Origin of the sequence: Clostridioides sp. ZZV14-6153 (assembly GCF_020657855.1) — a bacterium.
GTDB lineage: Bacteria > Bacillota > Clostridia > Peptostreptococcales > Peptostreptococcaceae > Clostridioides.
The window spans coordinates 1-57,671 of the sequence record NZ_JAGWCZ010000019.1 but is presented as its reverse complement, the minus strand read 5'-3'; the positions used below and the strand labels follow the sequence as shown (position 1 = coordinate 57,671).

Below are 57,671 nucleotides of genomic sequence, written 5' to 3'. Positions count from 1 at the left end.
ACTCTTCTTCTTGTGCCCATTCTGGCTTTTTGATAAATGATTTTGTCCCTTCAACCACAGCTTTATACCATTCTTCTTCTCCTTCAAACCATAGTTCTACTACACGATCAAAGGCAGTTGCTCCATAGTTAATCATAATTTTACTACTTACAAAACGATTAACATAACAGCAGTTTGTAAAGTATGGAACTACTTCATCATAGAACCATTTTTCTCCTTCTTCTTTAGAAATGCCATCTGGATACTTAATCATAAATTGCCAGCGATAGTTTGGTCCATCTTGTACAGTACGCCCTTTTCCTCTAAAATCTTCTTCCCAGTTTATTGGAACAAAAGCAAATATAAATGGTGGACATCCGTTATCCCCACCTACTGCACGTCCTGCATCTCCACTTTCTGCATTCTCATGAACTTTTTTATTCTCCACATCTGGTATACACCCTTGCCAACGGAGAACATCCATAGGCATGTATTCTGTCATAATTCTATTTGCCATTTCAGGCATATGTTCATCTACAATCCAATAGTGCTCTGTTAATTGCATCTTACGTACACCAAAACGTTCGCCTTCATCTGGTGTAGGATACGCTTGATAAAAAGCATATTTAGTACAATATGGTCCAAAATTACTAATACTATCTGGAATATGGTAGCGATATAACCAGTCCATTAATTTAGGTCTATACTCTTCCTTAGCAAGTCCTACATATATTAAACTTCTCATTATTTTAAATTCAAATCCCATAAACATTCTCCTATAATCAAATTATATTCACATGCTTTCAATTTCCCGTTTTTTTATCTTTCTTCAAAATACACATAGTAAATAAATCTACACCTGCTCCTACATACCACACTCCTACTACCATAGCCACAGCAATTTGAATATAAAGACCTTGTAAGTTAATAATACTTTCACCTGTCATAATAGTTAGACCTATGGCCCAACCACAAAGCCATGCTGGTAGGAATATTATTTTTTCAAATAAAGATGCAATTATAACTGCAAAAAATCCTAATATACTAAGAGTTAAAAATAATTCTAGGTTTGGATTGAAATTCATACACTCCATAATTAAAATGGCCAAAACTGCCCATAAATCTCCACACCAAAAACCGAACATTATTTTTAATCCATCTTTTCGTTTATTACCATTTGTTACATATAGTCCTGCACAAATAAGTGCTACAGCTCCAGTTTTTATTCCTATATAAGGTGCTAACACTGCCCATAAAGGAGGTAGTAAAGCAATCCCTATAGCTAGTGTTAATATTTCTTTTTTCTTTCTATCCATTTCCTATATTATAATTAATAGCTTCTATAGCTTGCCTCATTCCCACCAACCTCATTGCTATTGGATTTGCAATCATAGATACTATAAATTTTAATTATTCTCCTAATGAAAGTTCAACATGCTTTTCTTTTGTTGATGGTTCTATAAAATTGTAAGCTGTTTTTCTTTCTTTAAATTCTGGTGTTTTACGAACTTCTGCATAATGGCCTTCCATTTTCTTAATATCATCACCATGTATAAACTTGCCTGCTAAAGTATCATGAGCATGACCTAATTGTTCTTCTTGGAAACTAAATACAGTTTTTCCACTTGCAGTATCTAATTCTCCAACTATACCACATAGAGCACATATTGATTTTTTAGTACCTGGCTCAAGATAGAATAATCTATTATTACAATGTGGACAGACTCCTTCTTCTCCTTGGTATAAAGCTTTGTCAAAATCTTTTGCTGCTTCAACTATGTTTAAACCTATTTGATGAACTTGAGCAAGTTTTGAGTCATCCATTACTAATTCCTTTGCCCATGGGAACCAAGCATTATCTATAACTTTCCACATTGGTATTAAGGCTAGCATAGCATGCTCACATTGAACTCTTGTACCCCAGTCTGATCCTCCTATTCCCATGAATGATATTACTTTATCATTAAGCATTCTTGGGTCTGGAATTTTTCCTCCTGTAGCTTCTGCAACTTTTGTTCCTATAATATTATTTCCTCTATCTGCTCTTGGTCCAAAACGATCCATTATAGTATGGAATAATCCTGATGCTCCTTCTTCAAAGATAGGGTCTGAAACTACTATCCCATCTGCACCTTTCATTTTGTCAAGTAACCATTCAAAATCATCCTTTAATACACACATACTACCTTTTCCAGATAATAAATTCTTAACACATGCACAACATCCAGTACAATGTTTAATGTTAAGAGATGACATTTGAATAAATTCTACTCCAGCTCCTGCTTCTTGAGCACCTTTAAGTGCCACTTTACACATTGTGTCATTATTTCCATTTTTTGTTCCAAAAGAAATACCTAGTATTTTCATTTTCAACTCTCCCTCTTTAGCATTTATTAATATTCTTTCATTTTTAATATATAGAATCCATCATCTAAGGCATCTATGATGATGTAACCTCTATCATCAACAATAAGATCTTCTGTTACTGCCAAGCGTGGTCCAGGGAATCCTGGGAAATAAGATTCTTCTGGTGTTTTATTTGGATTTGGTGGTATAAAATATGCTAACTCTTTGATGTAATATGGATCTGATACATCATAAACCCTTAATCCTGCATGGAAATAACAACAATATACTCTATCTCCTCTTTGCTCTAGCCATGGTTTATTATCCATTGGCTCATGAAGGTTATGTGGTCCAAATGGCCCTGGTTTTCCTAGCCCTGCAACATTAAAGTTAGGATATGGGAAATCCTTCGGTACTTCAGGATATGGGAATTGAGCAATTAATGTTGGTCTTGTTGGATTACTAACATCAACCATATGTATATTATTCATGGCTTGAACATCTGTAATATTCTCTGGCTTAAAAAATTGGAAACGTTCTCCCTCATTTTGCACAACAACTAAATCTCTTTCTGGTAATGGTAGTGCTGTATGAGTTCTTGCTCCTGCAAGTCTACTAGAAAATGCAGGCATAAATGGTAATTCACCTAAACATCTTGGTCTTGTTAAATCCTCAACATCTAGTACAACTAAACCTGCTCCACCATAACCACAATATGCTTTTCCATCTCTTACAAATGGAGGTCCATGAAGCCATCCTTTATCCATAAATTCTGGACAATGAGCTGCCCCTGGATCAAAAGTTCTATTTGGATATCCATCTGCATATTGGTCTGGTCTCCACCACTTACCTATTTCCACTGGATTAGTTGGATCTATTATATCTATGACTCTATAAATCAAACCTTCAAAACCAACACAATCACTTGATAAATGGACATATCTTCCACCATTATACATAAATCTATGGACACCCATTACATGCTTTAATCCACAATCCCAGTATCCTAAAAACTTAGGATTTAAAGGGTCTTCTTTTAAACTATATATTCTAATTCCTGCTTCGCACTTAATACTTGCTAATTTAGCTTGGTCAACAAGTGCTCCTGGCCCACTTCCACAGCTCATAGCTACTATCATTAAACCATCTGCTATTTGAATTTTTGGAGTTGTTGTTGTAGGGTACTCTTTTGGATCTAACATTTGAAAATGTTTTATAAAGTGTGGATTATAAGGATCTGTAACATCACTAATCATTACTCCATTTTTTTTGCTTCCTCCAAAACAACATCCATATAAATAGTATTTTTCATCTCTTTTGTACAGAGCCATTTGAAACATTCCACAAGTTCCATCTAAGTCATTAAAGGAACAAACTTCAAGGTTTTTAACATATCCGTTATTTCCTTTTCCTTTTGCGTAAAATTTATCCTCCATTTTTTCTCCTTTCTCATTTAAAATATTATTAATTGGTATACTTTCATTTTATGGGACAAACTTACTTAAATCCAATATCGTTTTCATGGGAATATATAAGTTATTCTTATTAATAAGTTTATAAAATCTAGTATAAAGATATGTTTAAAACATATATTTTTATACAAATATTTTCCAATATTCTTTAAAGGTAAATTTTCTTATACTATAATAAGTTTTAATTATATATAAACAATGTTTACAAACAATCAAGTTTAAATAGGGGTGATTATTTGAATACTAAACAATTAGAATATTTTATATCTGTAGCAGAAAATCTAAGTTTTACCAAAACAGCAGAAAAGTTTTATATTTCCCAAACTGCTATTACACAACAAATAAAAGCTTTAGAAGAAAAAATAAATGTAACTCTATTTACAAGAAGTAAACGACATGTTGAACTAACCCCAGCTGGAAAAGTTTTTTTATCTGAGGCACGTACTATAATAAAAAATATCAATGATGCTATTGAAAAAACACAACAATTTGCACATGGTTCTTTTGGAACTTTGAGTATTGGAATCTTAATAGGATATGAAAAAAACAAATTTCAACAATATTTAAAAGAATTTTCTAATACATACCCTAATATATCTATGGAAATTTGTACTAACGAGATAACTGAACTTTTAAACTTAGTGAAAAATAATTTTATGGATCTTGCCTTTGTTATTAATCCAGAAAATCAACCATTAAAAGATTTTGAATATAAAACTGTAGAAAGATATTCTTTGGTAGCTCTTTTACCCCCTGGTCATCCACTTTGCAATGAGGATTATATTGATTTAATTGAGCTACAACATGAGAAGTTTATTTTTGTAAAGGAAACAGGCGATGAATATGGGCAGAAGTCCATGATACAAAATAGATATCGTGAAGCGGGATTTGTACCTAATGTTGTGCAACGTTCAAATGATCTTAATACTATTGAATCATTAGTTGCCTCTAATATGGGTATATCCATTTTACCTTCATTTTGTGTTGTAGATACTATGATAAAGCAGGATATTGCAATTGTACCCATAAATGAAGTACAAAATAGAATAGAAGTTGTAGTTGTATGGAATAAAAACAATACAAATCCAGCATTAGAAAAATTTATTTCTATAATATAAAATTAATTAATATTAACTATAAAAATAGCATTAACCATCTTTCTATGGTTAATGCTATTTTCTATCTACTTATTATTTAATTTTTCATTCATTATTAATACTATCTCAATATATCTAATTTTTCATTGTTCATAAGTCTAAATATGTGATTCGTACTTACTAAAGAATTATCCCCATAAGTTGTATGGGCTAGCACTGAACTAGCAACCCCGAACTCAACTATATCTTCATTGCTCATCTTTTCCAAATATGAATATATAATTCCTGCTACATATCCATCTCCAGCACCAACTCTGTCATATATTTCTAACTTATATTCCTTACTTTCAAAATAGCCATCATTATTTGATATATATCCCTTTATAAATCTATTGTTCATATCATCAAATCTTCTCATAGTTCCAGCCACAATTTCTATATCATACTCTTTTTTAATCAATTCTGAACTCGATTTTATATCTAGAGCGTCTATATTAAGTATTTTATTTATATCTCTATAGCTAGCAAATAATCCATGGCAATATGGTAGTATTTTTTTATAATCATCTACTAAATTATCATAAGTCTTGTCTGGATTTAGCGATTGTCTAAAATTAAAATCAAAGAATACTTTTATCCCCTTTTCATAAGACTTTTTAGCTAGTTCTAAAGCAATCTCTTTAACTGAATCTGTAAGTTGCATAGCAATCCCACATATGTGGACTACATCTATTCCTTCTAGACAATTATCAATATCATATTCTTGTAGCCTACTCTCGCAAAATGAACTATTTAGCCTATTTAAATAAGTCACTTCTGAAGGCCTTTCTCCATATCCAGTCTCAAGAAAATATACTCCTATATGATTTCCTCCATATGTAATAAAATCATCTTTTACTCCAAGCTTTCTTATGTTTGCACTTGATGCTTTACCTACATTGTTATTAGGCAACTTTGTTAACATATAGGTATTGTATCCAAAATTTTGAAGTCCAGATAATATATTTAACCCTGTACCTGTAATTACATAATTTAATTGGTCTGTTTGTGTTAAAAACTTATAATCAGGTACTGAAAGTCTCATCATTATTTCACCAAAAGCTAATATATTCATAAATCTACCCCAATAATTCTTTTATTATTTTGTAAAGTGTTTTTATATCTTCTACTTTTGTACAACCTGTTTCTTTATCAATTATTGATGTATAAACATGAGGTATAACTTTTTCTACACCATTATCAAGTGCAATTTGAACTATCTCTTTGAAGTTATCTAAGTCTATACCTCCTGTTGGCTCTAGATAAAAGTCATGCTTTGCACAAGCTTTTGCAACTTCTATATATTCATCTTTTGTTTTAAGCCCTCCCATTGGGAAAAACTTAACTGAACTTCCTCCCATATCCTTCATCATAGCTATAGCTGTCTCTATAGGAACTATACCATCTTCCTCCTTTGAGCTTAATGGACCTGTAGATATCTTTACAAATCCTGGCTTACCAGTTGGAGAAACTAATCCATTTATTATGCTATTGTCTTGACCAAGTAATGCTCTAGATGTAGCTATACCTGTAAATACTTGGTTTATATGTTGTGGTTGAAGTTCTTTAGAAATTTGAGATACCATATTTGATTGATTTGGGTCTCCAGCTCCAAGTCCTACAGATACTGCATTATCTATTTCCTTTGAATACTTTTTCATATCTTTAATAGCTGCTTCTACAGTACTATAATTCTTCGATAGTACTCCTACTAATACATGCCCATCGCAAGCATCATATACTTCTTTAGCATTTTTTATGTTTCCTGCAAGAACATTTAAACAAACTCTATCTTTATAATATTTTGGTGTACAATTCATATTAATCCCCTCTTCTAGTAAAATTTAATTTAATAAGTCATTATCGTTTTATTTACCTTATTTTCTATTTTTCTATTATCTCTTTTATTATATTATAAATAATATCTAAATCATCTTTACTTACACTTCTTATATCAACCTCTATCTTGCCTTCATTAGCCTTATAATCTCTAGTGTATATGGATATCTCTCCACCTCTAAGCTCATTTATAATTTGTTGTATTGATTTATTTATTATATCTTCATTAAAATTAATTTCTCCACGCAGTATTTCTCTGCCCGCTGAATCTCTAGTTATATTAGCACTTATCCCATTTAGAGTATTTATCTTGTCTATAAATGGATTTAGCTTATCCTCCATTTCTTTTAAAGTTACTTTATCATTATTTATATATCTCTCAATTGCACATGTTAAACCTACTATATTTTCTTTTCCTATTTTCATAGCTCTTCCAATACCCTTTGATTGAAGCTTTACATTATCTATATATTTTTTCTTACCTATTACTAACCCTGAACTAGGTCCCTCTATAGCCTTTGCGCCACTGTATATCACTAAATCTGCTCCTAGTTCATAGTATACTTTTAAATCTTCCTCTGCCGCTGCATCTACTATTAAAGGTAAATTGTATTCTTTGGCAACTTGTACTGCATCTAATACGCTTAGCATACTCTTTTGAACACAATGATGAGATTTAATATACATAATTGCCGCTGTATTGTAATTTATCTCTCTTCTTATATGTTCCTTGTTGCACATATTAGCATAGCCAGCCTCAACAACTTCTCCTCCTCCAAGTCTTATCATTGTTTCTACTGGGACTCCATAGTCAACATTATGCCCTTTTGGAATTATTATTTCCCTTTTAACTTGCTTTTTAGGATTATTTATATTGTAAACTAGACTCATATCATCCCTTGCTATCATTGCACCTACACTCTGTGCAATTCCAGCAGATGCACTAGAAACTATTACTGAACTTTCACACTCTAATAAATTTGCTATATATTCACCTGTTTTATTTACAAGTTCTTCTACTATAAAGAAATTTTTACACCCTTCACCGATTGCTTCAATAACTTCCTTATCTAATGTTGACACCCCTAGTATAGTCATCTTACCTGAGGCATTTATAACACGTCTTACAGAGTACTTTTCAAATACACTACTCATACAATATTCTCTCCTTCCTATTCATTCTCCTTTGTAGACTCACCTATATTCAAATACTCTCCATTAATTACTACCGCTCTTGGCTTTATGGACGTATTTGTGATTACTGACTTATTCAAAGAATCTTGAAGTTCTTTTTCTTCATTCACCACGTCAAATATAGTTAAATCAGCATCATATCCTTCTTTTATTAAACCTTTATTTTTCAAGTTTATTGCATTTGCTGCATTTTTAGTAACCTTATTTATTATATCTTCAAGTGAGTAACCCATATATATAAACTTTTCCATTGTTGTAGATAAGCTATATACTGGACCATTTATTCTATTTTTAATATATATATCTGTACTTATGGTATCTGGAAAAAGTCCCACATCCTTAGCTTTCATTGCAACATCCATACTAAAACTTTCTGTTCCATGACCTACATCAAGGATTATACCTCTTTCTCTAGCTTCTATAATTTCCTCTTTAATCTTATTACCTTTTAATATTCCATTTGGTTTTCCATTATATATATGAGTTAATATATCTCCTTTTTCCATATAACCTAATATATCCTCTATAGTTGGAGGAGAACTTCCAAAGTGAACCATCATAGGTAGATTAAGTTCTTTTTTAATTCTTTTAGCTAACTTCAAAGGTTCAATTCCATTTGAAATTACAACACTTTTACTCATTCTAGCTTTGATTCCAACAACAAAATCTTTATATTTTTTAACTGCATTTTTAAGTTCATCCTCATCAATGTTCATCATATTTGAAAGTTCATCTTGAGATGTTATTCCCTGCTTAGCAATATTTATTAAAGCATACACGTTTGTTTTGTACTTTTTAGTATCCTCATAAAATTTCTCTATATCTAAAGCACCTGTTGTCCCTGTATCTACTACAGTAGTAACTCCACTTTTTATTCCAACCTCATCAGGATAATCTTTATAAATCTCTAACCTTTCGTAGCAGTGTGTATGTATATCTATCCACCCTGCGCTAATAAATGTCTTTCCGTCTAGGTTTATAATTTGGTTTGCCTGATACTTAGAATCATCTATCTGATTTTTTACTTCTATTATTTTATCATCTAATATAGCTATATCAATTATACTTTTATCTACTGTTTTTCCACCTTTGATTAATATGTCTATCTTCACTTTACTCTCCCTCTAAAACAAGCTTAAATTTACTCCAAGGTTCAATAAAGTCCAAAAGTATTATTTCATCTTCTGTTATTCTGGCAACCTTATTTTTTCTTTCATCTTCACAATCTTGAAGTATCAACTGTAATTCCCCTTTATACTTTCCAAAGTCATCATTACCAATCACTACATCTCCTCTTTTAAAGATGCCCGTATTATCATGTTTAGGGAAATTTTCTTTAGCATATTTTTTTCTTACCTCTGTAGATCTTGCTACCTGATTAGTTATGTCCCCTCTTCTAAAGTGTTGCTCATTTACTATTATTGTTTTTTCTACTTCAGAAGTTTTTTCCTCAGCTACTACACTAAATACAACTTGATATTTATTTACTTCAGACATTCTTTTTAATTCATCTTCACTTGCATATGCATTTCCTACAATAACATCATCAATCAAACCAGTTGCGAATAAGTGCTTAGTTGCTGTAGCTATATCTAAATTTCTATGCATTTCAAGTGTGCACAGTCCATCATTTATATTCCAAGGTCCTATTGTTGCGTATTTTGAATTAACAAAAGCGGCAGTTCTTATTCCATACTTTTTAAATCTATTTGAACATCTTACAAAGAAATCATATGGCAAGCCTGTACCCCTTTGAGGATAAAAATTGTGACAACCATATATATTATTTACATTTGGCTTGTAAGTAATTATATTATCTAAGTACGCTACATCATTACTCATATTTAGCTCTACTTTTAAATCATATGGATTGAAAGAAATCATAGCTTCTTTACTTCCATCATATCCATAGTCAAGTCTTATTCCACTAGCACTTAACTCATTAAAAAATGTTAAATCATCATAAGATATTTCTAATATATCAAATATATTTGGAGCTATATCAAGGATTACTTCAAATCCTAAGTCTCTTGAATAAGTTATAATCTCTTTAAAATGTTTTTTAACCTCTTCCTTTGGTCTTGTAATTGAAAGCATACACATAAATATTCTTTTAAATCCATACTTTGAAGCCATTTTTATATATGTCTTATCATCTTCCATATTACTATGCTCTGGATATACTGATATTCCTAATCTTCTTTCCATCTTTCTCCTCCTAAAATTACACTTTTTTTGATATATAAAATAAAAGTGAAGATAATTCCTCCTACCTTCACCTTTAATAATTTGTAAGTTTTTTCTATATTATATACAGTACAAAACTTCTATTATATGTATTTTTATAAACTTTCACTCATTTCTTTTTGCTCTCTTTGTAATTGTTGCTTTTCAAAAACCTTGAAGAATGGATAATAAACAACAAATGATATCGCAAAGTTGATTAATACTAAGATACCTGCCATTATACTCCAGTTAGTACTCATTACTGCTGCTATTGGTGCTGGCATTGCAAATGGTAATCTTGCTACCATCATAGGTATAATACCTGTAATAGTAAGAACATACGATAGAACTGTCATTATTATAGGCCCAATTATAAATGGTATTCCTAGTATTGGATTCATAACTATTGGTGCTCCAAATATTATAGGTTCATTTATGTTAAATAATCCTGGTAAAAATCCTAATCTGCCTAAACTTTTTAGGTATTTTGACTTAGAAAACATAAACATTACAACTAATGCAAGAGTAGCTCCTGCTCCTCCTATCCATACATACCATTGTAAAAATTGTTCTGTAAATATATTTGGCATTGCATGAGCTGATACTCCTTCTGTGAATGCAGTTATATTTTCTGCTATAGACATATCCCATATAGGTCTTATTACTGGACCCATTATAGCTGGACCATGTATTCCAAGTACCCAGAATACTGTTATTAAGAATACTGTTAGTATTCCACCACCTAAACTATTTCCTGATAAGAATCCTTTTAAAGGTGATAACATAGCACTTAGTGCTGAACTTATATCAAATCCTAATATATGTCTTATTACCCAGAATAACATTAGTACTACTGCTGTTGGTAATAATGCAGTAAATGAGTTTGAAACCTCTAGTGGCACCCCTGCTGGCATCTTAATTGTAATATTCTTTTCCTTCATGAAACGATATATCTCAACTGTAATTAATGATGTTACGATTGCTCCAAATAATGATGGTGAATTAAGTTTCGCCATATCCATCCATCTACCAGCTTCTATAACTCCCCCTACTGGTTCAACTACTTGAGTTGGAACTATTGTAGAAACTAAAAATGCCATAACTGCAAGCATCCCAACACCTGTTGTGTCTAGATTATAACTTTTAGCAAGTGACGACGCTATTCCAAAAGTAGCGTATAGAGATAAAAATCCTACAGTATATCTAAACGGTATATCTAACGTTTCTCTGAATGGAGCTATAAAATCCATATAAGCATCAATAGGTATGTTTAATAATATTGTAAAAAATGATCCCACTATCGTTAGTGGTAATGTTGCTATTATACCTGCTCTTACAGCTCTCATATGTCTTTGATTGCTTATCTTCGCTGCTACAGGCATAATCTTACGCTCTAAAAAACTTGCGAATTTTTCCATAGTTCCCCCCTATATTAGTGATATTCCCCTTTATTTACAACACAATAACGATTTCATGATGAAAACTAATTTTTATGCAATTGATAATATCACTTATTTGATTAATAAGATTATAACATTATAATCTTTAATTGTAAACATCATAATGTTATAATCTTATTTATTTTTATAAAATAAAATCCTGAGCATATTATCATTTTAATAAACTCAGGATTTTTATTATATTATATTTCATATTTAATTACATAATTTTGTACTTCTGTATTGTATCTTGCAAATGATAACTCAACGATACTATCATTCTCATCATAGGTCTTTCTCTTTCTTCCAAGTAATGTGTCTTTTTCTAGATTTAGAGCCTTTGATACTTCCAGTTCTGATTCTTCTATAAAAAATTCATCTTCAAACCTAGTTATATTTATATCTCTCCTATATAAATACATATATAAAGAACTTTCATTATTAAAACTTTCAACAGTTAGATTTTCGTCAAAAGGTATATAATGAGTAAAATATATATATGGTTTACTATCCAAGTAATACATTCTAGTAATCTTGCTACATTTTTCTCCAAATATACTAAATACTTGTGAGTTTGTATCATTTATAATTTTTTCAATTGAAATAGTCTCTTTAGATAACTTATGACCTTTAGATAAAAGTATGCTTGAAAAAGAATCTGCCTTAGATAGCTTATTAAAAAGACTATTGCTTATTACTTTTGTCCCTTTTCCACTCTTTTTCTCTACATATCCTTCTGATTCTAATATCTCAATAGCTTTTCTAACAGTAATTTTACTAACCCCAAACTCTTGCTCTAACTCTCTTTCTGTTGGAATATTTTCATCGATTTTATATTCATTATTTAATATTTTTTGCTTTAATATCTCTACGACTTGTATATATAATGGTTGATTTTTTAACATGATTCACCTCTTAAATTATATGTTATAATATTATAACATATAATCTTATACTATTAATAGTAAATATACATTAACTTTAAACTCAATATAAAAAGAGTCCTCAAAATAAACTTAGTGTACTACACTTCAATTATTGAACCAACATTCTAACGATTGGTGTGCAGTACATAATTTATATTTTTAGAACTCTTTCATTTTATTCTCTTTAATTTTTATTTATCTTGTAACCTCAAATGTAAGTCAACTATTTCCTCAGCTAACTGTTGAAAATTCATACCATTCATTAAGTGATCTTGTGCATGTACAAGTATAACACTCATTTCAGTCTTATTCCCACTAGCTTCATTTTGTATTAATTCTGTTTGGTATCTATGCGCCTTATTTATAACTTCCTTAGACTCTTTTAATAATTCTTTTGCTTTTTCTATGTTTCCATTTTTAGCTTCTTGTATTGCCTCAAAAGCTAATCCTTTACCTTCACCTGCATAGCCTATTATACCAAAAGAAATCTCTATAATCTTTTCGTCCATCCCTTGATTCTCCCAATTTATATATTAAAAATACGTTATATTTTCTATTACTTAGCGTTGTTAAGTTCTATTGCTCTATCTAAAACAGCTTTTCCATTAACTGTACCATAGTGCATCATATTTATAACCTCTACTGGTATATTATGTGGCTTAGCTATTTCCTGAGCCTTAGACAATACATATCTAACTTGTGGCCCTAATAATAAAACATCACATTTTTCTATTTCATTTTGTATATTTGATTCTGGTATTGCCCAAATTTGTGACTCTATACCGCTTTCTTTAGCTGCATCTTCCATCTTAGTAACTAATAAACTTGTAGACATTCCCGCTGAACAAGCCAACATTATTTTTATCATATATTTACCTCCAAATTTTTATTAACAATCAACTTAAACATTATAATGTTATAATATTTTATTTAATTCTACCTCAAATGTAATATACTTTCAATACTTTTTTATTATTTTAATATTATTAATTGCTAAACTGAAAAAACCGTATCACTTATTTGTGATACGGCTCACCATCAACAATCAACTCACAAAATTTATATAGAAGTATAAATCATACCATCTAAAAAAACACCTCTTTAAATTGAATTTTATGTATCTTATATTTATTTGGTTCAGTTGTATCAAATCTATTTAGTAATTTGTATTATTATAGTTTTTGTTTACAATAAAAGAATCTGATTATTTTTGCTAATTCTTTTGGTGAATCGGTATTTACCTCATGTCCAGCATTTTTCACAAATTGAATTTCTGATTTTATTATACCTTTAGCTATATTACTTGTAGCTTTTTTATTTGCTTTATCTTTTTCTCCACATATAACCAACACAGGGCATGAAATATTTTTTAGATTTTCACTAAAATTTAAATTCATCATTGAATTTATTAATTCAATAAAATCTTTCTTTCTAAGTCCCATACCCTTAAAAGATTTCTGAGGTATAAATCTAAAAATAATATTTTGAAGTTTGAGTAATACTTTTGGCATTTCATATTGTGTCGCTATCAATATCAAGGATTTAACTTTTGAAGGATTATCTATCGCATAATTTAATGCAAGAACTCCCCCCAATGAAAGTCCACATAGGTTTAAAGGTTCCGAAAAATCATCACAATACTGTGAAAAGGATTGATATAGATTCGAATACGTTACATCTCTCTCTCTTAGAAATAAAGATAATTCTGGACATATAAGCCTCTCTTGTCCTCTCATATAAGAAATTACTTTATCCCAACTTGATGAATTTTGTCCAAGACCATGAATTAATACATACTGCATTATATACTTCCTTTCTACCAATTTATAATTCGTTGTTATATTTTATTAATAATTTAATATTTTGCTATTGGATATTAGTTATTCAAACTCCCCCCTTTTATAAAAAAATAAATTATAGGTTGTAACTATACAACTTTCTATGTAAATGCTTTAGAGCTACCTATTTTTATCAAATTAAATACAAATTTTATTATAAGTAACTGTATATCATTTCACATATAAAAAATAAAACCGTATTACTTACTTATGATACGGTTCTCCATTATTTATTCTATAAGCCCTATAAATCTGCTCTAACAATATCAATCTCATCATCTGATGAGGAAAAGTCATCCTAGAAAAAGACAATCTATAATCAGCCCTAGCTAAGACCTCATCAGAAAGTCCTAAAGAACCTCCTATTATAAAACAGATACTACTATTTCCTCTAACTGCTAAATCACTCATGGTCTTAGCAAGTTCTTCAGAAGACAAATTCTTTCCATCAATAGCCAAAGCTATAACATAACTATTATGCTTTATCTTCCCTAAAATTCTCTTTCCTTCTTTATCTTTTATAATTTCCATTTCCTTGGCACTTAAATTTTCTGGAGCTTTTTCATCATCTAGCTCTATAATTTCCAACTTACAATACTTAGAAAGTCTCTTTCTAAATTCATCAATACCTAACTTTAAATATTTTTCTTTAATTTTACCTACTACAACTATACTTATATTCATATACTTCTCCTAAACTTAATCTTATTACAAATTTATATACTAATATAACTTACAAATCATTAGAAAAGTTATTTAGCAAGTGCTCGATTTGCATAATCTATAAACTCCTCAAAAGGTATAGCTTTACTATAATAATATCCTTGATATATTTCACATCCTAGGCCATACAACTTATCTCTCTGATTTAAATTTTCAACATACTCCACGATTATATCAAAATCTAGGTTTTTTGAAAGATTTACAATAGACATTATGATTTCACTACTTCTTTTGTTTATAAGTATCTCTTTAACAAGAGAGCCATCTAACTTAACTATATCAAAATTATTATTTTGAAGGTATATAAGAGAACTATGTCCCATTCCAAAATCATCCATAATAAGCTTTATTCCTAAGTCATGTATCGCATTTATACGTTCAATGATTATCTGGGAGCCTGACAGTGCAACTTGCTCCGTGATTTCTATGCCAAGCATATTAGGATTGATATTCTTATTTTCAATTATATTTTTTATTTGCTCTGGCAAATTAGGGTCATTAAGTTGGTCTGGAGATATATTTACAGAAAATTTAATAGGATTTATTAGTAAGCTTTCACTTTTCTTTAAATCAATACAAGCTTTATTAATAATATACTCTCCAAGTTCATCTAAAAAACCTTCTTCTTTAGCTAAAAGTATAACAAGTGGTGGATAAATAAATCCCCCTATTGAATGTCTCCATCTAAGTAATCCCTCTGCCCCTACAACATTTCCATCATAATTAACTTGCGGTTGGTAAAAAAGCTCTATTTCTTCCTTTTTCATAGCAAACTTTAAATCCGATGCTAGCATTTTTGAGATTGAACCTATTTTTCCACTGTGATTTAAAATATTTGGTTGTTCTCCTGTTAATTCACACTTCTTTACTAAATTTGTTAAGTTTTCTATATTATTTTTGAACATGTAAATATATCTATTTTGTGACATCTTTATAAATGGAATATAAATCATAACTCCTACACACAAATTAAACAATTGCAACAAACTTCCTCTTATTGAGTCCGTAGCCATATATCCACTTAAAAATATCGGTGATGTCCACTCTACAGCAGAAACTGTACAAGGTACAAGCCCTGTAGCCATAGCTACATAACTTGTAATTGTTAGAATTATAGGTGTAATTATAAAAGGTATGAACATAATATAGTTAAAAACAATCGGAATCCCAAAAACTAACATTTCATTTATATTAAAAAGAGCTGGTATTGAAGCAATTTTAGCCAGCTTCCTTACATTTATACGCTTCTCACTAAGAAAAATGGCAATTACTAAACATAACAAAGCTCCACATCCACCCAATAAAACCATTGTATCAAAAAAAGTCTTAGTAAAAATTTCTGTTGGTAATTGATTATTGTTAACTAAATTTATGTTAATTGCCATTCCATTTTCAAATAAATTTTTTGCAACTGTATCAAGTACGTTGCTCCCATGAATACCAAAGAACCACATAAAATGCATTAGAAATATAAACAGCAAAGCACTCATAAGGTTTCTTCCCATACTCTTAAATATATTTGAGAATAAATTATAAAATATATCTTGAAAATTCGAACTTCCAATTAGATTTATTACTATTACACGCAAAATAGAAAATAAAAATACTACAATTATGAAGGGAATTATTGCTGAAACAACCATATTAAAATCAGCATCTGCCCCTTCTGTATGAAATTTTACACTTGTAATAAACGATTCTGTGAGCTTTACAAATAATATAGAAGACGTTATGGAAACAATAATAGCTGTAAACAACCACTTTGTTTTAAATATTTCCACATAAGAATCCAGTTCATTACCATGTGAAAACACTAAAAAAGAACACATTGCAACGATAGGAACAAGTACTGTATACTTGCTCCCATAGATTTTTCCATAGCTATAACTTATTGTCAACAATATTATCAATGAGATAATTCCTAAAGTAGAATCATTTATAAATGTAAGAATATTTGAAATTTCACCATTAAATAAACTTGCTATATATTCTTGATAAATTTTTATTGGAAGATTCAAAATAACAAGAGCAATTGAACCAGTCATAATAGCAGGTATTGCTAAAATCATCCCTTGCTTTATAGAATATAAGATTTTATTATCCTCAACATTTTCGAAATTTCTTTTTAGCAAAGTTATTCACCTCTACTTCATCTTATAAACATTAGAAACATCATTACGTGATAATACATCTAGTTTTACATCCTGCCCAACTACTATATCATTTGATGCTAATACTCCTTTTGAAGTTTCATATGCCAATTCTGGAAAATTATTTTCTTTACTTAAATGTGCTAATAATATAGATTCTGTACCTTTATCAATAAGTTCAACACAGAAATTTGCTGCATCTTCATTAGATAAATGTCCAGTATTTGACATTACCCTTTTCTTTAAAGCATATGTATATGAACCCATCATAAGCATATTAGGGTCATAATTTGATTCTAATACCACTAATTTAGATTTATATAGATGTTTTTTTATATTTTCAGTTATACACCCTATATCAGTAGCTATAGACATTTTTTCATCGTTTTCTGTATAGAAATTATATCCAACTGGGTCAGCTGCATCATGTTCTATCGAAAAAGGCCTTACTATAACATCTCCTAATGAATAAGTTTTATCATTTTCAAAGACCTTCATATTTTTATCCTTAATATCACCAAGCTTGTCTTTCATAGAACACCATGTCTTTATATTAGCAAACACTGGTATATCAAACTTTCTTGATAATATCCCTGCCCCTTTTATATGGTCAATATGCTCATGAGTTATAAATATCCCTTTTAATTTATCTGAATCTACTCCAATGTCTTTAAGACCTGTAGTTATTCTCTTTCCACTTAATCCTGCATCTACTAGTATATTAGTATTTTTATATCCTATATAGTGGCAATTTCCACTACTACCACTTCCTACTGAACAATACTTTAGCATTATTTCACCTCTTTTTCTGCCTTATAAATTATATTATACCAAAAAAACAGAGTATTAAATAAAATTTAATACTCTGTACGAAATTTACTTGTATTCACTTATAATCTTATTTATATCTACCCCTTTACTGTTCCATAACTCTACAAAGGCTCTTCCATTAGCATTTTTATGTTTGTATTTATTATAATACTCATTTAGTGTTTCAAAGAATACCTTATCCCCAACCTCTTTTCTTACTTCATTAAAAGCTGTTGCTCCTTTTGTATAAACATTTAAACTGTATTCAGTAGAATTCTTATACTCATTTGATGGTTTAAATATGTTTTCACTCAAATAACTCTTTGTTTGTATTTGCATAGTTTTTATAAGTTTATTTGCCATTTCTTTTCCATATTTTTGTTCAAAATAAACTATTGTAGAGTATTCAGTAAGAGCTTCATCTAACCAAGGTTCACTTATTTCATCGTTTCCAACAGCAGAATACCACCATTGGTGCGCTGTTTCATGTGCTATAACATACTCAAGCAAAAACTCATTTTTTTCATTATATAAGCCTTGGTCTATCATAACAAGCATAGGATATTCCATGCCACCTATAAAGAAATCACTTGCTACAACAGAATATTCTTTATATGGGTATTTGCCAAACAACTCACTAAATATATTTATTGAATCTTTTGCAATCTCTGTTGCTCTGCTAGAAAGCTTCTTATTTAAATTGTATGTACTAATAGCTACTCCCTTTGAATCTACTTTATTTACATCAAATTTACTACTTAATATAAACGCAAAATCCCTAACGTTTTCAGCCTCTATTTCATACAACATTTTCTTGTTATCATGTTTATCATTAACAAGTTTACCTGTATGAGCAATCTTATACTTATTTGGAATCAATAGTTTCACATGAAAATCACTAGTTTCACTATAAAATGGGTCTCCAATAGTTTCATAACTCTTTATATTCCATCCTCTTTCATCATTAACACAAGCTATAGGAAACCAATTAGTAATATTTATAGTGTTTTCTCCATATCCAAATCTTCCCACTGAGTTTGGTATTTTTACATTATATTTTATATCCAGTGATATCTTTTCATTTGGCTTTAACTCTTTTCCTAATTCTATTTCTAATATATCATTTTTATCTCCTTTGATTTTATATTCCATTTTACTACTATTATTTAGTATGTTTTTTATATCTATATATCCTTCATTAAATCCATTAGGATAGGCTCTTGTCATCTCATCTTTTTCAAAAGGAGCAAATTCTTTTTTAGAAAAAGCATTCGGATATATATGGAAATATATTTTATCCATATTTGATTTTGTATTATTTATGTACTCAACACTCTGATTACACATTAACCTCTTAGTTTCATCATCAAATATAACATCCATATTATATTGATTTATCTTTGAATTAGATTTTTCTTTGTATGCTTCTAAACTGTCATCCTTTTCTATGAAGCAACCTATTATTAGTACCATAAATAAAATTGCTACTGATAATGTTCTTCTTACTTTTTGGTTGAATTTTATAACCAAAATATCTCCTCCTTTTTAAAATGAATACTTTTAGAAAATATTTACATGCTAATCTTATGACCTTTTATTTGTTTACAACCAAATGTAATACAAAAAATGATATAATTTAATCTGAGGTGATAAAATGTTTTTCAAAGAAAGCAATGAAATAGATTTAGGTGAAATCACTATTCCCAATATCTTTATAGATATATTTATGCCAATGGCGGACGGGTTATACGTAAAAGTTTATCTTTTAGGCTATAGACAGGCATGTGATATTACTTCTAATCCTAAGTTTGACAATAGCTCAATAGCCAAGAACCTAAATATACCTTTGTCTGATGTACTATCTGCTTGGAAATTCTGGGAAGAAAAAAAGATTATAAAAATACATGACAATGGAGAATCTGATAATTTTAATTATTCAATAGAATTTTTAGATTTAAAGAATTTCTATATCGAAAATATATTAGGTAATAATTCATCTGTAAAATCTAATACAGATAAAGTTGTATCTACTTCTGAAAATCCAAGTATTAGAAAGATGTTCAATTCTATAAATAAAATAGTTGGTCGATATCTTGACCCAAGCGAAAAAATAAGTATTATGGATGTAATGAATAAATACAACATGGGCCCTGATATGATACTTTGTGCTTATGAATATGTTAAAGATAAAACTGGTACATCTAAACCAGTTAAATACATCGAAGGCATTATTAGAAACTGGTATGATTCAAATTTATATACCCCAAAAGATGTTGAAGATAGCTTCTTAATTAGAAGCGAACGATATATTTTATATAAAACTATTTTCAATGAATTGGGATTTTCAAGACAAGCAACGAAATCAGAAAAAGAACTTATGGATGCTTGGTTTGATAAATTTGACATGGATATGGACTTAATAGTAAATGCATGTTCTAAATCTAAGAATATACCAAACCCAAGTATATCTTATATAAATGGAATAATTAAAAATTGGCACGAAAAAAATATAAAAAATTTAAATGATTTAAAGCAAAAAGAGGAAGAACGTATAGTTAAGGAGAATATTAATAAAAAGCAGATTAATACTACTCAAAACAACAATACTTACAAGAAAACTAAGTTTCATAATTTCAACGAAACATTTACTCAATATACATCTGATGAACTCGATGAAATTATTAAAAAAAGTCAAAAAGAAAAGTTTAAGTAGGTGATTAAATGAATGAAGATAAAATAAGAAAAATACTGGCTAAATATGCCAATAAAAGAGATAAAAATGAACTACTCTTAGAACATAGAAAAAATGAAGTCTATAATAGGATTCCTGAGATAAAATCTATAGATGATGAGATTTCTAAAATAGGTCTTAACTTAGCTAAAACAGTTCTTTTGAATCCTAAATCTAAAGATGAAATTGTAAATGAGTCTAAGGAAACTATAGAATCTTTAAAATTGAGAAAAGAAGAACTTTTACTTAAAAATAATATATCTCTTGATTACTTAGAAATAAAGTTTCAATGTGACTCTTGTAAAGACAAAGGATTTTTACCTAATGGTGAAAAATGCTCTTGTCTAAAACAAGAAATTGTAAATGAGGCTTATAAAATGTCTAACTTAGATAGAATTTTAAGTCAGGAAAATTTTTCGAATTTTAACTTGAATATATTTTCTCCTAAGAAGAGTCCCGATGGAGAAATCTCTCCAAGAGAAAACATGTTAAATAATCTAAGTATCTGCGAAAATTTTGTTCATGACTTTAAGGTGGATAATAATGAAAACCTATTGTTTTATGGTTCTACTGGACTAGGTAAAACATACATGTGTAACTGTATTGCAAAAGAATTGTTAGACAAAAGTAATGTTGTAATCTATCAAACTTCTTTTAGAATTTTAGATATTCTTGAAGACTATAAATTTAGAAGAGACCCAAACAATCAAATAAGTGAAGAAAATTATAAAAACTTGTTTGATTGTGATTTATTAATAATAGATGACCTTGGTACTGAACTTAATAATTCTTTTACTAGTGGAGAGATTTTCAATATTGTAAACACAAGACTTGTTACTGGTAAAAAAATTATTATATCAACCAACTTAACACCATCTCAAATAGGAAATACTTATACTCAAAGAATTCTATCTAGGATTTTAGACAAGTTTAGAATTTTAGAATTTACTGGAGATGATTTGAGATGGGAGAGATTCAAATAAAGTAGCCCTTAAAAAACATTTTTTTATTTTTAAATAGAGAGGTAAGAACATACTTGCTTCTCTGTTTAAAACTTATACTAAATAATCATATTGTCCTTTCAGTTTTTCTAATTATATTTCTAATATATCTTTTAATATACTAAACCTTTATCTAGTTTGTAATTTTTTATATATTAATATCATATCTTAATATATTGTATTATTTAAATTTATTATAGTGCATTTATAGACTATGTTTCTAAAGCTATGATATTGTATAATATTTAAAGAGTTAATTATAATTACAATTAATTTTTGATGCAATTAAAAAAAAGATACCTAAAAGTATCCTGTAGCATAGAAAATTATGTTAATTTACATTTATGTATTTTGTGGAGCTGGTGATAGGAATCGAACCTACAACCTGCTGATTACAAGTCAGCTGCTCTACCGTTGAGCCACACCAGCATCTATAGTATTTTTCATCTAAAAACTGGTGGGACTAACAGGGCTCGAACCTGTGACCCCCTGCTTGTAAGGCAGGTGCTCTCCCAGCTGAGCTATAGTCCCATATTGGTGACTCGTAGGGGAATTGAACCCCTGTTACCGCCGTGAAAGGGCGGTGTCTTAACCTCTTGACCAACGAGCCATGATTTGGTGATCTATCCGCGACTCGAACGCGGGACACCCTGATTAAAAGTCAGGTGCTCTACCGACTGAGCTAATAGACCACATTTTTTTCGACTTTTTTCGTCGTTTCTTTCACTCACAAGTTATATTATAACTGCTGTATAACTTTTAGTCAACAGTTTTTTTATTTTTTTTAGCATATAATTAAAATAATACTGAATCATTGATTTTCAACAAAATTCTCTAAATAAGACATCTAATTTAGGGTATAAATTCGACCTTAATTTTATTTAAAATATACATAAATAATTTTAGCTCAATGTAAAAGAGCATCTCTAATAATTATAAACATTATCTTGAGATACTCTTTTTTAATCATTTATAATTTAAATCACTTACTTAAAATACTAAGCAAATATATTTTTTCTTATTATAGTTTGAGCTCTATTAGGCCCAACAGAAACCATATCTACACTTACTCCAATCAACTCTTCTATTTTAGCAATATATTTCTTTGCATTTTCTGGAAGGTCATCAAAATTGTCTACTTGAGTTATATCTTCGTTCCATCCATCTAACTCTTCATATATAGGTTCACATTTTGCTAAATCATCTAATGAAGCTGGGAAATCTGTTATTATTTTATCGCCCATTTTATAAGATGTACAAACTTTAATTTTGTCAAATCCAGTTAACACATCTAATAGCATAAATGAAATACTAGTTAATCCATTAACTCTAGCTGCATATTTTACTATAACAGCATCAAACCACCCACATCTTCTTGGTCTACCAGTAGTTACTCCAAATTCATGCCCTTGTTCTCTTATCTTATCACCAGTCTCATTTATTTGTTCTGTAACAAATGGACCTTCTCCAACTCTTGTAGTGTAAGCTTTTACTATACCAACAACATCCTTTATCATATTTGGTCCTATACCTGCACCAATAGCAAATCCTCCAGATATTGGATGAGAAGATGTAACAAATGGATAAGTTCCTAAGTCTAAGTCTAATAAAGTACCTTGTGCTCCTTCAAATAAAACTTTTTTACCTGCTTTTACCGCATCATATACAATAACTGATGTATCTGCTACATATTTCTTTATTTGTTCTGCGTACCCAATATATTCATTATATATAGCTTCAAAATCAAATAATTCTTCTTTTCCGTATATGTTTCTAACTAATTTGTTTTTAGCTTCTATCTGAGCCTTTAATTTTATAGCAAATTTATCTTTATCCATTAAATCACATATTCTGATTCCAGATCTCTCTGTTTTATCCATGTAGCAAGGCCCAATACCTTTTTTTGTCGTACCTATCTTTAAATCGCCTCTAGCTTCTTCTGATAATGCATCTAGCTCTTTATGGTATGGGAATATAACATGAGCTCTATCGCTAATTTTTATGTTTTCTGTATTTATATTATCCGCTTTAAACATTTCTAATTCTTCTAAGAATCCTTTAGGGTCAAATACTATTCCATTTCCGATTATGTTCACTGTCTTTGGATTTAAAACTCCAGATGGTATTAAGTGTAATGCATATTTTTTACCTTCAACAACTAATGTATGCCCTGCATTATTTCCACCTTGTCCTCTCACTACTACATCTGCTTGAGTAGCAAGATAATCGATAACTTTACCTTTACCTTCATCTCCCCATTGAGAACCAACAATTGCAACTGTTTTCATGTAATTCACCTCTATATTTTATATACTCTCGAACGCTTTACTTATTTATTCTATCAAATATTCGTATTTTTTTCAACTTTTTTAGCGTTCTCCAATATTTAACAGATACTCTTCTATTTTTGAAAAGTCATTTATTTCTTTAATTTCTGTGCTATTTTTTATAACTTTTTCTATAAACTTATCCACGTCTAAAAGTTTTTCTAATTTACATATGTTAATTATATTTCCAAAGTTTGTATTAGTCATGTTTATATAATATTGATTGTCCACAATACTAGCATAAACAACAATTGATTCTTTTAAATTACTATCAACTATCCTAAACAAGTTTATTTCATCAAGTACTTTAATTATATTGGGATATATATATTTTAAGCTTATTTTTTCCATATTGTTCCTCCTAATAATTAACATTTATACACAGATAAAGCAAGCCAAAAGCTTGCTTTATCTACTTATTCACACTTATCAACAGGCTATCTGTGGATAGTGTGGATAAGTTTTTAGCTAAATTTCAAGGTTTAGACATATTTAGTGACATGTATCCACATTTTTCCTGTAGAAAGAAAGGATGTTCTGTGGATATTAGTTAAATTATAGGTCTCTCAACTTATCCCCAAATCTTTGAACTTCACCAAGCCAAACTAGTTCCACAGAACCAGTTTCGCCATGTCTATTTTTTGCTATTATTATTTCTCCTATATTTTTACTCTCAGAATCAGCATGATAGTATTCATCTCTATACAAGAACATAACTATATCTGCATCCTGCTCAATTGCTCCAGATTCTCTTAAATCAGATAACATAGGTCTATGGTCTGCTCTTTGCTCTGGTGCACGTGATAACTGAGATAATGCTACTACAGGACAATTTAATTCTTTTGCTAATACTTTTAATGACCTTGATATTTTAGATATTTCTTGTTGTCTACTTTCATTATTACCTTCACCTTCCATAAGTTGAAGGTAATCTATAAGTACTAAATCTAGACCTTTTTCTATCTTTAACTTTCTGCACTTTGACCTTAATTCTGATATTTTTATACCAGGAGTATCATCGATGTGTATTTTTGCATCTGACAGTACTGCCATTGCATCTATAATCCTAGGCCAATCATTATCATTAAGTGTTCCAGTCTTTATCTTTTTTAATTCTACACTAGATTGCGAAGATAACATACGTTGTACTAACTGTTCTTTGGACATCTCTAAACTAAATACAGCTACAGAAGCATCTCCTTTTAAAGCTGCATTTTGTACTAAATTTAAAGAAAAAGCAGTTTTACCCATTGCAGGTCTTGCGGCAACTAATATTAAATCTGTTCTTTGAAGACCATTTATTTTTTTATTTAAATCTTTAAAACCAGTAGTTATACCAGTTACATCGCTTTTATTGGTATATAATTTTTCTATCATATCATAGGCATCCATCAAAACTAAGTTTATAGATTTAAAATCGTCACTAGTTTTTTCCTGTGATATATCAAATATCCTCTTTTCAGCTTGTTCCAAAACATCTTCAATTTTTGTTGCTCCACTATATCCTAGATTTATTATTTCATTAGATGCTTTTATAAGCTTTCTAAGTACAGACTTTTCTTTTACTATGTCAGCATAGTATTTTACATTTGAAGTTGTTGGCACTATTGTAGAAAGACTTGTAATATAACTGATTCCTCCAATATCATTAAGATGCCCTTGTTTTCTTAGCTCTTCTGTCAATGTGATTAAGTCTATAGGCTCACCTTTATTGCTTAAAGTTATCATACATTCATATATTATTTTGTGAGCTTCTTTATAGAAGTCATCAGGCCTTATGGTTTCTGTAACTGTTATTATAGCATCTTTATCTAGCAGTATAGAACCTAATATTGATTGCTCTGATTCTACACTATGAGGAGGAATTCTCGTCATGTCTTCCATCTTTATCACCTCTAGTTATTACTGTTTTTCTTTTACATCTACTCTTATTTTAGTAGTTACTTTTTGATGTATTTTTATTTCTACAAATGTTGAACCTAAAGTTCTTATTGGTTCGTCTAATAAAATTTTTCTTTTGTCTACATCTATATCTTTTTGTTTCTTTAATTGCTCAGCTATATCTTTGGCTGTTATTGAACCAAATAATCTTCCACCTTCACCTGATTTTGAATATATTTCTATATTAATTTCTTCCATTTGTTTTCCTAATAAAACAGCTTCTTCATATTCTTTTTGAGCTTTTATTTCTTTAGATTTATTCTTTTCATTTAATTCTTTGATTGCTACACTATCTGCTTGCACAGCCATTTTTTTAGGAAATAAGAAATTTCTTGCATATCCATCACTTACTTCTTTCATTTCCCCTTTTTTACCAGTTCCTTTTACGTCTTTTAATAATATAACTTTCATCTATTCTTCCTCCTCTAAATACTCCTCTATTATTTTATTTACTATCTTGTAAGCTTCTTTTAGAGAAACATTTTTTAACTGTGCACCAGCTATATCTATATGTCCCCCGCCTCCTAATTTCTCCATAAGTACATGTACATTTATTTGCCCCAAAGACCTTGCACTTATAAATATAGTATCATCTTTTTCTCCTAATACAAAGGAGGCTTCTACTTCTTTTATATTTAACAGCTCATCAGCAGTTTGAGCTATTATAACGTTTATACTATCTATTTCTGTACTTGAATATGCTAGGCATATTCTATTATTAATTATCTTCGTACTTTGAATTATTTCAGCCTTTATTATAAAATCTTTTACGTCAGAATTAAAAAACTTCTTGACTTCTATTGTATCTGCTCCAACTTTTCTAAGGTAAGAAGCAGCTTCAAATGTCCTAACACCTGTTTTAAATGCAAAGTTTTTAGTATCTAAGCTTATTCCTGCTAAAAGACCTTCAGCTGTAAGTTTATTGATTGTTACCTCTTCATCCATATATTGAACTAATTCTGTAACCATTTCACAGGTTGAAGATACATATATTTCATGGAATAAAAGCACTGCATCATTTATAAACTCTACACCTCTTCTATGATGGTCTATTACTACTACCTTCTCTGATAACTTTAAGAGTTCTTCACATTCAGTATAATTAGGTCTATGAGTGTCAACTACAACAACTAGTGTATTTTTAGTACAGTTATCAATAGCCTCCTCTTTTCCAATAAACAACTTCTTATAATAATTACTTTCATTTATTTTGTTTATAAATATCTCTATAGATTCATTTACAGATTGTAAAACTATATTTGCTGTCTTATTGCAAGATTTACATATATCATAAACCCCAACTGCAGCTCCCATAGCGTCCATGTCAGGATATTTATGACCCATTATATAAACATGATCGCTTTCTTGTATAACCTCTCTCAGAGCATGACCTATAAGTCTAGATTTTACTTTTGTTTTCTTTTCTACAGCTTTAGATTTTCCACCATAAAATACAAACTTATCTTTTGTCTTTACAACAGCTTGGTCTCCTCCTCTACCAAGTGCTAAATCAAGAGCACCTGTAGCAAGTTTTAGGTTCTCATTTAATGTATCTCCATCTATACCAATTCCTATACTTATTGTAACAGGAAGATTATTTCCATAATCAATATGTCTTATTGTATCTAAAATAGAAAACTTCTCAGCTTCTAATTTTTTTAACTCTTTTTTATGCATTACCAAGAAGAATTTATCTTTTGAAGTCCTTCTCAAAGCACCATTTGAATTTAATTCTAAAGCAGAAAGTATTTTTTCTACTTCAACATTAATTAAAGCTCTCTTATCTTCTGCTGCACTTTTTAATACTTCATCATATCCATCTACTTGTATTAACATCATTGCATCTTTTTCATCATCATAATCTTGTTTTACTTGTAAATATTCTGTCTTATCTATCCAGTATAATATCATTAAATATTTAGGATTCTTTTCTTGATCATTTTTTATAACATTATAAACTATTGTATATTCTCTTTCCTTATAGTTTATTTCAGTGTACATCTCTTTATTTTCATTTAATACTTTTCTTAAATTAAGATTTTTAACTATATCTTCTATATTTTTATCAAGTAAATCTTTTTGACCAATCATATCATAAAACTTTCCATTATACCATGATATATTTCCATCAAATTCTAGAATACATAGTGGTATTGGAAGATTTATTATAGCTTTCTTAGTTGTTTCATCTATATCTAAAGATAAATTTTGAATATACTCTGTCCATTCATGACGTCTAATATTAGTTGTTCTCCAATTGTGAAAAACCATATATGCAAAAATACAGAAAAATAAACACCCTACATACAAGTTGTAATAAAGCAAAATTATACTAGAAATACCAATAATAATTATATATAAATTTATTTCTGGCATATTTAATTTAAAGGTTTGTTTATTACTCATTTCTATCCTCCTAAGTGGATTTATAACTTCTCACCTTTCTAAAGTCAATTATACTATCTACCATACCAACAAAAGATATTCCCATAAATCCAAATAAACATAAAATTATCCCTGAAAGAAACATAATTTTATTTGGTCCTTGTCTTATCCATTTCTTTAAATAATAAATACAAACTGCTATTCCTTGAATTACAAACATTAAGTTAAAAACTAGCTGTAAATTAGTCATTATTAATTCTGTATATAATTTTGAACCAATAATTTCAATCAATAAGACTAATAAATAAAGTAAAAAAGTTGTGACTATAGCATTTCCTGGTAAATAAAAGTCAGCAAATTTAGGAAATCTTATATTCAAATTTGTAATTCTTTTAATAAAGAATACACTTAAATAATATGTTACAAATGCTGATAATAAACCTTGTAGGAATAACATCATCGGTAGCATATTTGTAAAATAACTTACAATTTCATCTGGCTTCATTTTATCAAATACTTTAAGCTCAGTTGCAGAAAAACTATTTTTTTGAATATTTACGATTTCCGTTATCATTTTAGCAACTTCATCTAATAAATTTACATTTAAAAATGTCTTCAATACAAAGAAATACACAACCATTGCAAGCACAAATATTATTGTTCCTCCATATATTGGTTCAAATTTATTGCTATCTTCTTGCTCAAAACTTCTCTTTAGCATCTTTCCTATTGCTATACCTGGCAAAGAATACATTATACATATATTTAATGCATACGAAATGTCTGCAAATAAAATTAGCACACAAAATGTAATCAAAATAGATAAAAAAGAATACTTTTTATCAGTAATGGCACCTATAATTACATATGGGACAGCAGCTAATATACTAAACATTCCTAGCATTGGAATATAGGCTATTACTAAAGCAATTATTATAGCTAAAACTATTATAGACATGGCTTTAGATAGTCTAATTTTATTATTCAATTTAATATCACTCCCTATTATCCATATGTTTTTTTAAGTTAGATAAATCTCCATACCATCTTTCAACACTATGGTCTTCCTCTATACCAATTTTTATTTTTTCCTTGACTTTATAATCCACATCTCTAAAACTAATTCCTAATCTCTTTGCTAAGAGATATGTTATCATTATTATATTTGCTAGAGTATCTTGAATTGCCTCATCTAAAGGTTTTACCCCTTTAAATAATAAGTTAAACAAATCACTTACACTCATTAATATTTCTGTTTTCATCCACTCTATTATCTTTATGTTTCTTGTTATCTCAGAACCTTTATCTATTTTCACGTTTGCAACCCTCCTTAATATATAATATTATATCATAAATAATAATATATTTAAGTATATAAACAAAAAAACGAGCGTTATAGCTCGTCTCATTTACTTATATAAATATCTATAATAAAAAATGAGCACAAGGCTCATTTTTTAATCTAATGTATATGGTAAAAGTGCTATATTTCTTGATCTTTTTATAGCAACTGTTAATTCTCTTTGATGCTTAGCACAAGTTCCAGATATTCTTCTTGGTAATATCTTTCCTCTTTCAGTTATATACTTTTGTAATCTTTGAGTACTTTTGTAATCTATTTTAGCGTTTTTGTCAGCACAAAATTGACAAACTCTTTTTTTCTTACGTCTTTTTTTATTCATCATGACTTTTTTCCCTCCTTTTTAAAATGGTATATCGTCATCATCTATAGCTTGGAAACCTTGTGGGTCTAACCCTTGAGGTTCAAAGCTTGGCTCAAAAGCTGGAGCACTCTCTTTATATGAATTTTCCGATTTATTCTTGCTATCTAAAGCTTGTACTGATCTAGTACTTACTTTTGTAAAAGTTCTTTTTTCACCTGATTGTGTCTGATAATTGTCTACTCTTATCGATCCTTGAAGTGCAACTAATCTACCTTTAGTTATGTAGTTGGCACAAAATTCAGCGGATTTACCCATTACTTCAACAGGTATAAAATCAGTTTCTTTAGATCCATCTTTTTTTACATAGTCTCTATCAATGGCTATTGTAAATGATGCCACTGGTGTTCCTGTACCTGGGATGTATCTTAATTCAGGGTCTTTAGTTAACCTTCCCACTAATACAACTTGATTCATAAAAACACCACCTATTTTTTATAATAAAACTAGTTATTAAGCAACAACTATCATATGTCTTATTACGTTTTCATTTATCTTTAAGTTTCTGTCTATTTCTTTAGGAACGTCTACTGCTGATTTGAAGTTAACTAACACATAGAAACCTTCTGTAAACTTAGCTATTGGATAAGCTAATTTTTTAGTTCCCCAAGTATCAACTTTAACTATTTCTCCTTCAGTTGCAACAACTTCCTTAACTTTGTTTAGTACAGCTTCTCTTGTTTCTTCATCAGAGTTTGGCTTTACTACATAAACTAATTCATAATTTTTCACTATAATTCACCTCCCTTTGGACTTAACGGCTCTACACTCTTAGAGCAGAGAAATGAGACTAAAATCTCATACCTACACATTTTATCATTTTTTCTTGTTTATGTCAATTTAAATTTTGGACAAATTTTAATATTTAATATAAGGTGAAATATATTTTTTAAATTAATAAGGGATGGCAATCGCCATCCCTCATAATATATCTATAAGTTATTATTTTTAATTAAGCTTCAACACCCATAGCTTCTTTTAAAACTGATGCTATATTTTTGATACCTTCTATTATTTTTTCTTCTGGCATATTTGAGTAGTTAAGTCTGAAAGTATTTTCTCTACCACCATTAGGGAAGAATCCTCCTCCAGCAACATAAGCAACATTCTTTTCTAAGCATTTTGGCATTAATTCTTTAGCATTTAAATTACTTGGAAGCTCTACCCATGTAAATAATCCACCTTCTGGATGAGTAAATACTAATCCTTCTGGGAATTCTTCTTCCATAGTCTTAAGCATTACATCTCTACGTTTGATATAAACAGCTTTTATTTTATCAACGTGTTCATCTAAGTCATACATATCCATAAATTTGCTTACTTCCATTTGAGATATAGTTGATGCTTGTAAGTCTGCACCTTGTTTTGCAAAGTTAAATTTAGATAGTATTTCTGCAGAAGCACAAGTCCATCCTAATCTGTATCCTGGGCAGAATATTTTAGAGAAAGTTCCTAAGAATATTACTAATCCTTTTGTATCCATTGATTTTAAAGATGGTAAAGTTTCTCCTTCAAATCTTAAATCTCCATATGGATTATCTTCTATTACTGGTATTTCATATTTATTTACTATTTCCATGAATTTTTTACGTCTTTCAAGTGGCCAAGTTCTTCCTGTTGGATTTTGGAAATCAGGTATTACATAAATCATTTTTATTCTATCAGTTGTTTCTAGTATTTTTTCTAGTTCTTCCATTATCATTCCATTAGAATCTGTTGGAACATCTATGAATTTAGGTTGGTAAGATTTAAATGCGTTTATAGCTCCTATGTAAGATGGGCTTTCACATAAAATTACATCACCTTCATCAATAAATACTTTTCCTGCAAAATCTAGACCTTGTTGAGAACCACTTGTAACTAATATATCATCTTTATTTACATTAGTTTGGTTTTTGTCATTCATTCTAGCTGCTATTTTTTCTCTTAATGGTTCATATCCTTCTGTTGTAGTATATTGCATAGCTGATCTTCCATTTTCTTCAAGCACTGCAACTGATACTTTTTTCATTTCTTCAACTGGAAATAACTCTGGAGCAGGCATTCCACCCGCAAAAGATATTATTTGTGGTTGTTGAGTAAGTTTTAAAAGCTCACGTATTTCAGATCCTTGTAAACCTTCCATTCTTTTTGCATATTTAACTGCCATAATTAAAGCACCCCCATGAAAATGTTTTCTTCAATTTCTATTATACCAAAAATTTGGATATTAATATACGGTATTTGACATTTTTTAAATGTTAAATTTATATCATTTTTTTATTAGCTTCTTTACTCTCTTTTCTAATGTCTCTCTATCAAGCATTATTAGCCTTGAACATTTCGTACATTTTATCTTTATATCCATTCCAGTTCTTACGATTTCAAACTCTTTACATCCACATGCATGTTGTTTTTTCAATTCAACAATATCCCCTATTTTTAAATCCATTGGCATAAATAATTAGCCTCCTAATCTAACTTCTTTGCTTCCTTTGAGCCATCTTCTAATTTACTTATACAATAAATTCCCTTTATATCTACATTATTTTCAACTAAAATTGCCTTTATTTTTTCAATATCTTCAAAAGAAAATTTAATTGATATTCCACAGCTTGCTGTTATTTCTCTTGGTGTTGGAAGAGCCATTACTTTTAAACCCTTTTCACCAAATAGCTTTTCTGACCTTATTGCATGATGTGTCGAATTAAACGATACTATATACATTTGATTCATTGCTTAATCCTTTCTGACTATCTACTTTTCTTTAGTTTAATATTTCTTAATGACTTTATATTGTTAAACAAGCATACATTATATAGAAATAGTATTTGATGCATTTTTTAATGTTTCAACTATAGTGTACATATTTGTAACTGAGCCAACTTGTAATTTTTCTTTTAAATTATAGTAATCTAAACAAGTTCCACAAGATAAAATTTCTACGCCTGCATCTTCAAGTATTTTAAGATTTTCTATAGTTGCTTCATTTTCAGCACTTAATTTTACTCCTCCATTAACTAAAAGTATATGTTTAGGATATGGCTTTGATTCTGTTAAAGTATATATAAATCCTTTTATTAATACTTGTCCTAATTCATCATTCCCCAATCCCATCTTATCTGAAGATATAAATACACATGTATCTTCTAGTTCGCTTTCTTCTTTTTGAGCTACAATATTATTGCCTTTTTTAATTTCTATAGAAATTAAATTTTCTTTTTCATCAACAATCTTTGCTTCACAATTTAAAGATTTAGCAAGTTTTAATATATTTTCTTTTGCTGTTTCATTGTCAACTGTTGTAACTACAATACCTTCTTCTATATTATCTAATTCTTTTTTTGTATTTATAACTGGTTTAGGACAAGCAAGCCCTCTAGCATCTATTTTTATACTCATTGTTTGATTCATCTCCTTAAAATTATTCATACAATTTATATTTTATCATAGATATTATCTTGCTTGTTATAGATTGTATCTATACTATTATAGGTTTATTATACTTACATTATCTCTAAATTTTTATACATAAATACTCCCTTTTGGTAGTATTCTAATTCTTTCTCTTTTGATATGCTTGAATATAATTGTCCTAAGTCTATGTACAAGTTTGCTAATATCTTATTATTACCTAAGTCTGATACTATTTTTATACATTTAATTAAATACTCAATAGCAAGAGTAATTTCATTTTGATTCTTATACATATTAGAATAGAATTTTAATGCTTTATACTCATTAAACTTGTTTTTATTTTTTATTGATGATGCTAAAGCTATTTTACAATATTTTCTAGCTAAATCATAATCTTCCTTATCTATGTACGCTTCTATTATCTTGAATAAACCTGACATCATGTATTCGTCTTCATCATTCTTCTTTATGTTGTACACTTTTTGAGAATACTCAAGAACTCTATCTGTCTCACCTATTTTTCTATAAACATCACAAATTGTTAAGTATACATTTGCTATTCCAGTTTTATTATCTTCATTTTCAAGTATTTTTAGTGCTTTTTTAAAATACTCTTTTGATTCTTCATATTTTCCAATCTCAAGCATGTTATTTGCTTTTAACACCAAAATATCGACATCTTCTTTTCTATCATTTTTATTATCTATTTCATTTATTTTATCTATGTACTTTAATGACATATTTGGATTATCTAATTTTATATAACAATATGCCATCTTACTATATAATTCCTTATATATGTTAATATCCTCAAACTTACTCTCTGATAAAATTTCCTCTGCAAAATTAAAGTGACTTATCGCACCTTTATAAAAGTCTTCCTGCATATATATCTTTCCTATGTTTAAATAGCACTTTAGTATGTTTTCACTATCATCGTTTTTTATAAAGAAATATAAAGCCTTTTCAAAGTTTTCTATAGCATTATTGTAATTAGATTTTTTTAAGTTAATATTAGCCATAAGAAAATTACATTTGCCATAGTTCTCCATTAAATCGTATCTCTTACATATATCTAAAACTTCTTTTATTTGGTCCTCAGCCTTGTTTAGCTCATTCTCTTTTATATAAATTTCACTTTGCAGTATTAAATTATCTGTTATCTTTTTTGACTGCATTTCTTTTGTTTCTAATAAATATTCCACGCTTACATCTAGCTTATCACCTAGATATTCCAACAGTTCATAACTAGTATGAGATTTATCTCTCTCTATATGGCTTATTTGTGCTGCTGTTATCCTATCTCCGGCTAACTCTTTCAATGTCATATTTTTTTCTTTTCTTAATTTTTTAATCTTTTCTCCTAAGCTCAAAATTTCCATACTATTCCCACCTTTTGAAGACATTTTTTTATAATATAATTATAACTTATATTTATTTTAAAAACACTACTTTTATTTTACAATATTTTCTCTATACATTAAATGATTTCCCATAAAAATGACTAAAATTTAGTTTATTTTGTATTTAATTAATTTAAATAAATCATTTTTTAAATTTGTTACTATTTTGTATTCATATATTCAGTCATAACGATTATAATTATATATAAGAATAGTATCTTAGAGAGGAGTAATTTTTATGAAAAATAAGAAAATAATGTTAGTGTTAAGTATATTATCTATATCTATATTGGCGGTTGGATGTAGCAATGCTCAAAATGAAGCAACTAAAAAAGAAACTAAAAATAATACAAATGTTGAGCAACCAAAAGAAGAAAACAATAACGAAAATAATGATGAAAAAGAAGTTCCTAATAAAAAATCTGCATCAACTCCAAAGGAAGAAAAGAAGACAGAGTCTGCTGTTATTTACTCTTTTGATGTAGACAAAACAGATTTAATTGAAAATAAGGTTAATTTAGAAAAAATTGATGAAAACACTTTATTTGCTGAGCTTCAAAAGCTTAAAGTAATTCCAGAATCTGCAAAACTAAATTCATTTACTACAAAAGATATTGATGGCGTAAAAACTGGTATATTAGATGTTAACTCTGATTTTACAAAATCAAACTTAGGTAGTGATGCAGAAACTTTAATGCTTGATTCAGTTGCACGTACTTACATAAAGAACATGAATGTTGAACAAATAAAGCTTACTGTTGATGGCGCTAACTATGAAAGTGGTCATATAGTTCTTGAAGATGGAGATTATTTAAAGTAAGTTTTTAAATTATATTAAGTTACAAAAAATAGTGTCAGCTTTCTATAAAGTTGACACTATTTTTATGTTGTAATGTATAACTATCTATTTTTTGAAATTTTCTTCAAAGCGTCTATTGCTTTATCTATTTCATCTTTTGTATTAAAATATCCTATACTGAACCTTACCGCACCTTGTTTTAACGTACCTAAAGTAGTATGAGCTAACGGAGAACAATGTATTCCTGATCTAGTTGCTATATTATATTCACTATCTAATAAGAAAGTAACCTCTCCAGAATCCATATTCCCTATATTTATAGCTATTACTGAGGCTCTTTTTTTACTGTCTTTTGGTCCATATATCTTTATATCTGATACTTCTTCTAACTTATTTAGCATATATTGACATAATTCTTCTTCATGTTGTCTTATATTGTTGATTCCTCTTTCAAATATAAATAATACACCTTGGTTAAGTCCTGCTATACCTGGAGTATTATGAGTTCCTGACTCGTATTTATCTGGGAACAGTTCTGGTTGAACCATTTCTTCTGATTTACTACCTGTTCCACCCTCTTTTAATATATTTAAATTTAGACCTTCTCTTACATATAAGATACCTGTTCCTTGAGGTCCAAATAAGCATTTATGACCTGGCATTGCCAACATGTCTATATTGCATTTCTTCACATCTATATCATAAACACCTGCTGTTTGTGATGCATCTACCAAGAATAATATATTATGTTTCTTAGCTATTTCTCCAACTTTTTTTATATCTATTAATGTTCCACATACATTAGATGCATGTGTAGTTACAATCAGCTTAGTGTTATCCTTTATTGATTTTTCTAACTCTTCATAATCTAAAAAACCTTCATCATCACATTTTACTACAGTATTTTCTACCCCTTTTTGCTCAAGTGCTTTTATGGGTCTTATTACTGAATTATGTTCCATAGATGTTGTTATTACATGATCTCCTTTTTGTAGTACACCTTTTATTGCTAAATTCAAAGAGTCTGTTGCATTAGACGTAAATACTATATTCATAGGATTACTTACATTAAATAACTTAGCTACATTTTCTCTTGTGTCATAAATTTCTCTAGCAGCTCTCATAGCAAGCTTATGTCCTGCTCTTCCTGGATTTGCACAATAGTTTTTCATACAATCTAAAACAGCATCATAAACTCTTTCTGGCTTTGGATATGTAGTTGCAGCATTGTCTAGATAAATCATATTAATCGTCCTCTCTATTTTATATTTGTGTGTTATTCAAGAAGCATTGATACAATACTGTTTAAATCATCGTCATTATAGTATTCTATCTCTATTTTACCTTTTTTCTTACCTTTAGAAATATTTACTTTAGTTCCAAAAATATTTCTAAGTTTATCTTCTACATCTAAAATAAATACATCCTTAGGCTTAGACTTTTTTGGCATATCTTCTTCTTTATTTTCAGATATTTTTTTTGCAATATTTTCAACCTCTCTTACAGAGAGTTCTTCCTCTTCTATCTTTTTTGCGATTTGTAATTGTAATTTTTTATCTACAATCCTTAACAGAGCCTTTCCATGACCTGCTGTGATTTTACCACTATCTATCATGTCTATAACATCTTGTCCTAGATTTAAAAGTCTCAAAGTGTTAGTTATATGAGGTCTACTTTTACCAACAGCTTCTGATATTTCTTCTTGAGTTACACTATAGTGCTCTATTAAACTTTTATATGCTAGTGCTTCTTCTATCGAATTTAAATCTTCCCTCTGTAAGTTTTCAATTAAAGCTATCTCCATTATATCTTTCATCTCTATATCTTTAATTATAGCAGGCATTTGACTTTTATTTGCAAGTTTTGATGCTCTAAATCTTCTTTCACCAGCTATTATCATGTACTTATTATTTTCATCCCTTTTAACTACTATTGGTTGTAGTACACCATAATTTTTTATAGACTCAGATAATACTTTTATTTTTTCTTCATCAAATTGCTTTCTCGGCTGAACTTCGTTTGGATATATTTTGTCTATATCTATATTAACTATTTCTTTATCTGAAGTTTCTCCTTTGATTTCTGGTATCAATGCACTAAGACCTCGACCCAATCTATTACTTCTTTTAGACTTATTCTCCATACTACCACTCCTCCTCTTCTAAATCTATAAATTCTTCTGCTAGTTCCAAATAAGCTACAGACCCTCTACATCTTTTATCATAGTAAATTGCTGGTTTACCATGACTAGGAGCTTCTGCAAGCCTTACATTTCTTGGAATTAGAGTTGTATATACACTTCCTTTAAAGTACTTTTTAACTTCTTCAACAACTTGTATCGATAGATTAGCTCTTCCATCAAACATACTTAAAACAACACCTTGAATTTCTATATCTGTATTTAATCTTGATTTTACTAATTTTATAGTTTCCATTAATTGACTTACACCTTCTAAGGCATAATATTCACATTGTATAGGAATTAAAACACTATCTACAGCCGTTAGACAATTTATTGTAAGCATCCCAAGTGAAGGTGGGCAATCCAAAAATATATAGTCATATTCATCCTTTACTACTTTTATGGAATTTTTTAAAATATACTCTCTATTACTTATTGATGCAAGCTCTATCTCTGCACCTGCTAGTTCCGTAGCTGATGGAACTATATCTACATTTTCAAACTCTGTTTTTATTATTGCTTCTTTAATATGCAAACCATCTAACATAATCTCATAGATTGTATTTTCCACTTCATTTTTATCAATACCATATCCACTAGTTGTATTTCCTTGAGGGTCCAAATCTAATACTAATATCTTTTTTCCTAAGGTTCCTAAACTGGCACTTAAATTTACATTTGTTGTAGTTTTTCCGACTCCGCCCTTTTGATTAAATATAGCTATAACTTTGCCCATGATGTTCCCCCCTTTAAGAATTAAATTAATTTTAAATATTGACTAGTTGCTTTTATAATTATAAATAATGTCTATAAATCAATTTATATTACAAGGCTTGTTTAAAAAAAAAGATTACTGGTAAGCAGTAATCTCTATTTTTTAGGGATTTTTACAACAACTTCCATATAATCTCCCTTATCTATTTCATTATACTTAGCATCAATTCCTGTATTTGATATAGCATCAAAGGCTTGCTTTATAGTATTTATGTAAATTCTTATACTCATAGCACCCTTTATATTCTGTTTTTTATCAGGCTCTTCTTGAATTTCAATTTCTTCTAGTATATCTTGTATCAGTTTTTCTGTTTTTTTAACAGTCAATTCATTCTTTATGACCTTTTCTAGTACACTTTTCATTAAATCTTCACTTGGTAATTTAAGGAATGCTCTAGCATGTCTTTCTGTTAAATTATTCTCTATTAGCTTCATTTTTATATCGTTTGGAAGCTTTAATATTCTAAGCTTGTTTGCTACAGTAGATTGATTTTTGCCTAATTTTTCTGCTAATTGCTGTTGAGTAAAAGCATGCTCTTTTATTAAGTTTTCATAGCCAATTGCTTCTTCAATAAAATTTAAGTCTTCTCGTTGCAAATTTTCTAATAACGCTAGAACAGCAGAAGATTCATCGTCCATATTATTTATAATTGCTGGGATAGTTTTAAGCTCTGCTAACTTAGCTGCTCTTAATCTTCTCTCTCCAGCAATTAGTTCATATTTACCATCTTTTGCTCTAACTGTTATAGGTTGAATTATACCATATACCTTTATAGAATTGCTCAATTCCTCCAATGAAACTTGTGAAAATATTTTTCTTGGTTGGTATGGATTTGGAACTATATCTTCTATAGGTATCTCCATAACTCTTTTATCTTCCATAACATACCTCTCTTATTTTAGATATAAATATTTTTGTTCTCTATATGTACATACAATTTTATTTCTGCATCTACTTTAATAATTCCTTTATTTTTGTTTGTTTTAAGGCAACCTTAATTATTTCTCAGGAAATAATTAAGGTTGCCTACTAATTAATAGCTTGATTATTTAATAGGATTTTTAGCTGGTTTACCAGCTTTTCTAGGGTATTTAACTGGTGTTTCATGTATCTTTTTAAAAACTAATATATTATGATTTAAATCTATTTCTGGTAATTCTACATCTATTTTTTCGACAAACTCTAATCCTAAAGTATCTATAGCCTTTTTTGATTCCTCTAATTCTAGATTAGCATTTGGACCTTTTAAACAAATAAAATATCCTCCTACTTTTACAAATGGTACACAAAATTCCATAAGAATTGGTAATCCAGCTACAGCTCTTGCTGTAGCAATATCATACTTTTCCCTGTACTTTTCATCTTTTCCAAAATCTTCAGCTCTTCCATGTATAAATGTAATACCCTCTAGTTCTAATGCTCTGCCAACTTCTTCTAAAAAGTTTATTCTTTTATTTAAAGAGTCTAATAAAGTTAATTTTAATCCATCTAAACATATTCTTAGTGGTATACCTGGAAAACCAGCACCTGTACCAACATCTATTATAGACATACCATCTTTTATATATCCATTTTTTACAGCTGAAATAGAGTCTAAAAAGTGTTTTATATATACTTCTTTTTCATCCTCTATTCCTGTAAGGTTCATTTTTTGATTCCAATCAACTAATATATCTCTATATGTTTTAAATTTTTGTAACATATTATCATTTGTATCTATATTAAAATTTTCAATTCCATTTTTTAGAAGTTCTATATTATTCACCTTTGCCACCTCTAGTCCTTCTAACTTGTTCAAGGTGTATAAGTAAGACTGATATATCAGCTGGAGAAACACCTGATATACGAGATGCTTGACCTATTGAAATAGGTTTTATATCGTCTAGTTTTTGTCTTGCTTCTAGTCTAAGTCCTTCTATTGATGAATAATTTATTTTTTCATCTAATTTCTTATTCTCAAGCTTTTTAAATTGGTCTATTTGTTTTAATTGCTTGTCTATATAGCCTTCATACTTAGTCATTATCACACATTGTTCTTTAACTTCTCTTGAAACATCTTCACCAGCATCTTTTCCTAATTCTTCAAGTAACTCATAGGATACTTCTGGTCTTTTTAAAAACTCATACAATGATATTCCAACTTTTATTGGCGTTGCACCTTTTTCTTCTAATAAACTATTTACTTCTTTTGGTGTAACCCTTTCACGCTTTAATCGCTCAAATTCTTTTTCTACAGCATTCTTTTTATTTATGAATCTTTCATATCTATCTTCTTTAACTAGTCCTAATTCATAACCTTTTTGAGTTAATCTCATATCAGCATTATCTTGTCTTAAATACAATCTATATTCTGCTCTTGATGTCATCATTCTATAAGGTTCATTAGTTCCTTTTGTGACAAGGTCATCTAATAATACACCTATATATGCTTCTGATCTATCTAATACAAAAGGTTCTTTTCCTTCTATCTTTCTGACAGCATTTATACCAGCCATAAGTCCTTGAGCTGCTGCTTCTTCATATCCAGAAGTTCCATTAAATTGCCCTGCACTAAATAAGTTTTCAACACCTTTTATTTCTAAACTTATTTTTAATTGTGTTGGGTCAACACAATCATATTCTATAGCATATGCAGGTCTCATTATCTTACAGTTTTCAAGCCCCTTTATAGTTTTATACATATCTAATTGAACTTCAAAAGGTAAACTAGTTGATATACCTTGAATATACATTTCTTTAGTATTCAGTCCCTCTGGCTCTATAAACAATTGATGTGAAGTTTTATCACTAAATCTTACTACTTTATCTTCTATCGAAGGACAATATCTTGGCCCAGTACTTTCTATCACGCCACTATACATAGCAGACCTTTTTAAATTATCTAGTATAACTTTTTGAGTATCTTCAGTAGTTCTTGTTAAATAACAAGGTTCTTGCTCTTTCTCTATGTTTTCATTCATAAATGAGAAAGGAGTTACTTTTTCATCGCCTTCTTGTAGAGACATTACAGAGAAATCTATACTATCTCTATGGACTCTTGCTGGTGTTCCTGTTTTAAATCTTCTCATTCTAAGACCTAATTCAACTAAACTATCTGTAAGATATTTTGCATATCCTAATGCATTAGGCCCTTCGTAAAATGCTACCTCACCCATATATATTTTTGAATTTAAATAAACTCCAGTAGCTAATATTACAGCTTTAGATTTAAATGAACATCCTAGTTTAGTTCCAACACCTATTACAACATTTCCTTCATGTAATATTTCTACAACTTCATCCATAGCTATATCAAGATTTGGCTCATTTTCTAATGTTTTTTTCATTTCTTCATGGTATTTAAATTTATCTGCTTGGGCTCTTAAAGAATGAACTGCTGGTCCTTTAGCAGTATTTAACATTCTACTTTGTATATATGTCTTGTCTATATTTAGTCCCATTTGACCACCTAAAGCATCTATCTCTTTTACTAATTGACCTTTACCCGTTCCACCAATTGATGGATTGCAAGGCATTAATGCAATAGAATCTAAAGACATTGTTATTATCAAAGTTTTATATCCCATTCTTGCAGTAGCTAAAGCAGCTTCACATCCCGCGTGACCTGCTCCAACTACTATAACATCATATTTTCCTGCTTCAAACTTTATCATTTATAATTCCTTTCTTTTTAATATTAATGTTTCATGAGAAACACTATAAAATATCTATAATTTCTATAATAAAAAATGAAATTTATTACTTTTATATCTTCTTTCCTTTTGCATTTTATATCCTATTTTCCTATACAGAAGTTATGGAATATATTATCTAGTAAATCCTCTGTTACTGTATCCCCATTAATATATCCAAGGTAATCCCATATATTTTTTAAATCTACTTCTACAAAATCAAATGGCATACTTTGTTCTAGAGCAATTAAAGCATCTGTTGCAGACTTATATGCCTTACCAAGTGCATCTTTATGTCTAGAATTAGTTACTACTAAGCTAGAATTGTTTTTGATACTTCCTTTATATACCATAGACTCTATCTTATCTTGTAACGCTTCTATTCCTTCTTGTTGTAAAGCTGATATTCTTATTATACTATTATTTTCTACATATTTAAGTATTTTTTCTTCTTCAATCTCTTGTTTTAAGTCATTTTTATTTAATAGCACTATTGTTTGTTTATCTTTAAGCTTCTTTAATATTTCTATATCTTCTTCTGACAACTTTCTTGATGCATCTAAAACCATTATAATTAAATCAGCACTTGTAAATGATTCTTTAGATTTCTCAACTCCTATTTTTTCAACTATATCATCAGTATCTCTTATACCTGCTGTATCAACTATCTTAAGAGGTATACCTTTTATATTCACAAATTCCTCTATGACATCTCTAGTAGTTCCTGGTATGTCTGTAACTATAGCTCTGTTTTCTCCCAAAATAGAGTTAAGCAGTGAAGATTTTCCTACATTTGGTTTACCAACAATTACTGTTTTCAAGCCTTCTCTAAGTATTTTCCCACTTTCAGCTGTATCATATAATTTTTTAATTTCTTTTTTAAGCTCGCCAGTTTTATCCTTAAGTGTTTGATATGTTATATGTTCAATATCTTCTTCAGGATAATCTATAGCAACTTCTACATGTGCCAGTATCTCAGTAACTTTATCTCTTAAGTCTCTTATCTTCTTTGATAGAGAACCCTCTAGTTGGTTTTGGGCAACTTCATGAGCTATATCGGTTTTTGCCTTTATAACATCTATTACTGCTTCTGCTTGAGATAAATCTATTCTTCCATTTAAAAATGCTCTTTTAGTAAATTCCCCAGCTTCTGCCAATCTAACATCTTTAGATAATATTAATTCTAAAATTTTCTTTACTGAAATAAATCCGCCATGGCAATTTATTTCTATAACATCTTCTCCTGTATATGAATTTGGACCTTTCATATATGCCAATAATACTTCATCTATTACATTTTCATTATCTACAATATTTCCATATATTAATGTTCTTTTATTATAATCTTTAATACTCTTTCCTGACATGGACTTAAAGATTTCTTCTGCAACTTTTAAAGCTTTTTCTCCACTTATTCTCAGTATACCTATGCCACCTTCTCCAGGTGCTGTAGCTATAGCCGCTATTGTATCATCTATAAACAAATTTATCACCTCTTAATTTATAATTTTTACATATAGATTTATTTTTAACCAATTGCAATGATTTAATAAGATTAAAAAATAAAACCCCCTAATGTTTAGGAGGTTGATTTTATCTTTTACACTCAATTACTAATCTTCTATATGGATCGGTTCCTTCACTATATGTAATTACATATTTGTCATTTTGAAGAGCTGAATGTATTATTCTTCTCTCATATGGATTCATATAATCTAATTTTTTAGTTTTTCTTGTTTTCGCTACTTCTCTAGCAACCTTATTAGCATATCTTATTAAAGACTCTTCTCTTTTTGACCTATAGTTTTCTATATCTACAAGTACTCTTGTATGAGAGTCTTTATTTATTTTATTAAGAGCTAATCCAGTTAAAAATTGAATAGAATCTAAAGTTTCCCCTCTTCTACCAATTAAACTTGCAGCTTCTTTGCCTTCAATATCAACCATGATTAAATTATCTTTTTGAGATACATTGACTTTGGCATCAACATTTGCATTTTTCAACATTACCTCTATAAAATTTTTAGCTACATCTAGTTCCCTTTCAATAACAAAAATTTCATAGGTACCATCTTTAGCACCTATAAAACCTAAAAACCCCTTGCTTGGATTTTCTAGTATTTCTACCTCTATATCCTCTACTTTTAAATTTAACTCTGCTATAGCCTTATTTATAGCTTCTTCTTTACTTTTACTTTTTATTAATTTTAGGCTTTTTCTCATTAACTTTTTCCTCCTTAGAGTTAGCAGCCAGCTTAGCTTTTAAAGGATTCATTATTAAGTAATACTGAGCTATTGAGAATAAGTTACTTACTGTCCAGTACAATGTAAGTCCTGCTGGGAATATAAATCCCCAATAGAAAGACATCCCTGCCATTACATATGTCATTACTTTCATAGAGCCTTGTAGTTGGTCCTTTGGAGTCATTACTTTTTGCATTACATATGCACTTGCTCCTGAAAATACTGCTAATACATAATCTGGTGCTGTTAAACTTTTTATCCATAAAAACCCATTGTCAGCCGCCATAAATGCAGCTTGATTTGCAAAAACGCCATGAGCAACTGGCTCTCTTAAAACGCTAAATAATCCTATTAATATAGGAAACTGTATTAATAAAGGTAAACAACCAGATAGTGGATTAATTTTAGCTTCTCCATATAACTTAACAATTTCTTCATTTTGTTTTTCTGGCTTATTTTTATATTTTTCTTGTATCTCTTTTATACGAGGTTGTATATCTTGCATTGCCTTTGTTGACTTAGTCTGTTTAACTGTTAATGGTAGTAAAACAATCTTTACAAGTATAGTAAAAATTATTATAGAAATACCATAATGGTTAACAAATTCAAATATTACCTTAAGAATTAATCCTAAGAAATTTCCTATTATATTCAATTTTTTTATACCTCCTAATAGTTACTCTCTTTTATTTTAGAGGGTCGTAACCTCCTGGATGAAAAGGATGACATTTTAGAAGTCTTCTTATCGTTAAGTACATACCTTTTACAAATCCATATTTTTTAAATGCCTCTATTGAATATTGTGAGCAAGTTGGATAGAATCTACAAGTAGGTCCCTTTAAGGGAGATATATACTTTTGATAAAATTTTACTAAATAAATACATAAATTCGATAAATACCTACTTATTTCCTTTAATATATAAATTATTTTATTCAAAGTTATTAACCTCCAGATTTATAGCATACAATTTAAAGAGAAATATCCGTTCTTTTAACTAAATTTTTTATAGACTTGTCTATATCTTTAAAACTAGCATCTTTACTAGATACTCTTGCTATAAATACTATATCATATCCAGGCTTAATTTTTTCATCAATATTTAATCTGTAAGCTTCTTTTATTAATCTTCTTACTCTATTTCTAGTGATAGCTTTTCCTACTTTCTTTGAAACAGAAATACCTATTCTACTATAATCTGATTTATTTTTAAGTATATATATTACTAAATATCTGTTTGCAAAAGATTTGCCGTGTTTATATACTTTTCTAAAATCAGAGTCTTTTTTTAACCCTTTTGTCCTATTAAAGTCCATAGTTAACCTCCATAAACACAGCTATGCATTGTAATTATTTACACAAAAAGGCCACCTTTGCAGCGGCCCTTTTGTAATTAATGAGTTAATCTATTTCTTCCTTTAGCTCTTCTTCTTTTTAACACGTTTCTTCCGTTAGACGTCTTCATTCTTTTTCTGAAACCATGTTCTTTACTTCTTTGTCTCTTTTTTGGTTGATAAGTTCTTTTACTCATTATTTTGCACCGCCTTTCAGATTTCATTTTCCGTTTATAAAAATAATAACTTTACCCTCAAAGTAAACATAACACATATAATTATAAATACTTTTACTATCGTTGTCAACGAGTTTTTGGTATGCTTGCATCACAAAATCTACCATATATATATTATGTATTTTTTTTATTGAAAATACTAGTAAAAATCTATTTAATTTTATTCTAAATTATTTTTTTCAATTATATACACAAATAAAGTAAATTTAACATGTTTATATTTTTATCAACAATTAGTTAATATTGTGGATAAATTAGTTACAAATCATTGAAGTTTGACATATATTTTGATATTATAAATATACTTGTTGATAATGTGCATAAATGTTATCAACTTATTAGAAATTATTCACAGCTTGTGGATACTTTTGTGTATAACTTTTAAGATTACTGACAATACTCTAGTTATAATCACCATTTATTGTATGTTTATGTTATTTATAACTTTATCTACATATTGTTTATATCTTTTCATATTTTTTTAATAATTTATACTATTATTAATTTATCAACACCATTATCCATAAATTTAGTTATTCTGTAAAATTTATATATATTTTTGCTTTTCTGTTAATAACTTTGTGGAAAATATTAATTATTCTGTTCGGAGGTTTATATTATGGATATAGTTTCTTTATGGGACAAAACCCTACAATTAATAAAAGGTGACTTAACTTCAGTAAGTTTTAATACCTTTTTTAAAAACATCGTACCATTAAAAATACATCTTAATGACTTGATACTACTAGCTCCTAGCGATTTCAATAAAGATATTCTAGAAAATAGATATTTGCATTTAATTGAAGATGCTATAAATCAACTGTCATTAAAAAAGTATAATATTAAATTTGTATTGAGCGAAAAAGAAGTTGCTGACCTAAATTCTGATAGTACAGATTTAAATTACAGAGTACTTTACCCTAACCTGAATCCAAAATACACATTTGATACGTTCGTTATTGGTAATAGCAATAGATTTGCTCATGCTGCATGTGTTGCAGTTGCTGAATCTCCTGCTAAAGCTTACAATCCACTTTTTTTGTATGGAGGAGTTGGTTTAGGTAAAACCCATTTAATGCACGCTATTGGACATCACATCGTCAGCCAAAAAAAGGATTCAAAAGTTGTTTATGTTTCTTCAGAAAAATTTACTAATGAACTTATAAACTCTATAAAAGATGATAAAAATGAAGAATTTAGAAATAAATATAGAAACGTAGATGTCTTATTAATTGATGATATTCAATTTATAGCTGGGAAAGAAAGAACTCAAGAAGAGTTTTTCCATACATTTAATACTCTTCATGAGGCAAATAAACAGATAATTATCTCTAGTGATAGACCGCCAAAAGACATACCTACACTAGAAGATAGATTAAGATCGAGATTTGAAATGGGACTTATAACTGATATTCAGGCCCCAGACTTTGAAACAAGAATTGCTATACTTAGAAAAAAGGCTCAACTAGAACGTATAGAAGTGCCAAATGAAGTTATGTCATATATAGCAAAAAATATTAAGTCAAACATAAGGGAACTAGAAGGTGCCCTAACTAGAGTAGTTGCTTACTCTTCTCTTAGTAATAGAGTGATATCTTTTGATCTTGCTACAGAAGCATTAAAAGATATTATAACAACTTCTAAAAATGAAGAAATCAATGTGCTTAGAATAAAAGAAAAAGTTTCTTCTGTATTTAATTTAAAAATGGAAGATTTTAATTCTAAAAAAAGAACTCGTTCAATAGCTTTTCCAAGACAAATAGCTATGTATTTAACGCGCGAACTTACTGACTTATCTCTTCCTAAAATAGGCGAAGAATTTGGAGGAAGAGATCATACAACAGTAATTCATGCTCATGACAAAGTATCTAAAGACATAAAAGAAAGTGAAGAAATTAAGACTAAAATAGACAAAATTATATCAGATTTAAAGGGATAATTTATACACAATTGTCTGTTTATATCTATTGAATAACTTGTTTATATCTTTTTATCTTAAAATTTATTAACAAATAATTAAGTCTAAAATAACAAAGATATCAACATCTTATACACATGTTGATATCTTTGTATTTATAATGTTACATATACTTATTAACATTATCAACAACACCTACTACTATTACTACTATGATTTTAACTTATTTTTTTATATAAAAAGCCAGAGGAGGTTATCCACATTGAAAATAATTTGTAATCAAAAAATCCTAGCAAATAGAATTGGGATTGCTCAAAAAGCTATTAATGGAAAAACAACAATAGAACTATTAAAAGGTATACTTATATCTACAGAAGAAGGTCAATTAAAACTTACTGGATATGATGCAGAGATAGGAATAGAAACTTATGTACAAGCAGAGATTATAGAAAAAGGTGATGTTGTTGTAGATGCAAGATTATTTGGAGATATAATTAGAAAACTACCAGATTCTTTTGTTGAGATAGAAACAGATTCAGAAAATAATATTTACATAAATTGTGTAAATTCAAGATTTAAAATTAAAGGATATGCAGCTAAAGAATTTCCTAAGCTACCAGAATTAAATGAAGAAGATTTATATAGCATACCTCAAGAACTCCTAAAAAATATGATTAAACAAACTGTATTTGCTATTTCACAAGATCAAACAAAACCTGTTTTAATGGGAGAACTTCTAGAAATTGTAGATAAAAATTTAAATTTAGTAGCAATTGATGGCTATAGATTGGCTGTAAAAAGCTGCTCAGTTGATAGCTTAACTGAAAATATAAAAGTAATAATTCCAGGAAAGACACTTATAGACGTAAATAGCTTGCTTTCTGGAGAGGATAATGTTAAAGTTGGATTTAACGAAAAAAATGCTATTTTTATAATTAATGATACAAAAATTATTACAAGATTACTTGAAGGAGATTTTATTGATTATAAAAAATTGTTGCCAAGAGAGCATAACAGTAGAGTAAAGTTAAATACTAAAGAACTTTTAAACAGCATAGAAAGAGCATCTTTATTGTCTCAATCAGAAAAAAATAACCTTATAAAATTATCTATAAGAGATAAAGTAATGGCAATTACTTCTAATACAGAAAAAGGAAATGTATATGAAGAAGTTGAAATAGATTTAGATGGAGATTATTTAGATATAGCTTTTAACTCTCGATACTTTATTGAAGGGTTGAAAAATATAGATAATGAGGAAATATTTATAGAATTTACTACAAATGTAAATCCTTGTATAATTAAACCAACAGATGATATTAATTATATTTACTTATTACTTCCAGTAAGAATATCATCCAATATATAGCAGACATTAAGGAGTTGTCTTTTGTAGAAAAATTTTTCTAATCTTAGGCAACTCCTTTTGCAAGTATTTTTATGGTATAATATACTTTTAATGTATTAATACCTATTTACCTAAAATAATGGCAAGGAGGAACTCTTATGACTGAAATAACTATAGAATCAGACTATATAAAGTTAGATCAATTCCTAAAATTAGCAGAGATTGCATCAACTGGAGGTCATGCAAAATTTTTAATTCAAGAAGGTCTAGTGACAGTAAATGATGAAATAGAATTAAGAAGAGGGAAAAAGATAAAATCAGGAGATATAGTTGAGATAGAGGGAACTAAAATAAAAGTATTGTAAAAAAGGAGAACTTTTTGTGAAACTTAAAAGTTTGCAGCTTGTTAATTTTAGAAATTATGAAAAGTTGCATCTGGAATTTAATGGGAAAGTGAATCTTCTTGTTGGAAAAAATGGTCAAGGAAAGACAAATATAGTAGAATCTATTTATATGCTTTCTTTTGGCAAATCATTTAGAACCAACAAAGATAGAGAAATGGTTAGATTTAATAGTGAAAATTTATATGTTGGAGGAAGTTTTTCAAAATATAATAAATATAGTCTAATAGAGCTAATTATTGGAAAAGATAAAAAGGGGATACGAATAAATAAAGTCCCTTTGCAAAAAATGCAGGAATTACTTGGCAACTTAAATGTTGTCATATTTTCACCTGAAGATTTAAGACTGGTTAAAGAGGGTCCTAAAGAGAGAAGGACTTTTATAGATAAAGAGATTAGCCAAATTATTCCTAAATATTATAATTATCTTACTAATTACAATAAAATACTTTCTCAAAGAAGTAGAGTGCTAAAAAGCATTCATGTTGATGAAGCTTTATTAGATGTATATGATGATACACTAGCAAAATATGGAAGTTATATTTATATTTTACGCAGAGACTTTATAAAAAAGATAGCTAATATATCTGAACATATGCATATGAATTTGACTAATGGAATTGAAAAATTATCAATCAAATATAAAACTCAAATAAATATAACTGATGAAGATACTATAGAAACAGTATATAATAAATTTTTAGCCAAGTTGTCATCAAATAGACCTAATGATATAGAATCTAGAACTACTAGATATGGTATACACAAAGATGACTTAAATATATTCATAAATGATTTAGATGCAAGACTTTTTGGTTCACAAGGTCAACAGAGAACTGCTTCAATATCATTAAAGCTGTCAGAGATAGAATTAATAAAAAATGAGGTTGAAGAATATCCAGTATTAATTTTAGATGATGTTTTTAGTGAGTTAGATGAAGCAAGACAAAAACTTTTAGTAAATAATTTAAGCAATGTTCAAATGTTTATAACAAGCGCTGAAATTTCACATAAAAAAATATTTGATGAAAAGGATGTTACAATATTTAATATTGAAAATGGCAATGTTATTAGCATAGAGAATGGAGGAAATTAAATGAAACAAGAATACGGTGCAAGTCAGATACAGGTATTAGAGGGATTAGAAGCCGTTAGAAAAAGACCAGGTATGTATATTGGTAGTACAAGCCCAAGAGGTTTACACCACTTAGTTTATGAAGTTGTAGATAATAGTATAGATGAGGCTTTACAAGGATATTGTTCACATATATATGTATCTATTAATGAAGATGGCAGTATTTTAGTAAAAGATGACGGAAGAGGTATCCCAGTCGAAGTACATCCTAAGACTGGAAAATCAACTTTAGAAACAGTATTAACTAATCTTCATGCAGGAGGAAAATTTGGAGGCGGAGGATATAAAGTATCTGGAGGTCTTCATGGAGTTGGTGTTTCTGTAGTTAATGCATTATCAAAATGGATGACAGCAGAAGTTTATTTAAATGGAAAAATATATAAGCAGACATATGAAAAAGGTCTACCAACATCTAAGCTTGAAGTAGTTGGAGAATCTCAAAGTACAGGAACAATAATTCAATTTATGCCTGATGCTACAATATTTGATGAAATAGAGTTTAAATATGAAACATTGGAATATAGACTGAGAGAACTTTCTTTTTTAAATAAAGGAATAAAAATAGTATTTGAAGATAAAAGAGAAAATCAAGAAAAAAGAAAAGAATTTCACTATACAGGTGGTCTAGTAGAATATATTAAGTATTTAAATAAATCTAGAACTGGAATACATGATGACATAGTTTATATAGATAAAAAAGTTGACGATTGTATTGTCGAATTAGCTATGCAATATACAGATGGTTATACAGAGAACATATATTCTTTTGCAAATAATATAAATACACATGAAGGAGGAGTTCATTTAAGTGGATTTAAAGCAGCTCTTACTAAAACTGTAAATGATTATGCTAAGAGAAATAAATTCTTAAAAGAAAATGACGTTAACTTACTGGGTGAAGATATAAGAGAAGGCCTTACAGCTGTAGTATCAGTTAAATTACCAGAACCTCAATTTGAAGGGCAAACTAAAACAAAACTAGGTAATAGTTTTATGAGAGGTGTAGTTGATAGTGTAACAGTTGATGAACTTGGTTCTTTCTTAGAGGAAAATCCAACAACAGCTAGAATAATAGTTGATAAAGCTTTGAGAGCACAAAGAGCGAGAGAAGCTGCAAAGAAAGCAAGAGAATTAACAAGAAGAAAGAGTGTTTTAGAAAGCACATCTTTACCTGGAAAATTAGCAGATTGTGCAGAAAAAGACCCTGCTAAAAGTGAAATATTCTTAGTCGAAGGAGATTCAGCAGGAGGTTCAGCAAAACAAGGTAGAGACAGAAATAGCCAAGCGATACTTCCATTAAGAGGTAAGATACTTAATGTCGAAAAATCAAGACTAGATAGGATATTATCTTCAGACGAAATAAAAAATATGATAACAGCTTATGGTTGTGGTATAGGAGAAGATTTTGATATAGATAAGGCTAGATATCATAAAATCATAATTATGACCGATGCCGATGTAGATGGAGCTCATATAAGAACTTTACTACTAACATTCTTCTTTAGATATATGAGACCTCTTGTAGATGAGGGATATGTTTATGCAGCACAACCTCCTTTATACAAAGTAACAAAACAAAAAAAGGAATATTATGTTTATTCAGATAAAGAATTAAATATTTTATTAGATGAAATTGGAAGAAATGGTGTAGAGCTTCAAAGATATAAAGGTCTTGGAGAGATGAATGCAGAGCAATTATGGGACACTACTATGAATCCTGACACAAGAACTTTATTACAAGTAACTGTAGAAGATGCTGCAATTGCAGATGAAGTATTTTCAATGCTTATGGGTGATAAGGTTGCTCCAAGAAAAGAATTTATAGAAGAAAATGCAAGATTCGTTAGAAACTTAGATATATAGAGAGAGGGGATTAGTATACATGGAAGAAAATAACAAAATACTCCCTATTGAAATAGCGGAAGAAATGAAAAAATCGTATATCGATTATTCGATGAGTGTTATAGCTGGACGTGCTCTTCCTGATGTTAGAGATGGTCTAAAGCCAGTTCACAGAAGAATACTATACTCAATGAGTGAATTAAACTTAACACCAGATAAACCATATAGAAAGTCAGCCCGTATTGTTGGGGACGTTTTAGGGAAATACCATCCACATGGAGATACTGCTGTTTATTTTGCAATGGTAAGAATGGCTCAAGACTTTTCAACTAGAGCACTTTTAGTAGATGGGCATGGTAACTTTGGTTCTGTTGACGGAGACTCACCAGCTGCGATGCGTTATACAGAAGCTAAGATGAGTAAATTATCATTAGAATTATTAAGAGATATAGAAAAAGAAACTGTAGATTTTAAGCCAAACTTTGATGAATCATTAAAAGAACCTTCAGTACTACCAGCAAGGTATCCTAATCTATTAGTAAATGGATCTAATGGTATAGCTGTTGGTATGGCAACTTCAATACCTCCACATAATTTAGCTGAAGTAATTGATGCAACTGTACATTTGATTGACAATCCAGATTGTAGTGTTGAGGACTTAATAAAATTTATACAAGGTCCAGATTTTCCTACAGCTGCAATTATAATGGGTAAAGAGAATATAGCAGAGGCATATAGAACTGGAAGAGGTAAAGTTAAAGTTAGATCTAGAGCTTTTATAGAAGAACTTCCAAAAGGAAAACAACAGATAATAGTTACAGAAATACCTTATCAAGTAAATAAAGCTAAATTAGTTGAGAGAATAGCTGAATTAGTTAAAGAAAAAAGAATAGAAGGTATATCAGATTTAAGAGATGAAAGTAATAGAAATGGTATGAGAATTGTTATAGAATTAAAGAGAGATGCTAATGCTAATATAGTATTAAATAATCTGTATAAACATTCTCAAATGGAAGATACATTTAGTATAATAATGCTTGCTCTTGTAGATGGCCAACCAAGAGTTTTAAATCTTAAGCAAATACTATATCATTATATTAAACATCAAGAAGATGTTGTCACAAGAAGAACCAAATTTGAATTAAATAAAGCTGAAGCAAGAGCACATATTTTAGAAGGATTAAAAATTGCTTTAGATAATATAGATGCTGTTATAAGTTTGATAAGAGCTTCAAAAACAGGTCAAGAAGCTAAAATAGGTTTAGTAGAAAAATTCAATCTAACTGAAATTCAAGCTCAAGCTATACTAGATATGAGACTTCAAAGACTTACAGGTCTAGAAAGAGATAAGATAGAAGCTGAGTATGAAGATTTAATAAAGAAAATAAATAGATTAAAAGAAATTTTGGCTGATGAAAGATTACTTTTAAATGTAATAAAAGATGAAATGACAATAATAAAAGAAAATTATTCTGATGAAAGAAGAACAGAAATAAGACATGCTGAAGGCGAGATAGATATGAGAGATCTTATAAGTGATGAGGAAATAGCCATAACTCTTACTCACTTTGGATATATAAAAAGACTTCCATCTGATACTTATAAGAGCCAAAAAAGAGGTGGAAGAGGTATCTCAGCACTTACAACTAGAGAAGAAGATTTTGTAAGACATCTGATAACTACAACTACTCATAGTAGATTACTGTTCTTTACAAATAAGGGTAGAGTATTTAAATTAAATGCATATGAAATACCTGAAGGTAAGAGACAAGCAAAAGGTACTGCTATAGTAAACTTACTTCAATTATCAGCAGATGAAAAGATTGCAACTTTAATACCTATAGATGGTAATGATGAAAATGAATATTTATTACTTACAACTAAAAAAGGTATCGTTAAAAAGACTAAACGAGAAGAGTTTAAAAATATAAATAAATCTGGTCTTATTGCTATAGGTTTAAGAGATGATGATGAACTTATTGGAGTAGAGTTAACAGATGGAAAACAGGAAGTACTTTTAGTAACTAAAGAAGGTATGTCTATAAGATTTGATGAAAATGATATAAGATATATGGGTAGAACAGCAATGGGTGTAAAAGGTATAACTTTAAGTAAAAAAGACTTTGTTGTATCTATGAATCTTTGTAGCAAAGGTACAGATGTATTAGTTGTCAGTAGAAATGGTTTTGGTAAAAGAACAAATATAGAAGAATACAGAAGCCAAATAAGAGCAGGAAAAGGAATCAAAACTTATAACATATCTGAAAAAACTGGTACAATTGTTGGTGCAGAGATGGTCAATGAAGATGATGAGATAATGATTATAAATTCTGATGGAGTTCTTATTAGAATAAGAGTTAATGAAATTTCACTATTTGGAAGGGTTACAAGTGGTGTTAAATTAATGAAGACTAATGAAGAAGTGAATGTAGTTTCGATTGCTAAAATAAATATTGAAGAAGAATAGGATAAATATCCTATTCTTTTTGTATAATGTACTTAGATAAAAATTTAAAATTGAAAGGAGTAGTTATTATGTGTAATAAAAGAGGTTGTAAAAAAGGTGGATTTTTATTAATAGGAGCCATTTTAGGTTTTATATTTGGTATGTTTCTTGCACCAAAAAAAGGTTCTGAGTTAAGAAAAGAGACAAAAGATAAGTTTGATAAAGTGAAAGAAAACCCAAAAGAAGTTCTACATGAAACATTTAATGATGTTAAAGAGAGAATAATAACTTTAGTAGATGATGATAATAATGAGGAAGATATAAAAATTTCAGAAGAAGATATAGTAATAAGTAAAAGTTTTGACGACGAGGGAGATGTTAACTAATGAATGCATGGGGGTGGCAGATAGGAGCCGTATTAGTAGGTAGCTCGGCTCTTATAGTAGCAATTTATTTAGCTAAAACTCTAAATAGTTTAAATAAAGTTGTTGAAAAAGCTTATAAGATTGTAGATTACAATGAAAGACACATACAAGATATTGTTGAAAATGCATCATCAATATCAAAGGGAATAGATGATATAGTTTATGTAATTAATAAGATATTGAGTATAGGTAATATATTTAAAATTATTAAGAGGAAATAGGAGGTTTTTACATGTCTATGAATATAGATTCAAATTTAGATTCTCAAAATAAGTTTTGGAATGTTTGTATTGATGGAGAACTTGATGTCTCTACAGCAGATAAATTAAAAGAACATTTACATGGTTTAATAGAAAGAAACATGTTGGATGTAAAGATTAATCTTAAAGATTTAGATTATATAGATTCTACAGGTTTAGGGGCTATGATAGGTGTTTTAAAAAAACTAAAGATAAATGAAAAAGAAATATACATAGTAAATCCTAAGAGTAATGTTAGGAAAATTTTTACTATAACAGGTCTAGATAAAATATTTAAAGTGGAGGGATAAATTTTGGCTTGTGAAACTATAAAGATGGAAATTACTACAAATCCAGATTATGTAGGCATAATAAGATTAACAGCATCTGGGATTGCAAATAAAATGGGGTTTCCAATAGATGATATAGAAGATATAAAGGTAGCAGTATCAGAGGCATGTACAAATGCAATAAAACACAGTAATGATGATGTATTCAATATAGTATTTAATATTTTAGATGATGCAATTAATATAGAGATTCAAGATAGTGGAAAAGGATATGATGTTAGCTCAATAAGTACACCAGATTTAGAGAATCCAAAAGAAAGTGGTCTTGGATTATTTATAATTAAAACTTTAATGGATGATGTAGATATTGAATCAGAATGTAATCAAGGAACAAAAATAAAAATGACTAAGTATTTAGGAGTTGATATTTAATGAAAAATGTAGCTAATGCTACACATTACCTAAATATGGATACAAAAGAGCTATTTAATTTATATAATACAAATAAAAACGTAGATATCAGGAATATTCTTATTGAAAGACATCTATATTTAGCAAGGTTGTTAGCTAAGAAGTATATAAACAAGGGTGTTGACTTTGAAGACATATATCAAGTTGCTTCATTAGCATTAATTTATGCTATTGACAGATATGATGTTGAAAAGGGATTTGAATTCTCCAGTTTTGCAACACCAACTATAGTAGGAGAAATTAAAAAATATTTTAGAGATAAAGTATGGACACTTAGAGTACCAAGAAGAATACAAGAATTAAGCAAAAAAATAAGTGATGCTAAAATTAAACTAGAGCAAGAAAATAAAAAACATCCAAAGGTAAAAGATATCGCTGACTATATAGGGGTTAGTGAAGAAGATGTATTAGAGGCTATGGAAGCCTCTTATGGTTATCAACCTATGTCTTTAGATTCATCAAGTAATGATGATTCAGAAGACAAAGACATAACTCTTATTGATAAAATAGGAAAAGAAGAAGGTAATTTCGGAAGTATAGAATATGAAGATTTTATTAATAAGTTTATTGAAACTTTAAATGAGTTAGAAGTAAAAATATTTAAAGATAGATTTTTCTTCGATAAAACCCAGTCTAGTATAGCTAAAGAATTAGATATATCCCAAATGACTGTTTCTCGCTTAGAAAAAAAGGTCGTAGAAAAGCTAAAAAAAGAATATGAAAAAAATTTCTAAAAAAATATAAAAAAAGTATTGACCTACTGTTTGAATGATGGTATAGTATTACTTGTCCTTGAAAAAAAGGAACAAGAAAAAAATACGAACATTGAAAATTAAACAGTAGGTTAATTTATATTAAGAAACAAACCATAAAGCCAGATATTTTGATAACAATAGTATCTGAGCCTGATAAACTTTTATTTGAGAGTTTGAT

At 29.0% G+C, this 57,671-nt stretch carries 60 protein-coding genes and 4 tRNA genes (1 of these 64 running past the window's edge); 15 read left to right on the top strand and 49 right to left on the bottom strand.

Annotated features, from left to right (window positions below):
• From KGF46_RS17525 to KGF46_RS17510, 4 genes are all read right to left on the bottom strand, one after another.
• Positions 1 to 751: the 5' portion of an acetyl-CoA hydrolase gene (locus tag KGF46_RS17525; protein WP_227828603.1), read on the bottom strand. The gene continues 104 nt to the left of window position 1, outside the view; the window shows 751 of its 855 coding nt (coding positions 1-751); its start codon is at positions 749 to 751; the stop codon falls past the left edge of the window.
• A 31-nt stretch (positions 752 to 782) separates the two neighbouring features.
• Positions 783 to 1,295 carry a DUF1097 domain-containing protein gene (locus KGF46_RS17520; RefSeq protein WP_227828602.1) on the bottom strand — a complete coding sequence of 171 codons (513 nt, stop codon included), beginning with the start codon at positions 1,293 to 1,295 and terminating at the stop codon, positions 783 to 785.
• 94 nt (positions 1,296 to 1,389) lie between these two features.
• A complete protein-coding gene (locus KGF46_RS17515; protein WP_227828601.1) occupies positions 1,390 to 2,346 on the bottom strand; it encodes a flavodoxin family protein in 957 nt (318 codons plus the stop codon).
• A 26-nt stretch (positions 2,347 to 2,372) separates the two neighbouring features.
• The gene (locus KGF46_RS17510) at positions 2,373 to 3,761 is read right to left on the bottom strand and encodes a hypothetical protein (RefSeq protein WP_227862204.1); all 1,389 of its coding nucleotides are present in this window, start codon (positions 3,759 to 3,761) and stop codon (positions 2,373 to 2,375) included.
• 272 nt (positions 3,762 to 4,033) lie between these two features.
• On the opposite strand from KGF46_RS17510, the gene KGF46_RS17505 reads away from it, so the two are divergent.
• A complete protein-coding gene (locus KGF46_RS17505) occupies positions 4,034 to 4,915 on the top strand; it encodes a LysR family transcriptional regulator (RefSeq protein WP_227828599.1) in 882 nt (293 codons plus the stop codon).
• A gap of 100 nt (positions 4,916 to 5,015) precedes the next feature.
• Here the strand turns inward: KGF46_RS17505 and KGF46_RS17500 are convergent, their stop codons facing one another.
• The 14 genes from KGF46_RS17500 to KGF46_RS17435 form a co-directional block, all read right to left on the bottom strand.
• A complete protein-coding gene (locus KGF46_RS17500) occupies positions 5,016 to 6,008 on the bottom strand; it encodes a sugar kinase (protein ID WP_227862203.1) in 993 nt (330 codons plus the stop codon).
• Positions 6,009 to 6,012: 4 nt separating this feature from the next.
• Positions 6,013 to 6,753: a 2-dehydro-3-deoxy-phosphogluconate aldolase gene (gene dagF / locus KGF46_RS17495; RefSeq protein WP_227828597.1), complete on the bottom strand. Its 741-nt coding sequence runs from the start codon at positions 6,751 to 6,753 to the stop codon at positions 6,013 to 6,015.
• Between the two features lie 64 nt (positions 6,754 to 6,817).
• Positions 6,818 to 7,927 (bottom strand): DgaE family pyridoxal phosphate-dependent ammonia lyase, encoded by a 1,110-nt coding sequence (locus KGF46_RS17490; protein WP_227862202.1) that lies wholly within the window; start codon positions 7,925 to 7,927, stop codon positions 6,818 to 6,820.
• Between the two features lie 17 nt (positions 7,928 to 7,944).
• A complete protein-coding gene (locus KGF46_RS17485) occupies positions 7,945 to 9,078 on the bottom strand; it encodes an amidohydrolase/deacetylase family metallohydrolase (protein ID WP_227828595.1) in 1,134 nt (377 codons plus the stop codon).
• A 1-nt stretch (position 9,079) separates the two neighbouring features.
• Entirely contained in the window at positions 9,080 to 10,174 is a 1,095-nt protein-coding gene (locus KGF46_RS17480; RefSeq protein ID WP_227828594.1) for a MupG family TIM beta-alpha barrel fold protein, read from the bottom strand.
• 134 nt (positions 10,175 to 10,308) lie between these two features.
• Positions 10,309 to 11,610: a PTS sugar transporter subunit IIC gene (locus KGF46_RS17475; protein WP_227828593.1), complete on the bottom strand. Its 1,302-nt coding sequence runs from the start codon at positions 11,608 to 11,610 to the stop codon at positions 10,309 to 10,311.
• 224 nt (positions 11,611 to 11,834) lie between these two features.
• Entirely contained in the window at positions 11,835 to 12,536 is a 702-nt protein-coding gene (locus KGF46_RS17470; protein ID WP_227828592.1) for a GntR family transcriptional regulator, read from the bottom strand.
• 212 nt (positions 12,537 to 12,748) lie between these two features.
• On the bottom strand, positions 12,749 to 13,066 hold the full coding sequence (locus KGF46_RS17465; protein ID WP_227828591.1) for a PTS lactose/cellobiose transporter subunit IIA: 318 nt from the start codon (positions 13,064 to 13,066) through the stop codon (positions 12,749 to 12,751).
• A gap of 47 nt (positions 13,067 to 13,113) precedes the next feature.
• Positions 13,114 to 13,425, bottom strand: coding sequence for a PTS sugar transporter subunit IIB (locus KGF46_RS17460; protein WP_227828590.1), 312 nt, complete (start codon positions 13,423 to 13,425; stop codon positions 13,114 to 13,116).
• A gap of 304 nt (positions 13,426 to 13,729) precedes the next feature.
• Positions 13,730 to 14,359, bottom strand: coding sequence for an alpha/beta fold hydrolase (locus tag KGF46_RS17455; protein ID WP_227862201.1), 630 nt, complete (start codon positions 14,357 to 14,359; stop codon positions 13,730 to 13,732).
• Between the two features lie 240 nt (positions 14,360 to 14,599).
• A complete protein-coding gene (rlmH, locus tag KGF46_RS17450; RefSeq protein ID WP_227842993.1) occupies positions 14,600 to 15,079 on the bottom strand; it encodes a 23S rRNA (pseudouridine(1915)-N(3))-methyltransferase RlmH in 480 nt (159 codons plus the stop codon).
• A 68-nt stretch (positions 15,080 to 15,147) separates the two neighbouring features.
• On the bottom strand, positions 15,148 to 17,250 hold the full coding sequence (locus tag KGF46_RS17445) for an EAL domain-containing protein (RefSeq protein ID WP_227839141.1): 2,103 nt from the start codon (positions 17,248 to 17,250) through the stop codon (positions 15,148 to 15,150).
• A gap of 12 nt (positions 17,251 to 17,262) precedes the next feature.
• Positions 17,263 to 18,060: an MBL fold metallo-hydrolase gene (locus tag KGF46_RS17440; RefSeq protein WP_227828584.1), complete on the bottom strand. Its 798-nt coding sequence runs from the start codon at positions 18,058 to 18,060 to the stop codon at positions 17,263 to 17,265.
• An 84-nt stretch (positions 18,061 to 18,144) separates the two neighbouring features.
• Entirely contained in the window at positions 18,145 to 19,608 is a 1,464-nt protein-coding gene (locus KGF46_RS17435; protein ID WP_227862200.1) for a M1 family metallopeptidase, read from the bottom strand.
• 124 nt (positions 19,609 to 19,732) lie between these two features.
• On the opposite strand from KGF46_RS17435, the gene KGF46_RS17430 reads away from it, so the two are divergent.
• Positions 19,733 to 20,791 carry a DnaD domain protein gene (locus KGF46_RS17430; RefSeq protein WP_227828582.1) on the top strand — a complete coding sequence of 353 codons (1,059 nt, stop codon included), beginning with the start codon at positions 19,733 to 19,735 and terminating at the stop codon, positions 20,789 to 20,791.
• An 8-nt stretch (positions 20,792 to 20,799) separates the two neighbouring features.
• On the top strand, positions 20,800 to 21,792 hold the full coding sequence (locus tag KGF46_RS17425) for an ATP-binding protein (RefSeq protein ID WP_227828581.1): 993 nt from the start codon (positions 20,800 to 20,802) through the stop codon (positions 21,790 to 21,792).
• Between the two features lie 372 nt (positions 21,793 to 22,164).
• On the opposite strand, the gene KGF46_RS17420 is transcribed toward KGF46_RS17425, so the two are convergent.
• From KGF46_RS17420 to rstA, 19 genes are all read right to left on the bottom strand, one after another.
• A tRNA-Thr gene (locus KGF46_RS17420) sits at positions 22,165 to 22,239 on the bottom strand.
• A 26-nt stretch (positions 22,240 to 22,265) separates the two neighbouring features.
• A tRNA-Val gene (locus KGF46_RS17415) sits at positions 22,266 to 22,341 on the bottom strand.
• A gap of 4 nt (positions 22,342 to 22,345) precedes the next feature.
• Positions 22,346 to 22,420: transfer RNA gene (locus tag KGF46_RS17410), tRNA-Glu, on the bottom strand.
• Between the two features lie 6 nt (positions 22,421 to 22,426).
• Positions 22,427 to 22,502: transfer RNA gene (locus KGF46_RS17405), tRNA-Lys, on the bottom strand.
• Positions 22,503 to 22,808: 306 nt separating this feature from the next.
• A complete protein-coding gene (locus tag KGF46_RS17400; RefSeq protein ID WP_227828580.1) occupies positions 22,809 to 24,098 on the bottom strand; it encodes an adenylosuccinate synthase in 1,290 nt (429 codons plus the stop codon).
• An 81-nt stretch (positions 24,099 to 24,179) separates the two neighbouring features.
• Positions 24,180 to 24,488, bottom strand: a complete 309-nt coding sequence (locus tag KGF46_RS17395; RefSeq protein ID WP_227828579.1) for a hypothetical protein — start codon at positions 24,486 to 24,488, stop codon at positions 24,180 to 24,182.
• Positions 24,489 to 24,692: 204 nt separating this feature from the next.
• The gene (gene dnaB, locus KGF46_RS17390; protein ID WP_227483326.1) at positions 24,693 to 26,021 is read right to left on the bottom strand and encodes a replicative DNA helicase; all 1,329 of its coding nucleotides are present in this window, start codon (positions 26,019 to 26,021) and stop codon (positions 24,693 to 24,695) included.
• An 18-nt stretch (positions 26,022 to 26,039) separates the two neighbouring features.
• The gene (rplI, locus tag KGF46_RS17385; protein ID WP_227828578.1) at positions 26,040 to 26,489 is read right to left on the bottom strand and encodes a 50S ribosomal protein L9; all 450 of its coding nucleotides are present in this window, start codon (positions 26,487 to 26,489) and stop codon (positions 26,040 to 26,042) included.
• A complete protein-coding gene (locus KGF46_RS17380; protein ID WP_227828577.1) occupies positions 26,490 to 28,484 on the bottom strand; it encodes a DHH family phosphoesterase in 1,995 nt (664 codons plus the stop codon). It lies immediately after the preceding gene.
• A gap of 10 nt (positions 28,485 to 28,494) precedes the next feature.
• Entirely contained in the window at positions 28,495 to 29,451 is a 957-nt protein-coding gene (locus KGF46_RS17375) for a YybS family protein (RefSeq protein ID WP_227862199.1), read from the bottom strand.
• A gap of 7 nt (positions 29,452 to 29,458) precedes the next feature.
• Positions 29,459 to 29,779 carry a MazG-like family protein gene (locus tag KGF46_RS17370; protein WP_227436541.1) on the bottom strand — a complete coding sequence of 107 codons (321 nt, stop codon included), beginning with the start codon at positions 29,777 to 29,779 and terminating at the stop codon, positions 29,459 to 29,461.
• A gap of 141 nt (positions 29,780 to 29,920) precedes the next feature.
• Entirely contained in the window at positions 29,921 to 30,148 is a 228-nt protein-coding gene (gene rpsR, locus KGF46_RS17365; protein ID WP_021386573.1) for a 30S ribosomal protein S18, read from the bottom strand.
• Between the two features lie 18 nt (positions 30,149 to 30,166).
• Positions 30,167 to 30,601 carry a single-stranded DNA-binding protein gene (locus tag KGF46_RS17360; protein WP_227436543.1) on the bottom strand — a complete coding sequence of 145 codons (435 nt, stop codon included), beginning with the start codon at positions 30,599 to 30,601 and terminating at the stop codon, positions 30,167 to 30,169.
• 36 nt (positions 30,602 to 30,637) lie between these two features.
• Positions 30,638 to 30,916, bottom strand: coding sequence for a 30S ribosomal protein S6 (gene rpsF / locus KGF46_RS17355; RefSeq protein WP_227842992.1), 279 nt, complete (start codon positions 30,914 to 30,916; stop codon positions 30,638 to 30,640).
• A 220-nt stretch (positions 30,917 to 31,136) separates the two neighbouring features.
• Positions 31,137 to 32,333, bottom strand: a complete 1,197-nt coding sequence (locus tag KGF46_RS17350; RefSeq protein WP_227828575.1) for a PLP-dependent aminotransferase family protein — start codon at positions 32,331 to 32,333, stop codon at positions 31,137 to 31,139.
• 102 nt (positions 32,334 to 32,435) lie between these two features.
• Positions 32,436 to 32,621 (bottom strand): DUF951 domain-containing protein, encoded by a 186-nt coding sequence (locus tag KGF46_RS17345; protein WP_054275506.1) that lies wholly within the window; start codon positions 32,619 to 32,621, stop codon positions 32,436 to 32,438.
• Between the two features lie 14 nt (positions 32,622 to 32,635).
• A complete protein-coding gene (locus tag KGF46_RS17340; protein WP_227828574.1) occupies positions 32,636 to 32,899 on the bottom strand; it encodes a DUF3343 domain-containing protein in 264 nt (87 codons plus the stop codon).
• 78 nt (positions 32,900 to 32,977) lie between these two features.
• Positions 32,978 to 33,565, bottom strand: a complete 588-nt coding sequence (yedF, locus tag KGF46_RS17335; protein WP_227828680.1) for a sulfurtransferase-like selenium metabolism protein YedF — start codon at positions 33,563 to 33,565, stop codon at positions 32,978 to 32,980.
• A gap of 104 nt (positions 33,566 to 33,669) precedes the next feature.
• The gene (gene rstA, locus KGF46_RS17330) at positions 33,670 to 34,962 is read right to left on the bottom strand and encodes a toxin production/motility transcriptional repressor RstA (protein WP_227862198.1); all 1,293 of its coding nucleotides are present in this window, start codon (positions 34,960 to 34,962) and stop codon (positions 33,670 to 33,672) included.
• Between the two features lie 259 nt (positions 34,963 to 35,221).
• Here rstA and KGF46_RS17325 point away from each other — a divergent pair, with 259 nt between their 5' ends.
• Positions 35,222 to 35,803 carry a GerMN domain-containing protein gene (locus tag KGF46_RS17325; protein WP_227828572.1) on the top strand — a complete coding sequence of 194 codons (582 nt, stop codon included), beginning with the start codon at positions 35,222 to 35,224 and terminating at the stop codon, positions 35,801 to 35,803.
• An 80-nt stretch (positions 35,804 to 35,883) separates the two neighbouring features.
• Here KGF46_RS17325 and KGF46_RS17320 read toward each other — a convergent pair whose 3' ends face one another.
• The 12 genes from KGF46_RS17320 to rpmH form a co-directional block, all read right to left on the bottom strand.
• Positions 35,884 to 37,026 carry an aminotransferase class V-fold PLP-dependent enzyme gene (locus KGF46_RS17320; RefSeq protein WP_227854807.1) on the bottom strand — a complete coding sequence of 381 codons (1,143 nt, stop codon included), beginning with the start codon at positions 37,024 to 37,026 and terminating at the stop codon, positions 35,884 to 35,886.
• Between the two features lie 32 nt (positions 37,027 to 37,058).
• A complete protein-coding gene (locus KGF46_RS17315) occupies positions 37,059 to 37,925 on the bottom strand; it encodes a ParB/RepB/Spo0J family partition protein (protein WP_227828570.1) in 867 nt (288 codons plus the stop codon).
• A gap of 1 nt (position 37,926) precedes the next feature.
• The gene (locus KGF46_RS17310) at positions 37,927 to 38,700 is read right to left on the bottom strand and encodes a ParA family protein (protein ID WP_227828569.1); all 774 of its coding nucleotides are present in this window, start codon (positions 38,698 to 38,700) and stop codon (positions 37,927 to 37,929) included.
• Positions 38,701 to 38,834: 134 nt separating this feature from the next.
• The gene (gene noc, locus KGF46_RS17305) at positions 38,835 to 39,620 is read right to left on the bottom strand and encodes a nucleoid occlusion protein (protein WP_227839150.1); all 786 of its coding nucleotides are present in this window, start codon (positions 39,618 to 39,620) and stop codon (positions 38,835 to 38,837) included.
• Between the two features lie 164 nt (positions 39,621 to 39,784).
• Positions 39,785 to 40,504: a 16S rRNA (guanine(527)-N(7))-methyltransferase RsmG gene (gene rsmG, locus KGF46_RS17300; protein WP_227842987.1), complete on the bottom strand. Its 720-nt coding sequence runs from the start codon at positions 40,502 to 40,504 to the stop codon at positions 39,785 to 39,787.
• Complete coding sequence (gene mnmG, locus KGF46_RS17295) at positions 40,497 to 42,392, bottom strand: tRNA uridine-5-carboxymethylaminomethyl(34) synthesis enzyme MnmG (RefSeq protein ID WP_227839152.1); 1,896 nt, start codon at positions 42,390 to 42,392, stop codon at positions 40,497 to 40,499. Before mnmG ends, rsmG begins: the two co-directional genes overlap by 8 nt.
• A 122-nt stretch (positions 42,393 to 42,514) precedes the next feature.
• Positions 42,515 to 43,894 carry a tRNA uridine-5-carboxymethylaminomethyl(34) synthesis GTPase MnmE gene (mnmE, locus tag KGF46_RS17290; RefSeq protein WP_227839153.1) on the bottom strand — a complete coding sequence of 460 codons (1,380 nt, stop codon included), beginning with the start codon at positions 43,892 to 43,894 and terminating at the stop codon, positions 42,515 to 42,517.
• A gap of 109 nt (positions 43,895 to 44,003) precedes the next feature.
• Positions 44,004 to 44,633, bottom strand: coding sequence for an RNA-binding cell elongation regulator Jag/EloR (gene jag / locus KGF46_RS17285; RefSeq protein ID WP_227828565.1), 630 nt, complete (start codon positions 44,631 to 44,633; stop codon positions 44,004 to 44,006).
• Positions 44,602 to 45,309 (bottom strand): YidC/Oxa1 family membrane protein insertase, encoded by a 708-nt coding sequence (locus KGF46_RS17280; protein ID WP_227828564.1) that lies wholly within the window; start codon positions 45,307 to 45,309, stop codon positions 44,602 to 44,604. The genes jag and KGF46_RS17280 overlap by 32 nt, the downstream gene beginning before the upstream one ends.
• 31 nt (positions 45,310 to 45,340) lie before the next feature.
• Positions 45,341 to 45,592, bottom strand: coding sequence for a membrane protein insertion efficiency factor YidD (gene yidD / locus KGF46_RS17275; RefSeq protein WP_227436574.1), 252 nt, complete (start codon positions 45,590 to 45,592; stop codon positions 45,341 to 45,343).
• Positions 45,593 to 45,624: 32 nt separating this feature from the next.
• Positions 45,625 to 45,969, bottom strand: a complete 345-nt coding sequence (gene rnpA / locus KGF46_RS17270) for a ribonuclease P protein component (RefSeq protein ID WP_227828563.1) — start codon at positions 45,967 to 45,969, stop codon at positions 45,625 to 45,627.
• A gap of 77 nt (positions 45,970 to 46,046) precedes the next feature.
• Positions 46,047 to 46,184 (bottom strand): 50S ribosomal protein L34, encoded by a 138-nt coding sequence (gene rpmH / locus KGF46_RS17265; protein WP_003420485.1) that lies wholly within the window; start codon positions 46,182 to 46,184, stop codon positions 46,047 to 46,049.
• 658 nt (positions 46,185 to 46,842) lie between these two features.
• Here rpmH and dnaA point away from each other — a divergent pair.
• The 11 genes from dnaA to KGF46_RS17210 all read left to right on the top strand — a co-directional run bounded on the left by dnaA (position 46,843) and on the right by KGF46_RS17210 (position 57,472).
• Entirely contained in the window at positions 46,843 to 48,162 is a 1,320-nt protein-coding gene (gene dnaA, locus KGF46_RS17260; RefSeq protein WP_255287852.1) for a chromosomal replication initiator protein DnaA, read from the top strand.
• Between the two features lie 241 nt (positions 48,163 to 48,403).
• Entirely contained in the window at positions 48,404 to 49,510 is a 1,107-nt protein-coding gene (gene dnaN / locus KGF46_RS17255) for a DNA polymerase III subunit beta (RefSeq protein ID WP_227436578.1), read from the top strand.
• Positions 49,511 to 49,647: 137 nt separating this feature from the next.
• Positions 49,648 to 49,854, top strand: a complete 207-nt coding sequence (yaaA, locus tag KGF46_RS17250; RefSeq protein ID WP_227436580.1) for a S4 domain-containing protein YaaA — start codon at positions 49,648 to 49,650, stop codon at positions 49,852 to 49,854.
• 16 nt (positions 49,855 to 49,870) lie between these two features.
• Positions 49,871 to 50,986, top strand: coding sequence for a DNA replication/repair protein RecF (gene recF / locus KGF46_RS17245; protein ID WP_227828562.1), 1,116 nt, complete (start codon positions 49,871 to 49,873; stop codon positions 50,984 to 50,986).
• A complete protein-coding gene (gene gyrB, locus KGF46_RS17240; RefSeq protein ID WP_227828561.1) occupies positions 50,987 to 52,888 on the top strand; it encodes a DNA topoisomerase (ATP-hydrolyzing) subunit B in 1,902 nt (633 codons plus the stop codon).
• A gap of 19 nt (positions 52,889 to 52,907) precedes the next feature.
• On the top strand, positions 52,908 to 55,334 hold the full coding sequence (gyrA, locus tag KGF46_RS17235; RefSeq protein WP_227828560.1) for a DNA gyrase subunit A: 2,427 nt from the start codon (positions 52,908 to 52,910) through the stop codon (positions 55,332 to 55,334).
• 68 nt (positions 55,335 to 55,402) lie between these two features.
• Complete coding sequence (locus KGF46_RS17230; protein WP_227436588.1) at positions 55,403 to 55,699, top strand: YtxH domain-containing protein; 297 nt, start codon at positions 55,403 to 55,405, stop codon at positions 55,697 to 55,699.
• Entirely contained in the window at positions 55,699 to 55,959 is a 261-nt protein-coding gene (locus tag KGF46_RS17225) for a hypothetical protein (protein WP_054272124.1), read from the top strand. The genes KGF46_RS17230 and KGF46_RS17225 overlap by 1 nt, the downstream gene beginning before the upstream one ends.
• Positions 55,960 to 55,970: 11 nt before the next feature.
• Positions 55,971 to 56,288, top strand: coding sequence for an STAS domain-containing protein (locus KGF46_RS17220; RefSeq protein ID WP_227436590.1), 318 nt, complete (start codon positions 55,971 to 55,973; stop codon positions 56,286 to 56,288).
• Positions 56,289 to 56,291: 3 nt separating this feature from the next.
• The gene (locus KGF46_RS17215) at positions 56,292 to 56,699 is read left to right on the top strand and encodes an ATP-binding protein (RefSeq protein ID WP_227828557.1); all 408 of its coding nucleotides are present in this window, start codon (positions 56,292 to 56,294) and stop codon (positions 56,697 to 56,699) included.
• Positions 56,699 to 57,472: a SigB/SigF/SigG family RNA polymerase sigma factor gene (locus KGF46_RS17210; protein ID WP_227436593.1), complete on the top strand. Its 774-nt coding sequence runs from the start codon at positions 56,699 to 56,701 to the stop codon at positions 57,470 to 57,472. The genes KGF46_RS17215 and KGF46_RS17210 overlap by 1 nt, the downstream gene beginning before the upstream one ends.
• Positions 57,473 to 57,671 lie beyond the last annotated feature (199 nt).

Excerpts from the sequence above, each read along its gene's own strand:
- KGF46_RS17520 (WP_227828602.1), bottom strand. The coding sequence starts at position 1,295 with ATGGATAGAAAGAAAAAAGAAATATTAACACTAGCTATAGGGATTGCT.
- KGF46_RS17515 (WP_227828601.1), bottom strand. The coding sequence starts at position 2,346 with ATGAAAATACTAGGTATTTCTTTTGGAACAAAAAATGGAAATAATGAC.
- KGF46_RS17510 (WP_227862204.1), bottom strand. The coding sequence starts at position 3,761 with ATGGAGGATAAATTTTACGCAAAAGGAAAAGGAAATAACGGATATGTT.
- KGF46_RS17500 (WP_227862203.1), bottom strand. The coding sequence starts at position 6,008 with ATGAATATATTAGCTTTTGGTGAAATAATGATGAGACTTTCAGTACCT.
- dagF (WP_227828597.1), bottom strand. The coding sequence starts at position 6,753 with ATGAATTGTACACCAAAATATTATAAAGATAGAGTTTGTTTAAATGTT.
- KGF46_RS17490 (WP_227862202.1), bottom strand. The coding sequence starts at position 7,927 with ATGAGTAGTGTATTTGAAAAGTACTCTGTAAGACGTGTTATAAATGCC.
- KGF46_RS17480 (WP_227828594.1), bottom strand. The coding sequence starts at position 10,174 with ATGGAAAGAAGATTAGGAATATCAGTATATCCAGAGCATAGTAATATG.
- KGF46_RS17475 (WP_227828593.1), bottom strand. The coding sequence starts at position 11,610 with ATGGAAAAATTCGCAAGTTTTTTAGAGCGTAAGATTATGCCTGTAGCA.
- KGF46_RS17470 (WP_227828592.1), bottom strand. The coding sequence starts at position 12,536 with ATGTTAAAAAATCAACCATTATATATACAAGTCGTAGAGATATTAAAG.
- KGF46_RS17465 (WP_227828591.1), bottom strand. The coding sequence starts at position 13,066 with ATGGACGAAAAGATTATAGAGATTTCTTTTGGTATAATAGGCTATGCA.
- KGF46_RS17460 (WP_227828590.1), bottom strand. The coding sequence starts at position 13,425 with ATGATAAAAATAATGTTGGCTTGTTCAGCGGGAATGTCTACAAGTTTA.
- KGF46_RS17455 (WP_227862201.1), bottom strand. The coding sequence starts at position 14,359 with ATGCAGTATGTATTAATTCATGGTCTTGGACAAAATTCATCAAGTTGG.
- rlmH (WP_227842993.1), bottom strand. The coding sequence starts at position 15,079 with ATGAATATAAGTATAGTTGTAGTAGGTAAAATTAAAGAAAAATATTTA.
- KGF46_RS17440 (WP_227828584.1), bottom strand. The coding sequence starts at position 18,060 with ATGCTAAAGTATTGTTCAGTAGGAAGTGGTAGTAGTGGAAATTGCCAC.
- KGF46_RS17430 (WP_227828582.1), top strand. The coding sequence starts at position 19,733 with ATGTTTTTCAAAGAAAGCAATGAAATAGATTTAGGTGAAATCACTATT.
- KGF46_RS17425 (WP_227828581.1), top strand. The coding sequence starts at position 20,800 with ATGAATGAAGATAAAATAAGAAAAATACTGGCTAAATATGCCAATAAA.
- KGF46_RS17400 (WP_227828580.1), bottom strand. The coding sequence starts at position 24,098 with ATGAAAACAGTTGCAATTGTTGGTTCTCAATGGGGAGATGAAGGTAAA.
- KGF46_RS17395 (WP_227828579.1), bottom strand. The coding sequence starts at position 24,488 with ATGGAAAAAATAAGCTTAAAATATATATATCCCAATATAATTAAAGTA.
- dnaB (WP_227483326.1), bottom strand. The coding sequence starts at position 26,021 with ATGGAAGACATGACGAGAATTCCTCCTCATAGTGTAGAATCAGAGCAA.
- rplI (WP_227828578.1), bottom strand. The coding sequence starts at position 26,489 with ATGAAAGTTATATTATTAAAAGACGTAAAAGGAACTGGTAAAAAAGGG.
- KGF46_RS17380 (WP_227828577.1), bottom strand. The coding sequence starts at position 28,484 with ATGAGTAATAAACAAACCTTTAAATTAAATATGCCAGAAATAAATTTA.
- rpsR (WP_021386573.1), bottom strand. The coding sequence starts at position 30,148 with ATGATGAATAAAAAAAGACGTAAGAAAAAAAGAGTTTGTCAATTTTGT.
- KGF46_RS17360 (WP_227436543.1), bottom strand. The coding sequence starts at position 30,601 with ATGAATCAAGTTGTATTAGTGGGAAGGTTAACTAAAGACCCTGAATTA.
- KGF46_RS17350 (WP_227828575.1), bottom strand. The coding sequence starts at position 32,333 with ATGGCAGTTAAATATGCAAAAAGAATGGAAGGTTTACAAGGATCTGAA.
- KGF46_RS17345 (WP_054275506.1), bottom strand. The coding sequence starts at position 32,621 with ATGCCAATGGATTTAAAAATAGGGGATATTGTTGAATTGAAAAAACAA.
- KGF46_RS17340 (WP_227828574.1), bottom strand. The coding sequence starts at position 32,899 with ATGAATCAAATGTATATAGTATCGTTTAATTCGACACATCATGCAATA.
- yedF (WP_227828680.1), bottom strand. The coding sequence starts at position 33,565 with ATGAGTATAAAAATAGATGCTAGAGGGCTTGCTTGTCCTAAACCAGTT.
- rstA (WP_227862198.1), bottom strand. The coding sequence starts at position 34,962 with ATGGAAATTTTGAGCTTAGGAGAAAAGATTAAAAAATTAAGAAAAGAA.
- KGF46_RS17325 (WP_227828572.1), top strand. The coding sequence starts at position 35,222 with ATGAAAAATAAGAAAATAATGTTAGTGTTAAGTATATTATCTATATCT.
- KGF46_RS17320 (WP_227854807.1), bottom strand. The coding sequence starts at position 37,026 with ATGATTTATCTAGACAATGCTGCAACTACATATCCAAAGCCAGAAAGA.
- KGF46_RS17315 (WP_227828570.1), bottom strand. The coding sequence starts at position 37,925 with ATGGAGAATAAGTCTAAAAGAAGTAATAGATTGGGTCGAGGTCTTAGT.
- KGF46_RS17310 (WP_227828569.1), bottom strand. The coding sequence starts at position 38,700 with ATGGGCAAAGTTATAGCTATATTTAATCAAAAGGGCGGAGTCGGAAAA.
- noc (WP_227839150.1), bottom strand. The coding sequence starts at position 39,620 with ATGGAAGATAAAAGAGTTATGGAGATACCTATAGAAGATATAGTTCCA.
- mnmG (WP_227839152.1), bottom strand. The coding sequence starts at position 42,392 with ATGATAAAGTTTGAAGCAGGAAAATATGATGTTATAGTAGTTGGAGCA.
- jag (WP_227828565.1), bottom strand. The coding sequence starts at position 44,633 with ATGAGAAAAAGCCTAAAATTAATAAAAAGTAAAAGTAAAGAAGAAGCT.
- rnpA (WP_227828563.1), bottom strand. The coding sequence starts at position 45,969 with ATGGACTTTAATAGGACAAAAGGGTTAAAAAAAGACTCTGATTTTAGA.
- rpmH (WP_003420485.1), bottom strand. The coding sequence starts at position 46,184 with ATGAGTAAAAGAACTTATCAACCAAAAAAGAGACAAAGAAGTAAAGAA.
- dnaA (WP_255287852.1), top strand. The coding sequence starts at position 46,843 with ATGGATATAGTTTCTTTATGGGACAAAACCCTACAATTAATAAAAGGT.
- yaaA (WP_227436580.1), top strand. The coding sequence starts at position 49,648 with ATGACTGAAATAACTATAGAATCAGACTATATAAAGTTAGATCAATTC.
- gyrB (WP_227828561.1), top strand. The coding sequence starts at position 50,987 with ATGAAACAAGAATACGGTGCAAGTCAGATACAGGTATTAGAGGGATTA.
- gyrA (WP_227828560.1), top strand. The coding sequence starts at position 52,908 with ATGGAAGAAAATAACAAAATACTCCCTATTGAAATAGCGGAAGAAATG.
- KGF46_RS17230 (WP_227436588.1), top strand. The coding sequence starts at position 55,403 with ATGTGTAATAAAAGAGGTTGTAAAAAAGGTGGATTTTTATTAATAGGA.
- KGF46_RS17225 (WP_054272124.1), top strand. The coding sequence starts at position 55,699 with ATGAATGCATGGGGGTGGCAGATAGGAGCCGTATTAGTAGGTAGCTCG.
- KGF46_RS17220 (WP_227436590.1), top strand. The coding sequence starts at position 55,971 with ATGTCTATGAATATAGATTCAAATTTAGATTCTCAAAATAAGTTTTGG.
- KGF46_RS17210 (WP_227436593.1), top strand. The coding sequence starts at position 56,699 with ATGAAAAATGTAGCTAATGCTACACATTACCTAAATATGGATACAAAA.